48 protein-coding genes, 1 tRNA gene and 1 pseudogene are annotated in these 57,671 nt (G+C 38.3%); 25 read left to right on the top strand and 25 right to left on the bottom strand.

Features of this window, described 5'->3' with window-relative positions:
- Nucleotides 1-369: 369 nt before the first annotated feature.
- Entirely contained in the window at nucleotides 370-753 is a 384-nt protein-coding gene (locus IQ236_RS10290; RefSeq protein ID WP_193869171.1) for a hypothetical protein, read from the bottom strand.
- A gap of 787 nt (nucleotides 754-1,540) precedes the next feature.
- Here IQ236_RS10290 and IQ236_RS10285 point away from each other — a divergent pair.
- On the top strand, nucleotides 1,541-2,080 hold the full coding sequence (locus IQ236_RS10285) for a phycobiliprotein lyase (protein ID WP_193869170.1): 540 nt from the start codon (nucleotides 1,541-1,543) through the stop codon (nucleotides 2,078-2,080).
- Nucleotides 2,081-2,083: 3 nt separating this feature from the next.
- Entirely contained in the window at nucleotides 2,084-3,235 is a 1,152-nt protein-coding gene (locus IQ236_RS10280) for an extracellular solute-binding protein (RefSeq protein WP_322744110.1), read from the top strand.
- 76 nt (nucleotides 3,236-3,311) lie between these two features.
- Here IQ236_RS10280 and IQ236_RS10275 read toward each other — a convergent pair whose 3' ends face one another.
- Complete coding sequence (locus IQ236_RS10275) at nucleotides 3,312-7,022, bottom strand: PAS domain S-box protein (protein WP_193869202.1); 3,711 nt, start codon at nucleotides 7,020-7,022, stop codon at nucleotides 3,312-3,314.
- A 708-nt stretch (nucleotides 7,023-7,730) separates the two neighbouring features.
- Between IQ236_RS10275 and IQ236_RS10270 the strand changes: the two genes are divergently transcribed.
- Nucleotides 7,731-8,117, top strand: coding sequence for a response regulator transcription factor (locus IQ236_RS10270; RefSeq protein ID WP_190524802.1), 387 nt, complete (start codon nucleotides 7,731-7,733; stop codon nucleotides 8,115-8,117).
- 87 nt (nucleotides 8,118-8,204) lie between these two features.
- Here the strand turns inward: IQ236_RS10270 and IQ236_RS10265 are convergent, their stop codons facing one another.
- From IQ236_RS10265 to IQ236_RS10240, 6 genes are all read right to left on the bottom strand, one after another.
- On the bottom strand, nucleotides 8,205-8,636 hold the full coding sequence (locus IQ236_RS10265) for a hypothetical protein (protein ID WP_193869169.1): 432 nt from the start codon (nucleotides 8,634-8,636) through the stop codon (nucleotides 8,205-8,207).
- 24 nt (nucleotides 8,637-8,660) lie between these two features.
- Nucleotides 8,661-9,569, bottom strand: a complete 909-nt coding sequence (locus IQ236_RS10260) for a polysaccharide deacetylase family protein (protein ID WP_193869168.1) — start codon at nucleotides 9,567-9,569, stop codon at nucleotides 8,661-8,663.
- Between the two features lie 118 nt (nucleotides 9,570-9,687).
- The gene (locus IQ236_RS10255) at nucleotides 9,688-10,998 is read right to left on the bottom strand and encodes a proton extrusion protein PcxA (protein WP_193869167.1); all 1,311 of its coding nucleotides are present in this window, start codon (nucleotides 10,996-10,998) and stop codon (nucleotides 9,688-9,690) included.
- Nucleotides 10,999-11,192: 194 nt separating this feature from the next.
- Nucleotides 11,193-11,867, bottom strand: coding sequence for a carbonic anhydrase (locus IQ236_RS10250; protein ID WP_193869166.1), 675 nt, complete (start codon nucleotides 11,865-11,867; stop codon nucleotides 11,193-11,195).
- Nucleotides 11,868-12,168: 301 nt separating this feature from the next.
- A complete protein-coding gene (locus IQ236_RS10245) occupies nucleotides 12,169-13,572 on the bottom strand; it encodes a sensor histidine kinase (protein ID WP_193869165.1) in 1,404 nt (467 codons plus the stop codon).
- On the bottom strand, nucleotides 13,565-14,248 hold the full coding sequence (locus tag IQ236_RS10240) for a response regulator (RefSeq protein WP_193869164.1): 684 nt from the start codon (nucleotides 14,246-14,248) through the stop codon (nucleotides 13,565-13,567). The genes IQ236_RS10245 and IQ236_RS10240 overlap by 8 nt, the downstream gene beginning before the upstream one ends.
- 370 nt (nucleotides 14,249-14,618) lie before the next feature.
- Here IQ236_RS10240 and IQ236_RS10235 point away from each other — a divergent pair, with 370 nt between their 5' ends.
- The gene (locus IQ236_RS10235; RefSeq protein WP_193869163.1) at nucleotides 14,619-15,446 is read left to right on the top strand and encodes a DUF2382 domain-containing protein; all 828 of its coding nucleotides are present in this window, start codon (nucleotides 14,619-14,621) and stop codon (nucleotides 15,444-15,446) included.
- 150 nt (nucleotides 15,447-15,596) lie between these two features.
- A complete protein-coding gene (locus IQ236_RS10230; protein ID WP_193869162.1) occupies nucleotides 15,597-16,250 on the top strand; it encodes a YsnF/AvaK domain-containing protein in 654 nt (217 codons plus the stop codon).
- A gap of 4 nt (nucleotides 16,251-16,254) precedes the next feature.
- Here the strand turns inward: IQ236_RS10230 and IQ236_RS27695 are convergent, their stop codons facing one another.
- A complete protein-coding gene (locus IQ236_RS27695; protein ID WP_228041527.1) occupies nucleotides 16,255-16,770 on the bottom strand; it encodes a hypothetical protein in 516 nt (171 codons plus the stop codon).
- A complete protein-coding gene (locus tag IQ236_RS27690; protein WP_228041526.1) occupies nucleotides 16,751-17,182 on the bottom strand; it encodes a chemotaxis protein CheB in 432 nt (143 codons plus the stop codon). Before IQ236_RS27690 ends, IQ236_RS27695 begins: the two co-directional genes overlap by 20 nt.
- Nucleotides 17,183-17,451: 269 nt before the next feature.
- Here IQ236_RS27690 and IQ236_RS10220 point away from each other — a divergent pair, with 269 nt between their 5' ends.
- Nucleotides 17,452-19,314: a CheR family methyltransferase gene (locus tag IQ236_RS10220; protein ID WP_193869161.1), complete on the top strand. Its 1,863-nt coding sequence runs from the start codon at nucleotides 17,452-17,454 to the stop codon at nucleotides 19,312-19,314.
- A 188-nt stretch (nucleotides 19,315-19,502) separates the two neighbouring features.
- Here the strand turns inward: IQ236_RS10220 and IQ236_RS27685 are convergent.
- From IQ236_RS27685 to IQ236_RS10195, 5 genes and pseudogenes are all read right to left on the bottom strand, one after another.
- Nucleotides 19,503-19,673: pseudogene (locus IQ236_RS27685) on the bottom strand (Uma2 family endonuclease); the annotation flags it as partial.
- 152 nt (nucleotides 19,674-19,825) lie between these two features.
- Nucleotides 19,826-22,699, bottom strand: a complete 2,874-nt coding sequence (locus IQ236_RS10210; protein WP_193869159.1) for a hypothetical protein — start codon at nucleotides 22,697-22,699, stop codon at nucleotides 19,826-19,828.
- Nucleotides 22,692-24,329 (bottom strand): Swt1 family HEPN domain-containing protein, encoded by a 1,638-nt coding sequence (locus IQ236_RS10205; RefSeq protein ID WP_193869158.1) that lies wholly within the window; start codon nucleotides 24,327-24,329, stop codon nucleotides 22,692-22,694. The genes IQ236_RS10210 and IQ236_RS10205 overlap by 8 nt, the downstream gene beginning before the upstream one ends.
- Nucleotides 24,330-24,382: 53 nt before the next feature.
- Nucleotides 24,383-26,482, bottom strand: a complete 2,100-nt coding sequence (locus IQ236_RS10200; protein ID WP_193869157.1) for a single-stranded-DNA-specific exonuclease RecJ — start codon at nucleotides 26,480-26,482, stop codon at nucleotides 24,383-24,385.
- Between the two features lie 182 nt (nucleotides 26,483-26,664).
- Nucleotides 26,665-26,949 (bottom strand): DUF427 domain-containing protein, encoded by a 285-nt coding sequence (locus IQ236_RS10195; protein WP_190522215.1) that lies wholly within the window; start codon nucleotides 26,947-26,949, stop codon nucleotides 26,665-26,667.
- A 162-nt stretch (nucleotides 26,950-27,111) separates the two neighbouring features.
- On the opposite strand from IQ236_RS10195, the gene recQ reads away from it, so the two are divergent.
- The 7 genes from recQ to IQ236_RS28175 all read left to right on the top strand — a co-directional run bounded on the left by recQ (nucleotide 27,112) and on the right by IQ236_RS28175 (nucleotide 36,096).
- A complete protein-coding gene (recQ, locus tag IQ236_RS10190) occupies nucleotides 27,112-29,313 on the top strand; it encodes a DNA helicase RecQ (RefSeq protein ID WP_193869156.1) in 2,202 nt (733 codons plus the stop codon).
- A gap of 51 nt (nucleotides 29,314-29,364) precedes the next feature.
- Nucleotides 29,365-30,000, top strand: coding sequence for an HAD-IB family phosphatase (locus IQ236_RS10185; protein ID WP_193869201.1), 636 nt, complete (start codon nucleotides 29,365-29,367; stop codon nucleotides 29,998-30,000).
- 39 nt (nucleotides 30,001-30,039) lie between these two features.
- Complete coding sequence (locus tag IQ236_RS10180) at nucleotides 30,040-31,080, top strand: patatin-like phospholipase family protein (protein ID WP_193869155.1); 1,041 nt, start codon at nucleotides 30,040-30,042, stop codon at nucleotides 31,078-31,080.
- 20 nt (nucleotides 31,081-31,100) lie between these two features.
- A complete protein-coding gene (locus IQ236_RS10175; protein ID WP_193869154.1) occupies nucleotides 31,101-31,952 on the top strand; it encodes an RnfABCDGE type electron transport complex subunit D in 852 nt (283 codons plus the stop codon).
- A gap of 42 nt (nucleotides 31,953-31,994) precedes the next feature.
- On the top strand, nucleotides 31,995-33,317 hold the full coding sequence (locus IQ236_RS10170) for a DUF2330 domain-containing protein (protein WP_193869153.1): 1,323 nt from the start codon (nucleotides 31,995-31,997) through the stop codon (nucleotides 33,315-33,317).
- A 196-nt stretch (nucleotides 33,318-33,513) separates the two neighbouring features.
- Nucleotides 33,514-35,427, top strand: coding sequence for an alpha/beta hydrolase (locus tag IQ236_RS10165; RefSeq protein WP_193869152.1), 1,914 nt, complete (start codon nucleotides 33,514-33,516; stop codon nucleotides 35,425-35,427).
- Between the two features lie 102 nt (nucleotides 35,428-35,529).
- Nucleotides 35,530-36,096 carry a Crp/Fnr family transcriptional regulator gene (locus IQ236_RS28175; protein ID WP_193869151.1) on the top strand — a complete coding sequence of 189 codons (567 nt, stop codon included), beginning with the start codon at nucleotides 35,530-35,532 and terminating at the stop codon, nucleotides 36,094-36,096.
- A 450-nt stretch (nucleotides 36,097-36,546) separates the two neighbouring features.
- Here IQ236_RS28175 and IQ236_RS10155 read toward each other — a convergent pair whose 3' ends face one another.
- From IQ236_RS10155 to psbH, 4 genes are all read right to left on the bottom strand, one after another.
- Nucleotides 36,547-36,813 (bottom strand): DUF3146 family protein, encoded by a 267-nt coding sequence (locus tag IQ236_RS10155; protein WP_193869150.1) that lies wholly within the window; start codon nucleotides 36,811-36,813, stop codon nucleotides 36,547-36,549.
- Nucleotides 36,810-37,448 carry an aminoacyl-tRNA hydrolase gene (pth, locus tag IQ236_RS10150; protein ID WP_407676149.1) on the bottom strand — a complete coding sequence of 213 codons (639 nt, stop codon included), beginning with the start codon at nucleotides 37,446-37,448 and terminating at the stop codon, nucleotides 36,810-36,812. Before pth ends, IQ236_RS10155 begins: the two co-directional genes overlap by 4 nt.
- A 68-nt stretch (nucleotides 37,449-37,516) precedes the next feature.
- On the bottom strand, nucleotides 37,517-37,777 hold the full coding sequence (locus IQ236_RS10145; protein WP_190522192.1) for a TatA/E family twin arginine-targeting protein translocase: 261 nt from the start codon (nucleotides 37,775-37,777) through the stop codon (nucleotides 37,517-37,519).
- Nucleotides 37,778-37,954: 177 nt separating this feature from the next.
- On the bottom strand, nucleotides 37,955-38,158 hold the full coding sequence (gene psbH, locus IQ236_RS10140; RefSeq protein ID WP_190522190.1) for a photosystem II reaction center phosphoprotein PsbH: 204 nt from the start codon (nucleotides 38,156-38,158) through the stop codon (nucleotides 37,955-37,957).
- Nucleotides 38,159-38,389: 231 nt separating this feature from the next.
- Here psbH and psbN point away from each other — a divergent pair, with 231 nt between their 5' ends.
- From psbN to IQ236_RS10115, 5 genes are all read left to right on the top strand, one after another.
- Nucleotides 38,390-38,521: a photosystem II reaction center protein PsbN gene (gene psbN, locus IQ236_RS10135; RefSeq protein ID WP_072722324.1), complete on the top strand. Its 132-nt coding sequence runs from the start codon at nucleotides 38,390-38,392 to the stop codon at nucleotides 38,519-38,521.
- Nucleotides 38,522-38,624: 103 nt separating this feature from the next.
- Nucleotides 38,625-39,725, top strand: coding sequence for a chorismate synthase (gene aroC, locus IQ236_RS10130; RefSeq protein WP_193869148.1), 1,101 nt, complete (start codon nucleotides 38,625-38,627; stop codon nucleotides 39,723-39,725).
- A gap of 3 nt (nucleotides 39,726-39,728) precedes the next feature.
- The gene (locus IQ236_RS10125) at nucleotides 39,729-40,640 is read left to right on the top strand and encodes an MBL fold metallo-hydrolase (RefSeq protein ID WP_193869147.1); all 912 of its coding nucleotides are present in this window, start codon (nucleotides 39,729-39,731) and stop codon (nucleotides 40,638-40,640) included.
- A gap of 82 nt (nucleotides 40,641-40,722) precedes the next feature.
- Complete coding sequence (locus IQ236_RS10120; protein WP_193869146.1) at nucleotides 40,723-41,271, top strand: DUF3747 domain-containing protein; 549 nt, start codon at nucleotides 40,723-40,725, stop codon at nucleotides 41,269-41,271.
- A gap of 44 nt (nucleotides 41,272-41,315) precedes the next feature.
- On the top strand, nucleotides 41,316-42,059 hold the full coding sequence (locus IQ236_RS10115) for a Uma2 family endonuclease (RefSeq protein ID WP_193869145.1): 744 nt from the start codon (nucleotides 41,316-41,318) through the stop codon (nucleotides 42,057-42,059).
- 64 nt (nucleotides 42,060-42,123) lie between these two features.
- Here IQ236_RS10115 and nadA read toward each other — a convergent pair whose 3' ends face one another.
- On the bottom strand, nucleotides 42,124-43,098 hold the full coding sequence (gene nadA / locus IQ236_RS10110; protein WP_193869144.1) for a quinolinate synthase NadA: 975 nt from the start codon (nucleotides 43,096-43,098) through the stop codon (nucleotides 42,124-42,126).
- A 157-nt stretch (nucleotides 43,099-43,255) separates the two neighbouring features.
- Nucleotides 43,256-43,537 (bottom strand): hypothetical protein, encoded by a 282-nt coding sequence (locus tag IQ236_RS10105; RefSeq protein WP_193869143.1) that lies wholly within the window; start codon nucleotides 43,535-43,537, stop codon nucleotides 43,256-43,258.
- 374 nt (nucleotides 43,538-43,911) lie between these two features.
- On the opposite strand from IQ236_RS10105, the gene IQ236_RS10100 reads away from it, so the two are divergent.
- The 3 genes from IQ236_RS10100 to IQ236_RS10090 all read left to right on the top strand — a co-directional run bounded on the left by IQ236_RS10100 (nucleotide 43,912) and on the right by IQ236_RS10090 (nucleotide 45,802).
- On the top strand, nucleotides 43,912-44,736 hold the full coding sequence (locus IQ236_RS10100; protein WP_193869142.1) for a winged helix-turn-helix domain-containing protein: 825 nt from the start codon (nucleotides 43,912-43,914) through the stop codon (nucleotides 44,734-44,736).
- Between the two features lie 29 nt (nucleotides 44,737-44,765).
- On the top strand, nucleotides 44,766-45,689 hold the full coding sequence (locus IQ236_RS10095) for a TIGR04168 family protein (RefSeq protein ID WP_456107204.1): 924 nt from the start codon (nucleotides 44,766-44,768) through the stop codon (nucleotides 45,687-45,689).
- A gap of 28 nt (nucleotides 45,690-45,717) precedes the next feature.
- Nucleotides 45,718-45,802 (top strand) — tRNA-Ser (locus IQ236_RS10090).
- Between the two features lie 38 nt (nucleotides 45,803-45,840).
- Here IQ236_RS10090 and pta read toward each other — a convergent pair.
- Nucleotides 45,841-47,931, bottom strand: a complete 2,091-nt coding sequence (gene pta, locus IQ236_RS10085) for a phosphate acetyltransferase (RefSeq protein WP_193869141.1) — start codon at nucleotides 47,929-47,931, stop codon at nucleotides 45,841-45,843.
- A gap of 202 nt (nucleotides 47,932-48,133) precedes the next feature.
- Here pta and hemB point away from each other — a divergent pair, with 202 nt between their 5' ends.
- Nucleotides 48,134-49,138 (top strand): porphobilinogen synthase, encoded by a 1,005-nt coding sequence (gene hemB / locus IQ236_RS10080; RefSeq protein WP_193869140.1) that lies wholly within the window; start codon nucleotides 48,134-48,136, stop codon nucleotides 49,136-49,138.
- Nucleotides 49,139-49,552: 414 nt separating this feature from the next.
- Here the strand turns inward: hemB and IQ236_RS10075 are convergent, their stop codons facing one another.
- The 3 genes from IQ236_RS10075 to IQ236_RS10065 form a co-directional block, all read right to left on the bottom strand.
- Nucleotides 49,553-50,620, bottom strand: a complete 1,068-nt coding sequence (locus IQ236_RS10075; protein WP_193869139.1) for a hybrid sensor histidine kinase/response regulator — start codon at nucleotides 50,618-50,620, stop codon at nucleotides 49,553-49,555.
- A gap of 226 nt (nucleotides 50,621-50,846) precedes the next feature.
- A complete protein-coding gene (locus tag IQ236_RS10070; protein ID WP_193869138.1) occupies nucleotides 50,847-51,281 on the bottom strand; it encodes a response regulator in 435 nt (144 codons plus the stop codon).
- A 28-nt stretch (nucleotides 51,282-51,309) separates the two neighbouring features.
- Entirely contained in the window at nucleotides 51,310-53,619 is a 2,310-nt protein-coding gene (locus IQ236_RS10065) for an ATP-binding protein (RefSeq protein ID WP_193869137.1), read from the bottom strand.
- A gap of 453 nt (nucleotides 53,620-54,072) precedes the next feature.
- Between IQ236_RS10065 and IQ236_RS10060 the strand changes: the two genes are divergently transcribed.
- The 3 genes from IQ236_RS10060 to IQ236_RS10050 form a co-directional block, all read left to right on the top strand.
- The gene (locus tag IQ236_RS10060) at nucleotides 54,073-54,804 is read left to right on the top strand and encodes an ATP-binding response regulator (protein WP_190522145.1); all 732 of its coding nucleotides are present in this window, start codon (nucleotides 54,073-54,075) and stop codon (nucleotides 54,802-54,804) included.
- Nucleotides 54,797-56,563 (top strand): EAL domain-containing response regulator, encoded by a 1,767-nt coding sequence (locus IQ236_RS10055; protein ID WP_193869136.1) that lies wholly within the window; start codon nucleotides 54,797-54,799, stop codon nucleotides 56,561-56,563. Before IQ236_RS10060 ends, IQ236_RS10055 begins: the two co-directional genes overlap by 8 nt.
- A 29-nt stretch (nucleotides 56,564-56,592) precedes the next feature.
- Nucleotides 56,593-57,671 (top strand): hybrid sensor histidine kinase/response regulator (locus IQ236_RS10050; protein ID WP_193869135.1); only part of this gene is annotated, 1,079 nt, incomplete at its 3' end.

Raw genomic sequence — 57,671 nt, 5'->3', positions numbered from 1 at the left:
TTGTGTGGCTTTAGCCACAGTGGTATAATGAAGACAAAGCAAGTAAGAATAACCATCTACCTGTTGATTCATCCTAGTACGGAGAAATCCCGGCAACGGACATACCCAACTTGATTTGGAATAGTTAAAGGGCAAATAATGGCAGGATGTTGAGCGTACCTAACTGGCATTGTGATGGACTCGGAAAGCGAAAACAATTTAAAAGTAAGCGCAATTGCAATACCTGTCGTAGTGGTAGTTGTTTTGAGCGTCTAGGGTGTTTTTGCCAGCACCATTGAAACTTCGTTTGTGGAGTCTTCAAGAATCCCCCGGCTTTAGCCGTGGGGAGTGTCAACAACAGCCAAAACGCCTTGTCTGCTCCCGGTTTCTTTAAAAATGGATTCTTTTGGATAATAATTGTTCTTCTAACGCTGCAATTCGGTTATAAGCGGCGGTTAGCTGTGCGGTGAGGCGCTGAATTTGAATATCTGCGGTCAAGGTAGGTTCCCGACTGTAGTAATTGCTTTCTATATAGTCGTCATCTATGAGGACATCTTTGTGTTCCTGTACGGATGAATTTTGTCGGGTTTCTGAGGAATTTAAGGAGGAAACTGAAAAACCATACTCCAGAAGGTTAGAAGTTGCTGAGGTAGGTTCGGTTGATTCTTCCTGGGATAAATGCTCAGAGACTTGATCCGTAAGCTGTTTAATCATTTCGTATAACGCATCTACTTTATTCGTCAACGCGACAACTTGTTTGGTTAGCCCATCCATAAAAATACTCCTGTTTAACTCAAAAATCTCTTAAGTTAATCCTAGACAGCAAAAAGACAATATCCCATTATTTACTAAATTATTTAACCTTTTGCTGAAGTCTTCTGTTACGCATCTTTGCATACTGAAAGAAAGTCACCTTTTCCTGCTGATCATCGATCCTAAAACTCCACATATTCGGCGGGTGGGTCTATTCTTTTTTATCGTAGGAAGTACCGGAGTTCTTATAGATCAAAATATTTTGATTGCTATTTTTATAATTAACTCCAAAACTTTAATCCGCCCAAATCCCAAAAAGATCCTGGAAAAATAGTTGATTGAATCTTGTATAGATTTAATCCTGATAAAAAATTATTGAAATCCCTTAATATAAATTTTATTGATGCTGTTGATCAGTTTTTCCAGGAAACTCAAATTCAACACTTAACTTAAAATTCCCGACCTCTGGGACAAAAAGCTTCATTTCTCAAAAATAGTCCTGTTGTCCTCTTTTTCTAAAACCGCCCAAACTCATTAAATTTCAAAATTTTGTCATGAAACGTTGATTTTTTATCACAGAGGTCTTGAAAAATAGAGACAGTTAGTGTATTCCTAACCTAATTCTACCTGAAGGTAGATGTTACAAACTAACTGATTCTACTTTATGTAGATTTTTCCAGCTGATCAGCAAAAAATGATTGCGAGTTTAAGGTTGTTGTGATTATATTAAGAATTGTAACAAACCTTTGACTTTTGCCTCTCCTGTGAGGGAATTCATCCGTTAATCTCGTGTTTAGGAGCAGCCAGAATGAAAGCCCTGATCCAACAAAACCCGTCTGATATCGTCTCCCAAGTCGCAGACTATTTCCAACGCAGTATTGGGAAATGGTATTCAGAACGGCGTTACTACACCCTACCCGAGGGAGACACTCAAGAAGTCGCCAGCGAGATTACCGTAGAGTTTTTACAACAAGGTAGCCCTGAACTGATTAATATTGCTCAATTACACCAATTAGATGATCCGACGATGATTACCTGCGGGTCAAAAGTCAACTGGAAAAGTTCTAATTCCGTCTCAGGAAAGAAATTATCGCAGGGAGCAACGGTGTTTGGTGTTTCAGAAACCCTACTTTATCGAGATCAGGGGTTTATGACACCTAAACCCGTTGTTGCCCAATATTATATGCTGGATGCCAATACATTGTGCCTCCGAACCGAGTACAATGGTTCTGTATTTGAAGAAGAACTTAAACTGGTGGGTCAGCGATACCGCACCCGACAAACGATTATTTCACGCGCTGGGGAACAAACTATGATTGGCCAATATTTAGAAAAACGGATTGAGTAATCTGTGAAGCGAAGGTTTTTTCTACAAGGAATGAGTACCTTAACCTTGAGTAGTGTCGTAGCCGGATGTAGAGACGTGCCATGGCACGTCTCTACGGCGCTCAGGGTTGAAGTTCTTAAAGGCTCTGTTCCCGTGCAAATGGTGAGCAAGTTTCGCCAACAAGTTGAGCAAGACGGAGTTGATTTTGTTCCTCAACCCCAACTCAACAATTTATTTAGAGTATTACAAAAATCGAAATCCCCATCTTCTCCTCAGTCATCATCTCAAGCTGATTTGGTCATGATTGGAGATTTCTGGTTAAATTCTGCCATTCAACAACAACTGATTCAACCCCTTGATCCTAAATTATGGCCGCAATGGTCACAACTTCCCCCCCGTTGGCAAAATATTGTCCGACGGAATTCTGAAGGTAAATTTGATTCTAAAGGAAAAATTTGGGGGGCGCCTTATCGTTCAGGAAGTACCGTTATTATTTATCGGGTTGATAAGTTTAAAGCGTTAGGATGGACACCTCAAGACTGGAGTGATTTATGGCGTCAGGAATTGCGTCATCGGATTTCTTTACCGAATCAAGCACGGGAAGTCATTGGTTTAACGTTAAAAAAATTAGGCTATTCTTATAATACTGCCGATTTAAGCCAAGTTAAAAACTTAGAATCCGAACTGCTTAAACTGCATCAAAATGTTAGACTTTATGATTCTAATAGTTATCTAAAACCGTTAATTTTAGGAGATACTTGGTTAGCCGTGGGTTGGTCTACGGATATTTCTCCAGAAGTACAATATCAAAATGGATTAGCCGCCGTTGTTCCCAAATCGGGTACTGCTTTATGGTTAGATTTATGGGTGAAACCTGCAAAGGTTCAAGCTTCTCCTACGGTAGAGACGTTGCATGCAACGTCTCTACTAGCAGATCAATGGATTGATTTTTGTTGGTCGCCTCAAGTCGCAACTCAACTGTCATTATTAACCGCAACAACATCTCCTATTATTTTAGGAATGAACCCGGAAGAGTTACCCCAATCATTAAGAGAAAATCCGCTATTATTGCCTCAATCTTCTATTTTAGAAAAAAGTGATTTCCTCCAGCCCCTTTCCCAAAATTCTATCAAACAGTATCAACAATTATGGGAAAAAATCAGACTGGGAACCTAGATCTCTACTCATTATATCTGTAGAGACGTGCCATGGCGCGTCTCTACTAAATCTTGAATCATTCCCTATTCCCTAGTTATTCAAAAACTAATTCTGAAGGTTGTTCTTTTTGAGAAATAGGAATGGAAATTTCAAACACGGTGAAATTGTCTTGATCTCGATAACAATGAATATCTCCTCGATGCTGATCGACGACAATTTTATAACTAATGGATAACCCTAAACCCGTTCCTTTTCCGACAGGTTTTGTGGTAAAAAACGGATCAAACAGTCGATTTTTAACTTTATCTTCAATTCCAGGGCCATTATCTCGAATAATAATTCTGACTTGATCTAAAGGCGGAAATTTACATTTTTTATCGCTGAAATTTGGATGAATCACATCCGTACTAATTTTAATAATTCGAGGTTCAGGTTGATGTTCTAAGGCATCAATAGCATTACTCAAAATATTCATAAAAACCTGATTTAACTGTCCAGCATAACACTCCACCCTCGGTAATTTGCCATAATCTTTAATTAACTCAATCCCCTGAAAAGCGCCTTTAGGTTTTAAGCGATTTTGTAAAATTAAAAGGGTGCTATCAATGCCATCATGAATATTAACAGGCTTCATTTCAGCTTCATCTAATCGGGAGAAGTTTCTCAAAGACACCACAATTTGACGAATCCGATCCGCCCCCATTTCCATTGAAGATAGAATTTTCGGTAAATCTTCCACTAAAAACTCTAATTCAATTTCTTGAGATTTTGCTTGAATGTCTGGAGTGGGATTAGGATAACTCTCTTGATACAATTCCAATAATTCTAAAATATCTTGAGTATATTCTTTAGCATAAGTGAGATTCCCATAAATAAAATTAACCGGATTATTAATTTCATGGGCAACTCCCGCCACCATTTGTCCTAAACTAGACATTTTTTCACTTTGAATTAACTGGGCTTCCTTTTGTTTCAAATCCTGTAAGGCTTCACTCAGATGAAACGCTTGAGTTTGGGCGGCTAAGGCAGCGGCGCGGGTTTGGGCGTATAATTCAGCTTGGTCAATGGCGATCGCTAACTGATCCACCACCGCCCGTAAAAGCTCCACCTCACTGTCCCGCCAAGGTCGAAACACTTGATAATGATTACAAACCACCGCCCCCCGTTGACCGGAGCGCGTTTCTAACGGTAACAGCAACAACGAAAAAATCCCCGCCTGCTGGAAAAACTGACGGGTCGATTCATCCAACACGGTTGTGGTTTCAATATTATCAATTTGAATTGTCGCCGCCATGCGAATTTTTTCCGCTAATAGAGGAATTTGAGCCGGGGGATAATCCTGTAACCCATTCAATAAATTAGGATTTTGCGCCTCGTGGGTAACGGTAAAACTCGGTTGTTGATTCGGCTGCATCGGCAAATACCAAAGAAAATGGCATTGATCCACTTGCAACAACGCTCGAATTTCATTCACCGCCGTGCCTAAAATCGTATCAATATCTAAAGAATCCCGAATTTGACTGGCTAAACGAAACAGTAACCCTTCCCGGCGACTTTGTAACTCTTCCCGCGCCTTCACCCGATCAATACCAACGGCCAAGGCATTCGCCACCCATCCCAATACCCCTTGTGCTTCCTGATTGAGAATTTCATCACTACAAATCCCCATCAACCCCACTAAACGACCTTCCACCACCAAAGGAAAATTAAGGGTTTGGTGTCTAGTTCCCGGAAGAGAATAGGGAAATTTATGGCTTAAAACATCAGTTTCGGTTAGATGGCCTTCATAAACCGTTAATCCCGCACTCGCTTGCAAATCTAACAAATTGCTTTGAAGATTCAATGTCCAAATTCCTACCCCTGAGATTTTGGGGTATTGGGCGATGGCTTCTGTACAACGGCCCAAAATCCCAGCAATTGACCCCCCATGTCCGAGGGCGGTTCCCACTTCTGCTTCTAATTGAGAGAGTCGTGAGCGCTCTAATAAGAGAGTTTCCGCTTGTTTTCGTTCGGTAATATTGCGGGAAACAGCAATCATTTCATCAAGAGTTTCTGAATCCTGATTTTCCAACCCATGACAGGTACTTTCAAACCAAATATAGTTTCCATTGCGACATCGAATTCGATAACTAATCGTGTAAATATCTGAACTATTTTGCAGGAGCAGACATTTTGGGTTAACAACGTCTAAATCCTCCGGGTGAATCAACTCATATAACGATTGTCCGATCAATTCTTCAGGTTCATATCCCAAAAGTTGCCGACTGGCTGGAGAAGCATATAAATAAATGCCATCAGGGCTATGTCGGGAAATTAAATCCGTCGCATGATCCGCTAAAAGCCGATAACGAGCTTCACTTTCTCGCAAAGCATCTTCCGATTGTTTGCGGTGGGTAATATCCGTTTGTATACCAATAAAATGGGTTAAACGTCCTTCTCGGTCACGCACCGGAGAAATCGAGAGTTCATTCCAAAAGTACCGACCATCTTTACGGTAATTTTTGAGGGTGGCAACACAATCGTGCTGATGGGTAATGGCATGACGAATGCGAGCTAGTTCAGAGGGATCAGTATCTTCCCCTTGCAGTAATCGACAATTGCGTCCTAACACTTCTTCTGTGCTATAGCCCGTTAACCGTTCAAAGGCGGGATTACAGTAAATAATCGGACAATCCGGTTGAGTAAAATCACTAATTACAATCCCACTGGGACTCGCTGTAATCGCCCGTTCTAAAAGTCCCAGACGTTCTTGGGACTGTTTGCGTTCGGTGATATCAATCCCGGTGATAATCAGATGACTGATTAAACCATTAGGTTGTAGCAAAGCTGTATGTGACCAGGCAATCCAATGGCGTTGGCCATCGGGTCGAATCCATTCGGTTTCCCCCAGGGTGGAGTCGGAAGCGGAGTCAACTTGAGGAGAAGATTGTTGATTTTTCCGAGGTTTGGGGGGTTCGTCAAACTCAATCATGATTGATTCTGACGCCAAGTTGCTAGGGTTAGCGAGGGGAAATAGGGTTAATCCCAATTCATCTAAGGTTTTTCCCTCCACTTCCTGGGCTAAATATCCGCTTAATTCTTCACAGGTGCGATTAAAGCGAATAATTTTACCATCGGGATCAAGGACAATCACTAAGGCGCTGACGGTATCGAGAACGGCGCAAACAAAGTCCCGTTCTTGACGAACCACTTCCCAAACTTGCTTACGTTCATTAATAATATGTTCGAGTTGATTAAATTTAGTTTTTGTCTGAATCAGTTGACGATGTAAATTGATTTGGCTAATAATTTGATGACTCAGGGATTGTAAAGCGTCGAGGGTATCACAGGACAATTCACGGGGATGATAATCCATAATAGAAATCATTCCCAACATGACGTGATCCGTCGTCATTAAAGGAATACCGAGATAAAATCGAATGGGTTGCTCCCCTGTAACTAAGGGTTGGGTTGCCAAACGTTTATCCTTGCAAGTATCAGGAATAATAATCAGTTTTGGAGGTTGCTTTAAGCTTTGATAGGTGTCTACAAACCGGACTGAATTTTCCGGTTCGGCTCTATCCTCCATCCTCGATTCCGGTGGAGTGTGCAATTCCATGATAAACTCACAGAAGTTTAAATACGGGTGTATCGTTCCGGTTAAACCCACTTGAGATTTCAACCACTGATGGGTGGTATCGCGAAATGTAATTAAAGCAATGGGCGCCTGAGCCAGATAAGACGCTAAGTGAGTCAAATCATCAAAGGGAATTTCAGAAACCGTGTGGATGACCTGAGAAAGAGTATTGCCCTCTGGGCTAAACATGGTTTGACCTAAAAATCTTGCATTCATTGATAATCACCATACAGGGGAATGGCTATCTATCAGGAAGCGGGTATGCGACGCTCTGATGAGACTTTGCAGTAAGAGCTTGATTCTCAAACCCCCACTCACGGTTGATGATTGACGATTTAACAGTCAATGGTCAACCGTTAACAGTCAACAGTCAACTGACATTTGTTTGACTCGCCTTAGCTGTATGACATTGTTTGTCCAAACGTCCTGATCTCACAGTACAGACGCGCCATGGCACGTCTCTACATTTATTTACCTTAATCTTAACAAAGGTTTAAGCCCTTCGCGGAACTGAGTCTCAAATCCTTAGAATTCAACGCTGATTTAATTTTTCCGAAAAATTAAGGATTTTGCACCATTTTTTCGGTCTAACTTAATGTCTATTTTGTCCAAAAAAGTTGAAAAAATTTAGTTTTTTTACAAAAATTTAATTAAGATTCTTACAGGATTTAACAAACTGAAGCCCTCTACTGTGATAATAGAAAAGTAACACAGATCAAAGTCCCTTGATCATATCCCGTTTAAAAATACGAGATCGCTGATAGGGAAAAGAAGGAATGCTTTTACTCTATAATTAAAGTTATGGCACTTTTGCATTCCAATCCACATCTAAAGCCTGTTTTGAATCCCCTTGATTGTGAATGAGCAGGGCATCTCGACTAAGGAACATGAATCGCTATGTCTGTACTCCAAGATTCTATACCCACTATTTTGGCTGTTGACGATAGTACAGTCATGCAAGGGCTGGTGCAACAAGCATTAGGGAAAGAATACCGTGTTCTGGTGGCCGATAATGCGGTCGATGCTTTGTCGATGATTTACCATGAACGAGTTTCGGTTTTGCTTCTGGATGTGGCAATGCCGGGAATTGATGGTTTAGAACTCTGTCGCACCGTTCGCAGTATTCCCCAGTTTCAAAATTTGCCTATTATTATGTTAACAGCACGGGATGGCGCTTTTGATAAGGTTCAAGGTCGTTTGGCGGGGGCAACGGAATATCTGACCAAACCCTTTGATGCTCAACGGTTATCTGAAGTTGTGGGTCAAGTTCTGCAATTAAATTAGGAAGGGTTAGCCACTATAAGTTTTAAAAGTGTCTTTTGAAGGGTGGAAATTAGCTTTAAGCAATATTCCTTCTTCGGCTAAATTAGATCAAGGAATACTATAATCTTGAATAATATCACGCTGCTTGAGCCTTTCTAGCATTTCTAAGGAAATCTGATCGCCAAAAAAGACGACACAAAAGTGATCATAAGCTGCAAATTGAACTGATCCCTGAGATTCAATTTCAAGGTGCAAAATCTGATAGCCTAGATAATCATTTTCCCTAAAAAGGGGTAAAATGTTTTGAACATTCTCCCTTGTTAATTTCATCAATAAACCGGAACCTGCTAATATACTCTTACTTTCAGAAAACGGCGAGGAAGCTCCAATACGCCGCGCTTTCATCTGTGGAAAATTAAGCTGATCATCCAGTACCCAAACGGCTAATTGACTTGACTCCCCAGCTAAAGTCATTACAACGGCTTCAAATAAGTCTTCAAGTATATCATGATTAGCTTGGATCTCACCCTTCAAACTCATAATTGTGTTTCCTGATATAAAGATTTAAGACTTTCTTAAAGTTGTTGCTCTTTTTGCTATTCTAATTAAACTCCGGGGGGAAGTATAGCGATTAACCGTAATTCGAGAGAGGCGATATTTATTAGTGTAACGATTAATCCGTAGCATATTCCCATCATAAACATACCCCGTTAAATAATAGGGAGATAAGGATTTTTCAACTCTGCGATTTACTTTTCCAAAGGGATAAGCAAAATGAGCCGCAACCCATTTATTTTTATCTAAATCTTGCATACAGGTTCTCAGATCAAGTTTAGCTTGTTCGAGTTCAAATTTTAACTTTTTACCCTTAATTAAAGTTAATTTTTCATGAGTTTGACCATGAGATTGGATATCATAATAGCCCCGTTTATAGCCATCCCGCAATTCTTCACAACTGACATGAGGTATAAAGTCTTTTAATTTAACTCCCATTAATCCTGGATTGATAAACCAAACAATTTTAACTTTTTTGTTATAGTTTTCTTCTAAATCTTTTAAAATTGGTAAAACATTCTGATGAACTCCTTCATAACCATCATCAAAGCTAATCATGATCGGTTTTTGTCCAATCCGTTCTTGAGGAATAGGTTGTGATTTTTGAATAAAATAGGTAAATAAATCTTGGGTGGTTAAAAACCAATAGTTATTTTGAGCTAAATAATTCAGGAAAGTATATAAATCCTGTTTGAAATAATCATTATCAAATTGTAACCGTTTTTCTGCACTTTGATTAATATTGGCTTCGTCAATAATATCGTGTAATCCAAAAATAGGAATTCTTACACTAGAGGTTTTATAGGTAACTGCAAAAGCAGGAAGATTTAACCCAATGACACAAAGTAAGCTAATCAAAAAAACAAGCAAAACCCGGTTTTTTCTAAACCATTCTGGCTGAATAATAGGAATCTTCATAAGCTAATGTATCATTCTTTGATGCTAACAAGTGGTTAACTGAGTGCATGATGAATCCATTCTATAGCGCTACTTGAAGAGGGAACAGAAAGAAGTGAAAGGGTTTCAGGTTTCACTTTTACTCGTTCATATTTCTTAACGTTGCTACCGCAGAGGGTGAAATCCGGCTGAGGTAACGGAAGATCCAATATTTCATAATCGTGTCTAAAATGACGGGGAAAGTAGCGATAAACAAAAAGATAAAGCTGCGATTTGGTGCAATTCCCAAGTGACTTGAAAATCCTTCTAATAGAACTTCCCAACCATGGGGAGAGTGAAAACCCACAAAGATATCGGTGAGTAAAATAATAATAAAGGCTTTAGCACTATCACTCAAATCATACATGACAGTATTGAGCAAAGCTTTTAAAGCAATCAACCCTTGTTGATTCAAGAGAATCACTAAAGTAAAGGCGATTAATCCCACAAAATCCGCAAAAATATTACTAATAGCTTCACTACTTTTGTGATCAAATTCTTTAGAAATTTCTTCAGCTTTCTCCTCCATTTTCTTTTCCATTTCTTCAGATTCAAGGGTAGGAGTTTTGTAGAGCAAACTACTCATTTGCAGTTCTTCTTCATAGGATTTTAACTCATGAAGGGCTTCTTCTTTCATTTCTGAGTTGAGAAATAAAGGAACTTCATGGGTTTGTCGATAATGTTCTACGAGGGGAATAAAAATAAAGTTTTTCGAGATTTGTTGGGATAAAAGCGGAATTAAAATCAGCATCAACAGAAAGTTAACCGCCGATTTTGTCTTTTTACGAGATGCTCGATAGCTATTCATTAAACGTTCTTCAGATTCATCGTCTAATTCCGTTTGAATCTTTTTAAACGTGCGTCCAATAGAACGAGGTAATGCGCCACTTTTTTTCCCTTTAAACATTTCTCCAGAAGACTCAACTTCCACAAAGTCTAGGGGAGATAAACCCGATGGGTCAGTCGATTTTCCGTTGTTCAGTCTTTTCACAGATGTCAAGCCAGAGGAATCGGAATAGACGAGGGGATTAGAGACAGAAGAATTATGTTGATATCGATCAACAATTTCATCGATAAATTTTAATTTTTCAATAAATTCTATATCTCCAGAGTGATCTAAATTACGAGTCAGTTTAAATTCACCCAGTTTGAATTTAATCGTGTTTAAATGCTTCTCAATATCCTTCATAAAGCACTCTAAAACACTAGGAGTATATTGGGGGGCTTCTTCGGAAACTTTTTGACCTTCAAAATGCTGATCTTCTATAGTTTTTATTGCTAAAGCAGCTTGATAAGCTTGTTCTAAGGCTCGTTCTGGGGTTTTATGAACCCATTGGTTACTAGATTTTAACACATTCAAGAATCGAGTACCTAAACTCCCTTTCTGAAATTTGATAATAGAATTACTCATCTGGATAATAGGGAATAGAACAGGACAAAAGCACCATTAATTTATCAGTTTGTAGAGGGGGTAAATCCATTACTCTTACTCTACATCCGATAAATTACCAGAAAATTACCCCTAATAAGGGGTTGAAGTTGGCCGTTGTAAGCGGGGGAAAATTCTCTGACTTTTAAGACCATTTTAGAAAATTTTACAACCGTTTAAATAGGTTGCATAGTGCTTAAAGGATCAGGAACAGGAAAGGGTTCTTGTTCAAGGGGAACAAACTGATTTTGCTTAACATCATAAGCTAAGATCTCTCCTGTTTCAATTTCATAAACCCAAGCATGAAGTTGAAGTTTTCCAGCCTGTAGCCGAGAGCGAACAACGGGATAGGTTTCTAGGTTGGCAATTTGATTTAAAACATTAGTTTGGGTCGCTATGTTTAATAATTCTTCTCCAGAATATTCTGGATAATTTTCTCGAATAATCCGGCGAATTGGTTCTCCGTAATGTTTCAACCAGTCATAGACTAAAGGCATTTCATCAGACAAGCTTTGGAGTTGTAATAATCCTTTGATACTGCCACAATGGGAATGTCCACAGATGACAATTTCTTTGATATTCAAAGCTTGAACCGCATATTCAATTCCGGTGGCTTCGCTACTATTCAGGGTTCCATAAGGCGGAATAATATTGCCCATATTACGAATAATAAACAGTTCTCCGGGTTTAGTCTGAGTCAGCAAGTTGGGCGCAATCCTAGAATCACAACAGGTGATAAATAAAATCTCTGGGGTTTGACCCTGAGATAGCTGTTCAAAGAAGTCTTGATTAGCCTTAAAGTAATTCTCTTGAAAATCATTCAAACCGCTAATAATGCGTTTAATAGGCATAACTATTTCCTCAATCACTAACAACTCTGGTTACTGGACGGGACTGACTGATAACTGATGCCTATCCTTGTAGCCTTTGTGAAAATTCCTTTAGTGTATCACCCATTTCGCGTCACTGAACAAACAAACACCTCCTAGTTTTTTGAGTCAAAGAAAATATACTAAGAGAACGGTGAGAAAATTCTAAGAATATTCTTAATTCCAGATTTGGCACTAAAATATGGTTTTAACAAAAATGAAACAATATTTTGTATTCTCAATATCCAGATTCTATACCCCAAGTTTCATTTGTGACGGTATTTTAAAAGCTGCGGGAGCGAGGTAAAAATAAGCTAAATGTTGTTCCTTGATTGATTTGGCTATCAACGGTTAATTTTCCGCCATGTAAGCGACAGATTTCTTGAGCAATTGCTAATCCTAAACCTACACCTCCAGTCTGACGAGATCTCGCTTCTTCAACGCGATAAAACCGCTCAAATAAATAAGGTAAATGTTGGGATTCAATTCCTAAACCTGTATCTTGTATTGTAATTTCAATCTGTTCCTCATCTTGTTGCGCTTTTAAAATAACTTGGCCTCCTTTTTGAGTATATTTGAGGGCATTATCTAATAAATTTAAAAATAGACTTGTTAAATAATCAGGATTCCCAAGAATCCATAAATTTTCGGCAATTATCTGTTTTAAAATAATTTGTTTAGATGCCGATAAAGGTTCCAGTTGTTCAACCAAAGCTCCCAATAAATTTGTTAAATCTACGGGGTGTAAAAACGAAGGTTGAATTTGTCGCAATTCCAGTCGAGCTAAAAATAGCAAGCCATTGGTTAATCGAATTAATCGATCTGCTTCTTTTTCTAAATCTTGTAGCGTTATTTCATATTCTTCTGGGGTACGAATACGACTTAAACTAACACCTATTCTGCCCTTAATAACCGTTAAGGGAGTGCGTAATTCATGAGCAGCATCGGCGGTAAATCGGCGTTCATGTTCAAAGGCAAATTCTAAGCGATCCAACATTTTATCAATGGTTTTAGCCAACCGTCCCACTTCATCAGGAGGGCCTTGATAATCAATCCGTTGAGTAAAATTACTAGCACTAATCATTTGGGTTTTACTAATAATTTCCTGAAGGGGATTTAAAGCCCGATTTGCTAGAAACCAACCCCCTAAGCCAGCAATTAATAAGACTAAAGGAAATCCTAATATCATTAAATTAAACAGATGTTTAGAGGCTTTATAAACAGGCTCTAAAGATTCTGCTACTTGTAACCATACTGTATCCCCTTTTGAAGTCTGAATTGGTTGATTATAAACCCGCCAATTCTTGTCAGGAGAACTTAAATCTAAATATCCCTTTTTCTGGGGAATCAATACAGGAATTGCAGAATAACTACCAAAACCATCCCAAATATGACCTTGTTGATCGATTAATCTGACTGCAATTCCAGCTTGTACAAATTGTTCTGTCAGGGCTTGAGATTCTTCAGTGGAGCGAAAAGCTAAATGACCATCTTTATTAATTAAGTTGCTTAAGGTTTGGGTTGCTGTGACTTGTAGGGTCGTGTTCAGTTGTTTCAACAAACTATGTTCTAAAACAACATAGAGGTAGCTACTAAAGAGCATTAAGGTAAAAGCTAATAATAAAATATACCAAGCCGTTAGTTCTACCCGAATAGTTCGTTTTCCAAAATGTATTTTTTTAATCATTGATTTCTCCCAGCTTTAAACAATATCCAACACCCCGGATTGTTTGTAAAATTTGTTGTTCAAATCCCCGATCAATTTTGCGTCTTACATACCCAATATAGACATCTACAATATTAGAATCGCTGTAAAAATCTAAATCCCAAACGTGTTGCAAAATTTGAGTCCGACTTAAGACTTGTTCCCGATGACGCATTAAATATTCTAAAAGTTTAAATTCTAAAGGACTTAATTCGATTAATTTTGCACCCCGTCGCACTTCTCGTTTAACGGTATCCATCGTTAAATCAGCAACTTGTAATACTGTATCTAATTGTAATGGAGGACGACGTTGTAAGGCTCTTAACCGTGCTAAAAGTTCAGAAAAAGCAAAGGGTTTTACTAAATAATCATCTGCCCCTCGATCTAAACCTTGAACTCGATCTTCTACGTTATCTCGTGCGGTTAAAAGTAATACGGGAGTGATAATTTTATGATTCCGAATTTTACCCAAAAGTTGAAATCCATCCCTGATCGGAAGTAACAAATCTAAAATCATTAAATCATACTCAACCGTTGAGGCATAGTCCCAGCCTTTTTTGCCATCGGTAGCCACATCCACTAGATATCCAGCCTCCCGTAACCCTTGACTAATAAACTGTGCAATTCCCGGTTCATCTTCTACCAGTAAAACGTGCATTGCTTTTCTTTCCTTATTCACGGTAGTTAACTTGATTTAATTTAATTCTATAAGAGTTTAAGGCTCTTTCGTAGATATAGTCGAAAGTTTTCTGTTTGTCCTCTGTTGAACAGCCGTAAACACTCTAGCTTCTACGCTTAAAAAACGAATGCAGAGGATTTACATTTCAAATTATAAAATTTCTAAAATTAAAATTTCTAAAATTAAAATTTTCGGCTAAATTCTTGTCTTTTCTGTTTCCTTGCTCAACTTTAAAAATCCTATTAGCATCCTCTCCATCTTGAGGTGGAGAATAATCTCTATCTAATGACACAACAAAAATTCGTTTTTTTCTGACATGATTAAGGAATAGTATTTGAGGAATCGAAAGATGACTTTGTTTAAAATTAAAGATGCTTATCCCCATTACAAAGAAGAAATTTTTGATGGCAAAGATCTTAAAAAATTCGATGTATATACCGATACAACCAATGAAAAAATTGGCACAGTCTACGATGCCTTAATTGATGAGAATGGGTATTTTCGGTATTTTGTGATTGATACAGGTTTTTGGGTGTTTGGTAAAAAAGTTTTACTACCCGTTGGTCGCGCCCAAATGGACTATGCTAATCAACGTGTTTATGCTCTGGGATTAACCAAAAACCAAGCCGAAGCGTTACCTGAATATACTGATAATATGACGGTAGACTACGATTATGAAGAGCGAGTTCGGGCGGGATATCGGACTTCTAAATCTGCAAAAACCAATTACAATCGGGATAATTATAAATACGAGAACGAGCCCGAATTATATCTAACCCAGGCTCAAAATCATGGCACAATTAAGCTTTATGAAGAACGCTTAATTGCTGAGAAACAGCGTCAAAAAGCAGGTACAGTTTCAGTCGGTAAAACCGTAGAAGTTCGCACAGAACAAGCTAGTGTTCCCGTTGAAAAAGAGCGGGTTGTCGTTGAACGCATGACTCCGACAGGGGAACGACCTGTTAACCCTGGCGAAGCTAATTTCCGCGAAGGGGAAGTGGCTCGCGTCGATGTTTATGAAGAAACAGCCGATATTCGCAAGCAAGCTTTTGTGACCGAAGAAGTCAATGTTCGTAAAGAAGTTGACCGGGATACAGTAACAGCCCAAGAAAAACTGCGTCGGGAAAAATTGAATGTTAAAACCGATGGAGAACCTACGATTAAAGACAAACGTTAAATTCTCGGTTGATTCTGTAGAGAAAGCTTAGTTTTTTCTGTAGAGATGTTCCCCAAAATATCTCTACAGAACCCTAATCTTGTAATTCTTTATAGTGAGTTAAATTTTTACTAATTTTTTTAATTTCAAGCTTGAAAAGAGGTAATAAAGATGGCTTATTCTTATCCTGAAGGGTATCATAAAAATAGGAAAGTTGAACAATTAGCAAAAAAACTCAACGGCTGTTGGATTCAAACCTTAGATGGGGAAGTTGTTGGTCAAGTCATTGATGTTATTTCCAATGCTAAAGGAAAAGTGGAATTAGTCGTTCCTCTGAATATAACTCCTGAAAATCGTCAGCAATTATTGTTACTCAAAGCGAACTTAATTAAACAAACTCATATTGATGATCGTTTACTCTTTATTGAACGAACACCAGAGTTAGAACCCTTTCTCAAGACCCACCCAAATTCCTCAACTCCTCAACAATATTTTCCTACTCCTATTCCATCCTTTTCCCTCAACGATGAAGAAGATGAAACCGATTCAACCTTACCATTACCTGCTTCTGAAAATCAACCCAATATTGTCGATAATATAACCATTCCTTTAAAAGAAGAAAAATTAATCGTCGAACGGGAACGCCGTAAAGTAGGAGAAGTTGTTATTCGTAAACAAGTTGAAACTTATTTTGTTCAAGTTCCGGTTAAACGAGAAAAACTTGTCATTGAGCAAGTCGGAACCGATGATCAAATCTTAGCAGAAATTCCGTTATCTGAAGAAACAATTCGAGTCGTCAAAACCGAAAATCCAGACCCCCAATAGTTGCTTAGTGGGTTTCCATTTGTTGTAAAATAACTTGACGCACTAGAGCCGCTTGTTGTTCTGCTTCCTGTGCTCGCTGTAAAAATTGGCTTTCTGAAAGGGTACGATGGTGGGTTCGAGCTTGGGTTGCCATCCGTCGTGCTAACGCCGCTTTTTCTTCTAACGCCCGAATAGCCCCCCACAACGCCCGTTCCACATCATTTCCTTGTTGTTCGAGTAAACTATCAACAGAATAGGCGTGTCCGACATGGCACCGATACCGCAGCACATTTCCCTCTTGTAATTCCCACAAGACCCCCCCACAGTCTGGACAGGTTAACATGGAGGCCGACCCAGAATGTTTTCCTTGTTCCAAATCCGCTTTATGCTGGGCGACAATTTCACTTTCTTTGGCGATTTCATCCACCATAATTTCTTCCTGTTGAATGGGTTGATTGGTACGCTGAATCAACATTGAGGGGATCTCTGCAACCTTTAAAATATGGTCAATTTTCACCCGTTCAATGGCACTGCGGGGCATTCGGTGAAAACAAAGCTTGATCAGGATCTTGTACAATCGTCACGCCGCCATAGTGTTTAATTAAAGCTAACCCTACAGTTCCATCATCCATGCTTCCTGATAAAATTACTCCGATGACTCGCTGGCGATAGGAATGGGCTGCCGAACGAAACATCGTATCAATCGACGGACGAAAGGCATTTTCACGGGGGCCATGACTTAACCGGATATGCTCTGGTTTAATAATTAAATGGTAATCTGGCCGAGCAACATAGATGATTCCGGGGCGAATGACTTCGTGATCTTGGGGATGTATCCCTTGCAGATGTCCCCGTCGGTTGAGAATTTGAGGCAAAACACTAATACTATTACTAGGAAAATGTAAGGTGACGAACAAAGCGGCGGGGAAGTCGTGGGGTAGAGGATTGACCAATTAGGTTAATGCTTCTACTCCCCCAGCCGACGCACCAATCACAATTATGTCAGGTTTGACCATTGGTTTTCCCGGTAACGAGGATTTTTCAAATTGATGAAAGAGACGACAGCATTGAACAGTTCCTAAAACTAGACTATCATTTTATTTTCGATCCTGATGAAAAACCATCATCTATTTTTGATTAAAAGGGTTGACTGAGTGAATTAAAAGTGTCTCATTTATTCTCCAAAATTTAAGCAATATTCATCTCAAGGAGGTCAATCAAGGTGACAAATTCCAGTAAAAATATAGAATTTGAAGCTCTGCTGGACTATGTAAAACGGAGTCGAGGGTTTGACTTTGCTGGATATAAACGTTCGAGCTTAATGCGTCGCGTCAACAAACGGATGCAAACGATTAACATTGAAGGCTATAGTAATTATCTGGATTATTTAGAAGTTCACCCCGAAGAATTTAATTTTTTATTTACCACCATCTTAATTAATGTTACCTCTTTTTGGCGCGATCGCACCGCTTGGGATTATGTCAGAGATGAAATTATCCCCCGAATTCTAGCCCATAAAGAACCTCATGAAACCATCAGAATTTGGAGTGCTGGCTGTGCTTCCGGTGAAGAAGCTTATACCATTTCGATGATGGTTGCAGAAGCAATTGGCATTGAGCAGTTTCGAGAACGGGTTAAAATTTATGCCACAGATATTGATGAAGAAGCTCTAGGTCAAGCTCGACAAGCGATTTATCTTCAGAAGGATCTCAATGGTTTATCTTCAGAACAAATCGAACAGTTTTTTGAAAAAATTGATACCCGTTATACCTTTCGTAAAGATTTACGTCGCTGCGTGATTTTTGGTCGTCATGATCTACTTCAAGATGCTCCGATTTCTAAAGTTGATTTATTAGTTTGTCGCAATACTTTAATGTATTTTAATGCGGAAGCTCAAAGCCGAATTTTAGCTCGATTTCACTTTGCACTGCGGGATGGAGGATTCCTGTTTTTAGGAAAAGCGGAGATGTTATTAACTCATGCTAATACCTTTACACCTACAGATCTAAAGTGTCGAGTTTTTGCTAAAGTTCCTAAACTCAATCTTCGAGATCGATTATTAATTATGGCACAAACAGGGAATGAAGAAGCCGTCAACCATCTTTCGAGTCATGTTCGTTTACGGGAATTAGCCTTTGATAGTGGCCCCTGCGCCCGGATTATTATTGATATGAATGGTTTACTCGCCCTGGCGAATGAACGTGCCCGATTTTTATTTAATTTAACCAACCGTGATGTCGGACGTCCGTTACAAGATTTAGAGATTTCCTATCGTCCTATTGAATTACGTTCCTGTATGGAACAAGCATATAGTGAAAAACGGGCTGTGAATATCCGAGATATTGAATTACAAATGGCTTCGGGTGATATTATTTTTATTGATATTCAGGTTTGTCCGTTGTTAGATGCCAATAATCAAACTTTGGGAATTAGTATTAATTTTATTGATATGACTCGCTATAAAAATTTACAAGAAGATTTAGAACATTCTAATCAAGAATTAGAAATGGCCTATGAAGAATTACAGTCTACCAATGAAGAATTAGAAACCACTAATGAAGAGTTACAGTCCAGTAATGAAGAGTTAGAAACCACCAATGAAGAGTTACAGTCTACCAATGAAGAATTAGAGACGATGAACGAAGAGTTACAATCTACCAATGAAGAGTTACAAACCGTTAATGATGAATTACAGCGCAGAGGAGAAGAATTAAACCAAGCCAATGCCTTTTTACAATCAATTTTAACCAGTTTAAAAGGTGGTGTTGTGGTTCTTAATCGAGATTTACAAGTGCAAATTTGGAATTATAAATCCGAAGATCTTTGGGGTCTGAGACATGAAGAAGCGATTAAACAAAACTTTTTAAACTTGGATATTGGTTTACCCGTTGACAAGCTCCGACAACCGATTCGGATTTGTCTTTCCGGTGAAATTAATCAAGCTTCAAAAGTCATTGTTAATGCGATTAATCGTCGAGGAAAAAGCATTCAATGTCAAGTTAACTGTAGCCCCTTAATGGGTAGCCAAGGACAAATTCAAGGCGTTATTTTATTAATGGAAGAACTAGAAGAGGCCAATATTTAATCTTATAATAAAAACACCCTGCTTGACCAGTCAGGGCTGTTTCATTCTCAAGGCAAATTTCTCTGAGACCTCTCCCCCAGATGCCTCTGCTCCTCAAGTTTTGACGGTGCAAACATTACCGTTAAAATAAACCTAATATTTTCTAACTGCTGATCTAATATTTTAATTTTTAAACTACATCCTAGAGTTTTAGCGATCGCATTAATAACTGTTACCAGTTCTCCTTGGATTGTACTATGTTTTCCTTGTGGCATGGGTTTCTGGATAATTTGACCCTTAATATATTCGTTTGCGGGTTTGGTTTCGGGTAAGTTTAGAAATTCTTCTAAACTCAATGTTTTGTTAAAAATTTGTACCATTATTAATTCCCTTGTTCAGATTTTAACCTGTCTGATTCAATCATAACCCTGTAGGGGCGAGGCGCGCCTCGCCCTTACGAAATCTTGGGATATCATCAACAATATTATTAAGCAATATTGCGATGTTGTGACCAAAATTGACCCACTCTTATTTATTCTTCATCTTCTAAGGTTAGGAAATGAAGTTTCCCGAATATTTCAGCAGCTACAATTGTTTTTCCATCAGGAGAAACTGTGTAACAAGCTAGAGGATTATCTGCTGTAAAAGTAGCTTTAACATTTCCTGTCTCTAAGTCCCAGACGATCAGATTATTGCCTTTATAAATTGAAATAACTTTTTTGAAATCTGGAGTAATAGTTACTTCTGTTTCAGAATCACTCCACTGATTTTTTATTTGAAAAATTTCATGTCCAGTTTGTAAGTTAAAAATTTTCAAATATTGATCATTTGTAGCTACAAGCATTCTACTATTATCAGTTGATATTTTAACAAATAAAATATATCCTGTTAAATTGATAGTATAAACTTTTTGACCTGTTTCTAAACTCCAAGCTTCTAAATTACGAATTGTTGCATGATTATTTTTTTCAAAAGTTTGTATCAAAATTAACTGACTATCTTTTGTTACATCTATAAACTCGATTGATGCTGTATTGTTAGTAATTATATAGGTTTGTTCTAAACTCCAAATTATTAAAGTATGAAAGATAGGTTTATTACGAATAGTTTTTGAGTCTTTTATAGAATAAAATATTGCTCTTTTAGAATTAGGAGTAACTGTAATAAATTCTCCATCCAGACAAAATAAGTCTTCTCCTGTCTCTATATTCCAAATGGTTTTCTCTGGTCTTTTTGTCTGACCATAATAGCCAGAAATAGCTAGTTTATTATCTGCAAACAATAATTCTATATAGGGTTCTATTGTTGAATTACTCATGAATTTTTTAATAAAACTTTCGATATCATCTTCATCATCCTCGGTTTCATTATATTGATTTAATAAATTATTTTCCGTTGAATTATATTTTTCTTCTTTATATTTATCAAATTTTATAATTTTATTTTTTTTTATATCTAAAACTATTATACTTTTATCTTCTAAAGACAAAATATATGTTGAAATATCTTCCGTAATATAAACATCAATGATGTTTCCACCTAGTTCTTGTATCTTTTGTGAAGTAATCAAATCATATAATATTAACTTATTATTGATAATTACGAATAAAAAATTTTTGATTATTTTAGCTTTATTAAATAATAAACCACCATTTCCATCAGGTTCTAAACATAAAGTCAGTTCACACTTTTCCAAATCATAAATTTTGAGTCCCCGTAACAACAAAGTTTGCCACATTAAGTAGTTAGTATTAGGATTTACTTTAATGTTATTTATGCTCTCATTAAGATATAATGTTCTTGATTTTAGACTATCAAGCCTAAAACATTCTATCCCAGTATTGTCATGGTAATAAACAATTAACCATTTTCCATTATCAGTAATGTCAAGATATCTAGGATAGATAATTGGTTTATTTTCTTTTTCAGTAAAAATTAACATTTTATCCCAGTCAAAAATCTGAATATCATCTCCAATAGTACCTATAAATAGGTTTTCATTATAATTCAATGCAAATATATGAAAATATTGATTAAATGTATTAACTTGATTCTGATCTTCTAAATTTATGATTATTGTTTGTCTCTCAGAGATATAACCAATGGCTTTATCTTCATAATTATAAGAATAAATTATTTTTTTATTATTAGGAGTTAATTGAGAAGTGACTATCCCATTAGATTTTAACTCAAATTCTATATTGATTTCTGGCAGATCAAAATTTATTCTACAAATAAAACTTATAGTAAAATCCCAAGAAAGGTTTTCATAGCTTATCTTTAAAAGACAACTTGTATTTTCTAAATATAATATTTTTAAATCATCAAACAAGGCAATTTCGTTTTCATTAAAACTTCTTTGTTTTTGATAGTAGTTCTTAATCAAATCTAAAATTTTACTGTTAGTTTCATATAAACTTATTTGCTCCTTCTCAATTTTCCAAATAACCCAGCTATCAACTAAACTTAATGTTTTCAAATCCCAAATTTGTAAAAAACCATCTTCTAAACAAGCAATTAACTTATTGTTATCAGGTGTAACTGCTAAAGAACGAATACTTTGCTGACATTCAAAACCAGCAATTTCTTGTTGAGTTTCTAAACTCCACAGTTTAACCGTTTTATCCTCAGAACCGGAATACAATATTTTACCATCAGAACTTAATGCTAATGTCGGGATAATTCCTTGATGACCCCTCAAAGTATAAATTTCCTGTCCAGTTTCTAAACTCCAAACTTTAATCGTATGGTCTGCTGACCCTGAAATAACTTGTTTTCCATCAGAAGTTAAAACCAAAGTTAATACACTTCCGGTGTGACCTGTTAAGGTATAAATTTCCTGTCCAGTTGCAATATCCCAAACCTTAATTGTATGATCCTCAGAACCCGAAATTAACCATTGACTATCAGGAGTCACTTCTAGCGCTAATATTTCATCGGTGTGACCCACAAGAGTCCGCAGTAAGGGACTATCAGGTTTTGTTAAACTTCCTTCTAATGGACGTAACCAAGGTGTTGTTTGATTAGTTTGGATGTCTTCTAAAAAATTTTGAATCAGAGGATTTTCAAACTCAAGTAAACGTCCGAGTAGCTGTGCTGCTAATTGAGTTTTATCTTCTTTTAAAATATGAGAAGATAAGCGAATAGCACCTTGTATTAATCTAAAAGTTTCTGTTTGTGCTTCTGATAAGATAATATTGGCACTATTCAATCCTAACTCATAATCTTCTATTAACGCTTCAACTCCACAAACCGATAATTTTTCCTCAATAAACTCAAAACTAGATAACAAACGAAATAAATCATTAACATACCCCGCTTTTTCCGAATGGGTAGCAGCATTTTTTAATGTATATTCTCGTTTCTCAGCAGTCATCGTATTTAACCTAACGCGAATATCACCCATGACCAAATATTCCTCCGATTAAATTATCGGCAATTTGAGCATTAATTCCTGATAAGGTGACTCCTGCCGCCTGGACAATATCTTTACGCGCTAAAAAGTCGCAAAAACTTTGATGATAAATCCCATAACGAGTTTCGCCACCTATCACTTCTTCACGCAAAAATTGTTCCCACTCTTCTAACACTTCTTGAATTGTTAACGCATCTTCTTTAACAAAATCAACAATTAAATCACGAGAGACTGTTTCCCGTAATTCTGATAAAATATAAACAATTTTAATTTTTGTTCGGGGTAAGGGTTTTGTCATCATCCCCATTTGTCGCCAATGGTCTTCATAATACGCTTGCAACCCTTGGGGGAGTTGATTAATTGTTAAATCTTGATATTTACCTATTTCAATATCGCCTAAAATATAGCGTAAATACATGAAATTATTTTCACTTTTATCCGCTAATTGTGTGATAAAATTTTCGCCCGTTAACCCTTGATTTTGCACCCATGCGTTTAACTGAGGACGCTTTAATGCCTCCCGAATATAGGTTTTAATATCTGCTAAACTCTCCGCTTGATATTGCATGAGGTTAAACCGATGAATAGGTGTAGTAACCGTCAAAGGGAGGGTAATAGGTCGTTGGGTGAGTAGAAAATAAACTCCTTTCGGTAAACGAATCGGTAAATACAGGATATTTGCCCCACTATGATCACTGTGATCGACTTCATCTAAGGCATCAACAGCGATGATCAGTTTTGTTCCTGATTTCTGCTTGCTAACAATCTCATCTAATAGTTTAGCAAAAAATTGACCGTCTTTTCTAGCGTCCGCAGGTAAATTAGGATATGGTAAATTATAACGGCTAATCAGTTGAGTGCAAATACTTTCTAAAAAATTTTCAGCCCGGTTAACTCCCAGAGAACGAACATTAAAATGGGCAACACATCCAGTTTTCTCAACATATTTCGCTAATATAGCACTTTTGCCAATGCCGGGATCTCCTTCTATTATAAAATAACCATTAGGTTGATGATCTAAAAAGGTTTGAATGGCATCAAAAACAAATTCACGACCCACAAACCCTTCTATTTTTTCCTGAATTAAACGAGATTGTAATTGATTCTCATATTCAGGCTTTTCTTGTAACAGAGGAATGACTTCAGCCATTAATTGTTTGACTTCACTGATTCCATTTTTAGCTTGAATTGCTTCAAGCACTTGTAGCATTTTATCTAAAGAACGATAGGTATATTGAGAAGTAAAGTATTTTAATTTAATCCAATCATTAAGCCGAGGATGAGCCCATTTTCGACGAATATCCGCTAAATCAAAGATCAAACTAATATTATCCCGACTCAGAGTATTGTAAAAAGCCTCATCTCGTTCTTTAATAATAATCTGGAGTAACGCTTGGCAATCTTCAAGATTAACCTGGTTTCCTTGAAAATGAAATTGTTTATCAGCTAAACAGCCTTTTACAACGGTTTCCCAATTCTCCCCATAACGGCGTTGTAAAGTTTCTTTAACAAATGGTAATAAACCTTGCGCTAAATAAATTAACGCTTGACCCATTCGGGCATGATTTTGAACTAAAAGTTGTTTGTGTTGTTCTGTTGAGTGTTGATTATTGTTAGCCATTGATTAAATCCCAGGTACATTGTTGAATTTTAGAACAGTTACTAACTATCACTTTATCCTAACGCTTTAATAGCCGCTTGAATTAAATTGTAAAAACCAGGTTGAGAAACATCAACAGTTTGGGCATCTTGACGACTTTTTCCTAACAGTCCAAAGCGTTGACCTTTTTGTATGGCTAATACTTCCCCTTTTTGATTACGGATTCTTAATTCTTGGGTTTCACCCATAGCAGATAAACTACAATAATATTGTTTATTATTATAATAAAATTCTGTGCTTTTTGTCAATTGAGGTTGATAATTTTCGGGAGATTCGGGTAATCTTGCCCCCACTAATTCTAACTCTATATTGGTTTGACCGTTCCAAGTATTTTCTTTTAAATGATAGGCAATATCTAAACATTGAGGAAGGGGATAATAGTCTGCCCAACGCCAAGCCATTGCATTAATTGTAGGTAAAGCTGTGAGTTGAGTATGGGAAAATTTATCTTGGGTTAAGGTGAGTTTAATATGTCCTTTTCCGACCACTCGTTGTTGAATAATCCTAACATTCGGAGTCCAAAAGGTCGGGGAATTATTTTCAATACCGCAGGGATGTAATTGATCAAGTTGATCATAGAGATTAAAATTAATTTCACTTAAATTCGCTTGAGCATCAATTTTAATTAAGGGTTTGAGATGTTCTAATTCTAAACATTGATGGGCAAATTCCCTTAACCGCAGTCGAAATGGTTCTAAATTTTCCGCAGATAAAGAAAAGCCACCAGCGGCTTTATGTCCTCCAAATTTATGCAGTAAATCGTGACAATATTCTAAGGCTTTAAACACATTAAATTCAAAAATTCCCCTAGCTGAACCTCGAATCATTTGGGGAGATTCCGTTGTATTTTCTTCCTGTTCATAGGTTCCAATAAACACCGGAACCCCATATCGTTCAACTAAGCGAGATGCAACAATTCCAATCACCCCATGATGCCATTGAGGTTGTACTACTACTAACACCCGTTCTTGTTTAAAATCTATTTGTTGTTCTTCCACCCAAGCGATCGCTTCTTGTTCAATTTCTTCACATAACTGTTGACGTTTTTGATTAATTTGTTCACACTGCATTGCCCGTTCTAAGGCAATTCCCATATTATCTGTTGTTAATAATTCTATCACAATTTGCGGATCGGCTAACCGTCCAATGGCATTAATTCTCGGCCCTAACCGAAAGCCAATATCATCGGGTTTAAGGGTTTTAGAAGCGGGAGGAATGATAGGATTTTCGGGCTGTTCTTCTGATTTAACTTGATATCCAGTGGAAACTCCGGCGACTTGAATTAAGGCTTGAACTCCGGTGATTTGAGAATAAGGCAATAACTTTAAACCTCGTTTAACCCACCGTCGGTTAACGCCATTTAAGGGGGCTAAATCCGCAATCGTTCCTAATGTAAATAATTCTAATAAAGGATTAACTAACCCTTGAACTTTGCCTAATTTTTGAGCCAAACAAATCGCTAAAACATAAGCCACTCCCACCCCTGCTAATCCTCGATAGGGAGAGAATACAGGTAATAATTTAGGATTAAGAATAGCATCAGCCGGAGGAAGTTTTTCGGGTAAATCATGGTGATCGGTAATAATCACCGTCAAGTCTAATTCTTTCGCTCTAACAATGGGTTTATAAGCTGCAATTCCATTATCAACAGTAAGAATAATTTTAACGTCTTCCTGATGGAATTCTTCAACAATTCGGGTATTAATCCCATAACCTTCTTTCATGCGGCTGGGAATGGCATAATTAACATTAGCTCCTAATGTAGAAAGCGATCGCATTAATAAAGCGGTACTCGTCATTCCATCAGCATCATAATCCCCACAAATCGCTATTTTATCCCCTTGATTAATAGCAGATTCTAACAATTCTACACTTCTTGCTAAATCCTTAAATTCCTCCAAAGGAGACGGTAAAACTTGAGATTCTGGGGTGATAAATGCTTCCACCTGTTCCGGGGTTTCAATTCCTCGATTAATTAAGACTTGAGTGACTAAAGGGATAATTCCTGTTACATCCGATAAGTGTTGAGCGAGGGCGGGTTGTTGTGGAAAAATATACCACCGTTGATTCGGAAGTTGGGGAGAATTAAAAGACTCTGGAGGAGAAGGTTGCACAGTAAATTAGGATTAATCGATAATAGTTTAATTGTACTCAAAAGTGGAAGATTTTTATCAAAATTATTATTAATAAATCCTACAGCCGTAAATTAATTTTGAGCGTCAGGGCGAGATGACCTCGCCCCTACAAGTGATCTTTGGTTATGTTAATTTCAGTTCATCAATCAACATGAAACCCCTTAAACCTCAACCTTAACCCCTTTCCAAAATCCAATATAACCTTCAATATTTTTGGCAGCAGATTTTGTTTCTGGATAATACCAAGCGGCATCCTTATTCACTTGACCATCAACAACGATATCATAATAACTCGCCACCCCTTTCCAACCACAGGTAGTATGGGTATTACTTTCTTGGAAATAGTCACGATTGATGGAGTCCGGGGGAAAATATTGATTCCCCTCAACAACAACGCATTGGTCAGTTTCTGCCAAAACTGCACCATTCCAAACGGCTTTCGGCATAAAGCTCCTCTAAAATTGACAACGTTGTATTAAAATTTAACATCTTTGAGGCATTCAGTGTCTAGTCTTTGTTATCCAGAGCAAAATTTTATCGAGATCCCGCAGCCATTTACCCAGTTTTAATCATAAAATAAAAAAGACGTTTTATCTAAATTACGAGCAATGTCAGGGCTAATTTCTACTCCCTTTGCCCAACCCCAATCCCTAGAACAGTCCCTTAAACATTTCTTTGGCTATGATTCTTTTCGACCCGGGCAGCGCGAAATTATTGAACAGGCACTACAAAGGCGAGATTCATTAATTATTATGCCCACTGGAGGGGGAAAATCTTTGTGTTTTCAACTTCCGGCTTTATTAAAACCCGGATTAATGATAGTCGTGTCTCCTTTAATTGCCTTAATGCAAGATCAAGTGGAGGCATTACAAGATAATGGAGTTGGGGCGACATTTCTCAATAGTACCTTAACGGTTGCGGAGGGAAAAAACCGTGAAGCTGCGATTTTAAATGGTGAAATAAAACTGCTTTATGTTGCACCCGAACGATTATTATCCGAAAAGTTTTTATTATTTTTAGATTTGATAGAAGCTCAATTAGGAATTTCAGCTTTTGCCATTGATGAAGCGCACTGTGTTTCAGAATGGGGACATGATTTTCGCCCGGAATATCGCAAATTAAAACAACTGCGAAATCGTTATCCTAAAATTCCCGTTTTAGCCTTAACGGCAACGGCAACTCAACGGGTTAGACAGGATATTATTCAACAGTTAGAGTTGAGAAATCCCTATATTCATGTGGCTAGTTTTAATCGTCCTAATTTATATTATGAAGTTATTCCTAAGAAAAAACAAAATTTTACCCAGTTATTAAAAATAATTCAGGATGTCGGAGGTTCAGGAATTATTTATTGTTTAAGTCGAAAAAATGTAGAAGATCTCGCGTTTCGATTACAAAGTCATGGAATTTCTGCCTTACCCTACCATGCCGGAATGGAAGATACTTTACGGGCTGAAAATCAAACCCGATTTATTCGAGATGATGTGCAGATTATGGTAGCAACGATTGCCTTTGGTATGGGCATTAATAAACCCGATGTTCGGTTTGTGATTCATTATAATTTACCGCGAACCTTAGAAAGTTACTATCAAGAATCAGGACGGGCAGGACGGGATGGAGAACCAGCACGATGTACATTATTTTTTAGTTATGGTGATATTAAAACCATTGAATATTTAATTGATCAAAAACCCGATCCCGATGAACAACGCATTGCCCGTCAACAGTTACGGCAAATGTTAGATTATGCTGAAGCATCGGAATGTCGGCGCACAGTTCAATTGAGTTATTTTGGTGAATTTTTCTCAGAAAATTGTGCAAAATGTGATAATTGTAAGACCCAAAATCCCGTCGAAGATTGGACAATTGAAGCGATGAAATTTTTATCTTGTGTTGCCCGATGTCACGAAAGATTTGGGATGAATTATATTATTGATGTATTAAGAGGATCGAAAAGTCAAAAAATTATAGATCGACATCATGATCAACTGTCTACCTATGGCATTGGAAAAGATAAAACAGCAGAAGAATGGAAGAATTTAGGGCGATCGCTTTTACGTCAAGGACTCTTGGATCAAACCACCGATGGTTATGCAATATTAAAGTTAAATTCCCGTAGTTGGGAAGTGATGAAACGAGAAAGAAAAGTTGAAATTACAGTCATTAAAGAACAAAATCTGGAAAAATCAACTCGATCTTTAGCGGTGGAAGTTGAAATGCTATTTGAACAGTTACGCCAACTGCGAAAAAAATTAGCCGATGAACAATCTATCCCGCCCTATATGGTTTTTTCCGATTCTACCTTAAGATTAATGGCACAACAACGACCCCAAACTTTAGAAGAATTAAGTGGAATTTCTGGTGTAGGAAGTCATAAACTAGAACGGTATGGTAAACAATTTACTGAAGCCATTTCTACCTATTTTCAAGATCAAACGGGTTCAAATTATAAATCTAAATCATCAGAAGTTAAGCGTCTAACTCTGGAGGATTTATCCGATAGTTTAATCATGACTTTAGAGTTATGTCAACAGGGATTTAGTTTGAATGCGATCGCAAATCAACGAGGGTTAAAAACTAGCACCATTGCTGACCATTTAACCCAATTAATTGCAGCTAATCAGGATATAAATCTTGATCAATTCGTTGAACCAGAGCGTCAAAAGAAAATTATCCAAGCAGTAGAAAAAGTCGGAGATACCAGCTTAAAAATCCTTTACGAATATCTGGGAGAACAGTATAATTATGAAGAAATTAAATTAGTTCGAGAATGGTGGCGACAAAATCCTTATGAGTTGACTGATAACTGATAACTGATAACTGATAACTGATGACTGATAACTGATGACTGATAACTCATGATGAAACCCATTATTTTTTGTGACTTTGACGGAACAATTACCGCAGAAGAAACTTTTGTAGGAATGTTAAAAGAATTTGCTCCAGAAATGGCGGCTGAAATTATGCCATTATTGTATCGGCGGGAAATGACCTTACGAGAAGGAGTTAGAAAAATGTTAGAGTCGATTCCTTCCCGTTGCTATCCTGAAATTATTGAATTTTCAAGAACAAAGAAAATACGCTCAGGGTTTGTGGAATTTTTAGATTTTCTCCATATCCAAAGCGTTCCCTTCGTTTTAGTTTCAGGAGGGGTTCGAGTGATGGTAGAAACAGTTTTAGGAGATTTAAGTTCAAAAATTGATAGCATTTATGCTGTTGATTTAGAGACTTCAGGGGCGTATTTTAAAGTTCATTCTGAATTTGAAGCCGATACCGAATTAGTAGCTAAAGTTAAAGTGATGGAACGCTATCCTAACGCTGAACCCATTGCCATTGGAGACTCCGTAACAGACTTAAATATGGCTTTAGCTGCTCCTATTGTTTTTGCGCGTGATCGTTTAGCAGACTATTTAGATGAATATCAAAAACCTTATATCAATTGGAATGATTTTTTTGATATTCAAGCGTATTTATCAGAACATTGGAATCTTTCATAAACTGATCAGTATTTTTCTAAACGGAGGTTATCGTAAAAAATGTCACAATTTACTCGAATTCTTTCTCTTGATGGCGGGGGACTCCGAGGAATTATGTCCGCCGAAGTATTAAAGTATGTTGAACAGAAATTACAGGATTTTACGGGAAATTCTGATGCTAGAATTGCGGATTATTTTGATTTAATTGCGGGAACCAGCGCCGGAGGAATTTTAACGGCTCTTTATCTATGTCCTGATGCTGAAAATCCCCTCAGACCTCGGTGTTCTGCCCAAGAAGTTTATGATTTTTTTCGATATAAATCCAGTCAAATCTTTTATCCTTTTTTTAATGATTCTTTGCAAACAGTAGGAGGATTATTTAATGAAAAATACTCCTATCAAAAATTTAATCAGGTGATGGGTGATTTTTTTAAAGATCTTAAATTGAGCCAACTGCTTAAACCTTGTTTGATAACTTCCTATGAAATAGAAAGACGAGAAGCCCACTTTTTTACCCAACATGATGCTAACTCAAACCCAAAAGATGATTATTTAATTCGAGATGTTCTGCGGGCAACTTCTGCCGCCCCGACGTTTTTTGAGGTCGCTCAAATTCGCGCTCTCAACCAGGAGGTTTATACTTGTATTGATGGGGGAGTTTTTGCTAATAACCCAGCTTTGTGTGCCTACGCAGAAGCCCGTCATAAATTTAATCGAGACTCTAATCTTGATAACCGCTATGAAACAGGCCCAACGGCTAAAGACATGGTGATTTTATCATTAGGAACAGGGGAGGTTAAAAAGAAATATTCCTATCAGGAAGCGAAAGATTGGGGGAAATTAAAATGGCTTGATCCTCTATTTGATATTATTATGACCGGGGTAGCAGAAACCGTTGATTATCAAATGAAACAAATCTTTGATACGACGGGTAAACCTGAACATTATTTACGAATTAATACGGTTTTGAACGATCGCAAAACTTTACCGATGGATGATCCTTCCGAAGCCAATCTTAAGGCAATTAGTCAATTAGGGCAACAATTAACAGAACAATATCGTCAACCGTTAGATCAGTGGATTCAACTGCTTTTAGTTTAAGCTCATTTAAGGATGAACCCATGTTTAAAGATGCCCGTAACGCTCAGATTCTATTTTTGTCGTTGTTTTTACTTCTAGGAATTGGAACGAGAGATTGGACATTAAAACCTAATTTCATGTTGGTAATTGGGTGTAGTTGTTTATTGACTCAATGGTTTTTCTCTTGCCTTTCCTCCTTCTATATTAACAAAAAAATCACCTTTTTACCCCCAGAATTTTTAGCGTCTTGGCGCAGTGCGTTAATTACCACATTAGGGTTGTGTTTACTCCTCAGAGCTAACCATTGGACAACCGTAGCCTTAGCCGGATGTTGTGCGATCGCCAGTAAATTTATCTTTCAATCTCAAGGAAAACATTTTTTTAATCCCGCTAATTTTGGGATGATTATTGCTATCACTTTAACAGCCGATGCTTGGGTTTCTCCTGGACAATGGGGAACGGATTCTTGGTATTTCCTTCTATTTTTAGTAACGGGAGGAATTATTCTTAAAAAAGTCGGTCGTTGGGATACTTCCCTTGCCTTTTTAATCACCTATACGGGATTAGAAGCTTGGCGAAATTTCAGTTTAGGATGGAGTTGGGATGTTTATAGCCATCAACTCATGAGTGGCAGTTTATTATTATTTGCCTTCTTTATGATTACCGATCCACGTTCTATTCCCAATGCTCCCTTAAGCCGAATTTTATGGGCCGTATTAATCGCTGGATTAACCTTTATTTTACAACATCAATTTTTTATCTCAACGGCTCTATTCTGGTCATTATTTGCCCTATCTCCCCTGACTATTATCTTGGATCAAGTTTTTCGTGCCTCTCGCTTTTCTTGGTCACAACAACATCTCAAATCTTTGCCTTCATCTCCGGTTTTTTAGTTAATATTTCCATTCCTAATAGTGTTTAAATAGGAGTCATTGATGAAAGTTTTAAACTGGGTTATTCTTGTTTTAGTTATTGTTTTAGTCAGTGTTGGTTTTGCGTCTCCGGCTTGGGCATTTTGTGGATTTTATGTTTCTCAAGCGGATGCGAGTTTATATAATCAAGCTTCTCAAGTCATCATTGCCAGAGATGGAAATCGCACAATTTTAACAATGGCAAATGATTATCAAGGATCTGTAAAAGATTTTGCATTAGTTATTCCAGTTCCTGTTATTTTAAAACCCGAACAAGTTCAGATTGGAGACCCCAAAATTATTCAACGATTAGATGCGTTTAGTGCGCCTCGACTGGTGGAATATTTCGATCCCGATCCTTGTAATCCTTACCCTTTACCAGCCCCAGCAGCAACAAGAGGGGGGGATATGACGACATTACAAATGGAAAGACAACCCGAATCTGAATCTAGTTTAGGAGTAACAATTGAAGCTCGGTTTACTGTTGGTGAATATGATATTTTGATTTTAAGTGCAAAAGAATCCGATGGATTAGAAACCTGGTTAACGCAAAATAATTATCGAATTCCTGAAGGAGCAAGTGCTTTATTAAAACCTTATATTCAACAAGGGTTAAAATTTTTCGTTGCTAAAGTCAATTTAACAAAATTTGATCAAAGTGGGTTTCAAAATTTGCGTCCTTTAATGATGGCTTATGAATCTCCTCGGTTTATGTTACCGATTCGTTTAGGAATGATTAATGGCACAGGAGAACAGGATTTAATTGTTTATTTACTTTCTCCTCAAGGTCAAATGGAATTAACCAATTATCGCACCGTTAAAATTCCTACAGATCAAGAAATTCCTGAATTTGTGAAAGAAGTATTTCCCGGTTTTTATAAATCCTTATTCACCAAAGCCTATGAACGGGAACAGAAAAAAGTTGCCTTTTTAGAATATGCTTGGAATATGGGCGGATGTGACCCTTGTTCTGCCGATCCTTTAAATCGTGAAGAATTAAAACAAGCGGGGGTATTTTGGTTAGATTCAAACACCTTTAATTCAGCCTTTATTACTCGCCTACATATTCGCTACACTCGAAATAATTTCCCAGAGGATTTAAACTTTCAAGCCACAGCCAATCAAGAAAGTTTTCAAGGTCGATATATTATTAATCACCCCTATAAAGACCAGATGCAGTGTTCACAAGCCCTGCAATATCGGCAGTTTGTTCGCCAACGACAGGAACAAGAAGCGCAAAACTTAGCCACATTAACAAACTGGAAAATTGAGGATATTCGTCGTCGAATTAACGGGTTACAATTTAATCGAGATTCTTGGTGGAATCCATTCAAAAATAACAATTAATCTGATTGTCGGGTGCATCAACATCGCACATAGCCCTTCCAATAATTGACTAACATCCCAATAGGGGTTATACCAATTACCACAATAGGTCAATTTTGTGTCATGCTATTACCCGAAACAAAACTAATCGCAGGGGGTTTGAGAGTTCTATGGCTGCTGAAATCACCTCGATGTTTAACCTTGAACAAATAACACTATGGGTACTCAGCGAATATACCAAGGTTTACCCTTGTATTGGCATCAAGACACCGTTGAAAATGACTATCGTTGGTTAGAATCGATTGTTCGTAACACGGCGCCGTTTTCTGATGCTTGGACAAAAGCCCGCATTGTTCAACTCGCTTATTCTATCCCCAAGGGGGTCAAGACTCAATCCCTTTATAATTTGCCTATTTATGGCTCTTATACCTCGGAATTAGCGATCGCAGAAGCATTACGTTCGACCTGTAATTTAGAAGAATACCCCGATTTTGAGACTCAAGTGAATGAAGATTATGTCATTCGCGCCTTAAATAGTTGGCATAATAAACAATTTGCTAAAGCGGTCAGTCGCAACTTTGAAGTTTATGCAGATCGTCAATATTCTAATAGTTTTTTAGTCGTTAGTACAGCCCGCACTTCATTAAATGTAGATCGAGAATTACCGCCTTTAGAAAGATTTCGTCCCTTGTTTAATATTGCTGAAATGGGACAAATGATCCGAAAAGAAAAATTTCGCTATCTGACCTTAAGAACTCATGGTTATGCAAATCCGGCTCATAAATTTTATCAAGAATTTATGGCAGAAATCGAGTCTTTATCCCAAAAGGGGCCGATTAATCAGATTGGGACATTAGAAAATCGCAGTGTTTATATAGGTTATACTTGGCCCAGTGAAATGCCCTTAATTCATCCGGGATTATGGAGTGATATGGGCGAACAAAAGGGCATTTCGTTGAAATTTTTATTTATTTTAGCCCTTATCGCTTGGATTGTAGGAACCGGATGTTATATTCTATTAACCTTAATTGGAGTTCCCTTCTTGAATTTATTCGGAATGGAAATGCCTTTATCTCCCCTTTGGTATTGGTTTGATTTCACTCAAATTTCTAACTTATTTGCTCAATGGAATTGGGTCAACCTAACGGTTTTTGCCCTATGGCTGCTATTAATGCAAATCTTAAGAATTTCCGTTTATCAACGCGATCGCTATCGAGCCATTCACTACGGCGCGCCCGATTTAGCAGAATTTTTTTGGAGATTAGATAAGGTTTTAGGTGAAAATCCTTATACCTCAATGCCTTTTTATGAACCTCAAAAAGAAATGGCGATCGCCAATTATTATAACCAAAACTTCCCCCCCATGAGTGTTAATTTAATTGGACATAGTATGGGGGCGTTAGTGGTTGTCAATGTCCTCCGAATTTTGTCAGATCGATTTGGAAAAGAAGATCGCCTGGAATATGAAAAAAATAATATGGGAGATTATTTACAATTAAATAAATTAATTCTAACCGCTCCTGATATTCCCTTAGAATTTCTCCGTGAAGGTCGAAATAATTACGTCCGCTCTGCTATTTTACGATGCAATGAAATTTATTTATTTTGCAGTGATCGAGATTTAATTCTTCGCTATATGTCTATTCTCGGAAACTGGTTTAGTGAACCCAGTGTAGAAATGTCAGGATTGCGGTTAGGAAATATTTATTTAAAACCCGTCAAAAATTCCATTAACTATCAACCTTATATTCGGGTAATGATGAGTTCTCAATCGGCTGTTCAACCCACTTCAGCTTATGATTTATTTGAAAAATTCAACTATATTGATTGTTCAGAAATGCCCGGAGTTAATGCTATCCCTCTGCCTTTAAATATTTGGACAAGCCTAATTATTGATGTGATGAATACTGTCTTTTTTATTGCAGGTAAAGTAGATGTTCATGGAGGTTATTACTTCACAAACACCACCAGCTTTGATATTTTAAAACTTTTAATCACGAGAGATGGATTATCTCGCCCAGAAACCTTAGCTGAAATTAACCGCCTCATTGCTGGGAAATCAGTTTTAGTGTTACCTTGCTATGAACCCGTACAAGACAGCAGCGAAGAAGACGTTTATCATCAATCCTAAAATTTTACCCACCTGGAAATGTCAGAAAAGTTTAACCGAGACTGAACCTGAATTTAACCTCAAACCCTTAAGGTAGGGGTAAGCATTCAAAGGACTTCCTGTGTGACTATTCCAACCCTTGTTAGTCTTCCGTTAACGTCAAAATCCCGTACTTTTAGTCCCCGTGAACAAATTCCACTTTGGTCTGATGCGCTGTGGAAAATTGAACGAGGGGTGGTGCGTACCCTCACCTGGACAGAAGAGGGAACCTTAATTATATTAGGATATTGGGGACAAAACGATGTGGTGGGAAAACCTTTATCCCAATTGCAACCTTATCAAATTGAATGTGTCACCTCCGTTGAAGTCAGTCTGATTGCTTCATCCCATTGGTCAAATTATACCGATGGGATTTTAACCCATCTCCGCCAAACAGAAGAACTACAAAGTATTCTCCACACCCCCGGTACAGAACAACGTTTGTTTAATTGTTTAAAATGGCTGGGGAAAAAATTTGGTCGGTTGACACCGGAAGGATTATTGATAGATTTACGTCTGACCCATGCTGATATTGCTGATGTCATTGGGACAACACGGGTGAGTGTTACACGAATGATGATTAAGCTTGAACAAGATGGATTTATTCAACGTCCCCGTCGTCATTTTATTGTTTTAAATCAGCTAGGATAGCGATTCAATTAAGGGTTAACCGAGCAATGGTTTTAGCTATTATAAAAGGCTTTTGTTTTCGGCTATTTTTCTTTCGTAACAATCATGATAGATTAAGAAAGTAGATTAAATATATTAAGCTGCAAATTTAACTCATCAATTCTATTTTGAGCCATAATTTGATATTTTTCCACTAATTCAATACCGATAAATTTTCGGAATAATTTACAAGCCACCACTCCGGTTGTTCCAGAACCCGTAATAAGGTATTAATAAAAATCAGAGTCTACCTGCTTAACTTCATCTAATCCTATTCACTAAGAAGTTGGCAAGCGATCGCACTATCTTCAATTACCGATCGACATCATGTACAAGCTGTTCAATTGGCTCATCAATTGGAATCTAGCAAAGCACGTTTAGTCACCACTCAAGCCATATTACTAGAAATTGCAGAAACAAGTTGTAAATCCTCTAAAATTGAGCGCGAATGGTAAAAGAATAATCGCCACCGGGTTCTAATTGATAATCGCACTTTTCTAAAAATCGTCCCAAGGGCTCTTGAATTAAAGCTCGACCTTGGGACGGTTGAATCATCAGTTTTTTGGTGTGTCGAAATCGCCATTGAAATCGCCACTCATAATCCCCAGCACTGACTTCTCCTTCGAGAAGACCCAGTTGCCAAGATTGTCGCGTAATTCTAACATACGCGGTCGTTTCGGGTAAACGTTGAGAACTCACTCTGTACTATTCACAAAATTACGACTATTGTATAGACTCATCGCTTTTTCGACACCTTGACGCACACTTAAATCAATGGCTTCTCCCACCCCTTGCAACACCTGTTCCATCACTTGCATTTCCGTTGACGAAAATTTTCCCAGAACATAGGAAACGGTTTCCCGTTCAGAAGTTCCAGAGATTGAATTGGGTTTACCAATTCCAATTCTTAACCGAGGAAAATTTTGTGTTCCTAAATGGGAAATTGTGGATTTCATCCCATTATGACCTCCTGCTGAACCGGACAATCGCAGTCGCAACCGTCCCAAGGGTAAATCCATATCATCATAAATCACTAATACGGATTCTGGGGGAAGTTTATACCAATCAACAACAGCCCGAATTGCCTGTCCTGACAAATTCATATAGGTCAGGGGCTTTAATAGTCGGATTTTCTCACCAGAGGACGTTACCCCTTCGCCGAATTTCCCTTTAAATTTGCGCTGTTCTGAAATGGAAATTCGCCAAGCTTTCGCTAAAGCATCAATCGCCTCAAAACCAATATTGTGTCGGGTTTTATCATATCGGGATTCAGGATTTCCTAAACCTACAATTAATTGAGGAACAATTAATGTTTTAGCAGGTGTTACCTCCATTGTCATAATCGTTAATATCACACCATAACATTTATCTTGAAGTATAACCTGTTGGTTTGGGTTAAACTTTAATCAATAGAGTTAACTTGTTCCTCTTTTTGGCGGCTTGCTATCGTTGAGTTAGTTTCTGGCTTAATTTTAGTCGTTTCTTCTATTTGTTGAGCTTCCCGTTTAAATTCATTTTCAAATTCTCTGGAAGCTTGTTGAAACCCTTTGAGGGCTTTCCCTAAACTGCTGCCAATTTCGGGTAATTTTTTGGGGCCAAAAATTAATAGAGCCAGTACCAAAATCACCGCCATTTCAGGCAAACCAATTCCAAATATATTCACAACAATAGTCTCCTATACTATTACCAATAATCATTATAAATAGAAAACCGTGAACTGTGTCTAACTTTCAACAAGTCCAGAGGAATGATGTCGGGAGAGGATTCTCAATTCTTACACTTTAAACCGCTCTCCTAAATTCCCCCTCACAGTTCACGATTGACCGGATTTGAAACTTGATTAGCGGGTTAAATTAGCCCAGTTCACATCCACATTTTCAAGCAGCAGTGAGGAGTTATAAATCTGTAAAATAATTAACAGAAACACGAAAAACAGTCCCATAAACACTGCCATTACAGAAGTTGTACCCCAACCTGGGGCAACTTTACCATACTCAGAATTTAAAGGTCTTAGTAAATCTCCTAACCAAGTCCGTTGTGCCATAGTTCACCTAAATTTTTTACGTCAACAAAATTTTATCTGGATTTTGGACACTCTCACCCCCTCCGGTTAGAGAAGGAATGGGAGGCTTAGGCTAATGTTACCCGATTTAGGGTATCCCCATTTCCGGTTCAACACGATATCCCGGCTCCAGCACCGAAATAATTGTTAAATTGTCTTAATTTTTATGAGTATTTTATTATAGAAGGACACGAATCACAAGGGATGAATCTCATGGAACCTGCAATAGCTCTTAACATTGGCATCGCTGCGGTTGTTATCGCCCTGACGGGATATGCGATCTATACAGCTTTTGGCCCTGCGTCTAATGATCTGCGCGATCCCTTTGAAGAACACGAAGATTAAAATTAGGTCTGTGGAACAGGCATCTTGCCTGTTCATTATTCATTCACTTCTCATCGTCTTTCTAAGGTAAAATATAAAGTTTGGCAAAATAAATACGACCATTATGGGCAACACATTTGGGCATTTGTTTCGGATCACGACCTTTGGGGAATCTCACGGCGGGGCGGTGGGAGTTGTTATTGATGGTTGCCCTCCCCGATTAAAAATTGATCTCACCGATATTCAAGCGGAACTCGATCGCCGTCGCCCCGGACAAAGTAAAATTACCACGCCTCGTAAAGAAACCGATACCTGTGACATTCTCAGTGGCGTGTTTGAAGGGCAAACCTTGGGAACCCCGATTATGATTATGGTGCACAACCAAGATACTCGTCCCCAAGATTATAGTGATATGGCGGTTAAATATCGCCCTTCCCATGCGGATGCTACCTATGATGCTAAATACGGAATTCGCAATTGGCAAGGCGGCGGACGCTCTTCAGCACGAGAAACCATTGGACGGGTCGCCGCAGGAGCGATCGCCAAAAAAATTCTTAAACAATTTGCTGGGGTAGAAATTATTGGCTATGTTAAACGGATTCAAAATTTAGAAGCCATTATTGATCCCAATACCGTTACCTTAGAACAAGTTGAAAGCAATATTGTCCGTTGTCCCGATGGCGATTGTGCCGAGAAAATGATAGAACGGATTGAACAAGTTCGAGATCAAGGAGATTCCATTGGCGGTGTGGTGGAATGTGTCGCCAGAAACGTACCCATAGGGCTCGGATCTCCGGTATTTGATAAACTAGAAGCAGATCTCGCCAAAGGAGTCATGTCTTTACCCGCCAGTAAAGGATTTGAAATTGGCTCCGGCTTTGCAGGAACCCTCCTGACTGGGAGTGAGCATAACGATGAATTTTATCGTGATCCGACAGGAACTATCCGAACAGTAACGAATCGTTCTGGTGGTATTCAGGGTGGCATTTCCAATGGGGAAAATATTATTATCCGAGTAGCTTTTAAGCCAACTGCTACAATTCGGAAAGAGCAGCGTACTGTCACCCATAAGGGAGAGGAAACGCTGTTAGCAGCGAAAGGACGGCATGATCCTTGTGTTTTACCCAGGGCAGTGCCAATGGTAGAAGCGATGGTTGCCTTAGTCCTGTGTGATCATTTGCTGCGTCATCATGGTCAGTGTGGAACTTTGAAACCTGAAGAATAACAAATGGAAACCAGCCTATCGTCTGTTGGGCTCAGCCCTCAAAATTATCCTAACGTCTCTGATTCCTCCAAGAACCCTGAAGATTTTGTGATCCAGTTTTGGGGGGTTCGTGGCAGTATTCCCACCCCTGGAAAAGAAACCATTCGCTATGGGGGCAATACATCCTGTTTAGAAATGCGAGTCGCAGGTAAACGCTTAATTTTTGATGGCGGAACTGGCTTACGAGTTTTAGGGGATGAGTTAATGCGAGAAATCCCTGTAGAAGCCTATATGTTTTTTACCCATTACCATTGGGATCATATCCAAGGATTTCCCCTATTTACCCCGGCATTTATGCAGGGAAATTGTTTTCATATTTATGGGGCAATTCCACCGGATGGGGACTCGATGAAACAACATTTCATTGAACGGATTTTACATCCTAATTCTCCGGTTCCCCTCAAAGGCATTCAAGCGGACTTAAGATTTTATACCCTGAAGCCGGGGGATTCGATGATGTTGGATGATATTTTAATTGAAACGGGACAACTCAACCATCCCAATACCGCTATGGGTTATCGCATCACCTGGAATGGACGCACGGCGGTTTATTGTTCCGATACTGAACATCTCCCCGATGGTTTGGATGAAAATGTGTTAAATCTGTCTCAGGATGCTGATGTTTTGATCTACGATGCCATGTACAGCGATGAGGAGTATCATAATCCTAAATCTCCAAAAATCGGTTGGGGCCATTCCACTTGGCAAGAAGCTGTAAAAATGGCACAAGCGGCTGGGGTGAAACGTGTCGTGATTTTTCATCATGATCCCTCCCACACCGATGACTTTCTCGATCAGATTGAACAGGAAGTCCAAGCTGTATTTCCCAAAGCGATTATGGCACGGGAAGGGTTAGTTGTCCCCGTTGGGTTTTAGAGAACCCGAACAGGTCTAGGGACAGTAACCAGAGTATTATCAGTAGGTAAATTTAGAACCCATTGGACGGTGCAGATTATCGATGAAATTAGCACTGAAGCGAGCACTGATCGCATTGATGATTGGGATATCCACCTTGAGTTTTCCCTTGAATGCGATCGCTGTAGAATTTGACCAGAAGGAAGTTGATCAGGAACGATTTGTGGCAATTGCTGTCCCTCGTGCCTATGGGCACACCTTAGTGGTTGTCGAACAAGTCTCAGATAGTCGCCCTTGTTGGAGTGAAAGTGGTTCTCAGCCGATTGCGGTTGATCCGTTACTACTCAATTTTGATTTTACAGGCATTTGTGGACGGGCAACGGATAGCAATGGTTATTCCGTTAGAATGGCGGGAAGAGATTTAGCTTTATCCCACGCCCTGAGTGTTCAAAGCACACCGAATGATATTTTATTAGTGGCTCAGTCCCGTGCAGATGTATATGCCCCACCGATTATTATTGGTAGAACCTATGGATTTACGAATGGTTTTGCCAAAATTATTTTAGAACCGGGTTGGCGCTTAACTAAACGAGTTTATCAAGGAAAAACTTTAGGTCATATTTATTTTACCAACGATTCTCCGGCTTTTTAAGGCGTGGGTTAAACTTAAATCACTTTAACACTCTCGTTAAGATTATGGTGACAACTCAGGAACAAATTATTACTCCTATTATTACTTGGGAAAAGTTACCCGATGATTTTATCTTAGAAGAAGAACCTGTGGAAAATACGGCTCAACCTTTAATTGCGGGTGCGTTGCGCGAAAGTTTAGAATTAGCAGGGTTAATTCAACCGGAAATGCTAATTGCTTCTAATTTTGGGTTATGTGCAACGATGAATGGGGAATTAGTCATTAAAGCCCCAGATTGGGTATATATAAAACAAGTAAAATCCATTGAACCGGAAACAACAAGAAAAAGTTATACGCCGAATTTGCAAGGGGATATTCCTAGTATTGTTATTGAATTTCTATCGGAAACTGAAGGGGGAGAATATTCGGTTAAACGCAGTTATCCGCCGGGGAAATGGTATTTTTATGAACAAATTTTGCAAGTTCCAATTTATGCTATTTTTGAACCCGTAACCGGACAATTAGAAGTTCATTCGTTACAAAATAGCCGTTATGAATTGGATAAAATTAATCAGAATAGTCGGTATTGGATTGAAGATTTAAAGCTATTTTTAGGGGTTTGGCAAGGGGAAAAAGAGCAACGGAATGGGTATTGGTTAAGATGGTGGGATGACGCCGGAAATATACTTCCTTGGGGGGTAGAAAAGGTTGAACAGGAACGTCAAATTGCAGAACAAGAACATCAACGGGCGGAAAAATTAGCTGAATTTTTGCGATCGCAGGGGATTAATCCTGATGAAATTTGTTAAGGAATCAAAAACCCGGTTTCTTTAAGAAACCGGGTTTTTGAAGAAACCGGGTTTTTAGGAACAACTATTTACTCATCTCTAACATTCGTTGAATTGGACGTAAAGCCGCAATGCGAATCTCTTCAGGAAGGGTAATTTCCGGGGAACGATTTTTCATGGATAAATACAATTTTTCCAAGGTATTTAACCTCATGTGGGGACATTCATTGCAAGCACAACTATTCATCGGAGGGGCTGGAATAAAGGATTTACCGGGGGTTTCCTTCTCCATTTGATGAATAATTCCGGGTTCAGTAACGACAATAAAACTGGACTTAGAACTTTTCTTTGCATAGTTTAATAAAGCCGTTGTTGATCCAATATAATCCGCATGACGTAAAACCGGAGGTTCACATTCAGGATGAGCAATAATTTCCGCTTCAGGATGTTCTATTTTCAATTGAACTAACTTTTTCTCAGAGAAGTTTTCATGCACCAAACAAGCCCCTTGCCATAACACCAAATCCCGTCCCGTTTCTGCCATTACATATCGCCCTAAATTGCGATCTGGAGCAAAAATAATCGGTTGATCTTCGGGAATTTGCCGCACAATATTCACCGCATTAGAACTGGTACAAATAATATCACTCATGGCTTTAATTTCAGCCGTGCAGTTAATATAAGACACCACAATATGATCAGGATATTGAGCTTTAAATTCAGCAAAGGCATCCGGTGGACAACTTTCAGCTAAAGAACAGCCCGCATTTAAGTCGGGTAACAACACTAATTTATCAGGATTCAAAATTTTGGCGGTTTCTGCCATAAAATGAACCCCTGCAAATACAATCACATCTGCATTGGTTTGAGCAACTTGACGAGATAACCCCAAAGAATCTCCAATATAATCAGCAATATCTTGAATATCAGGATCTTGATAATAATGCGCTAAAATAACGGCATTCAACTCTTGCTTTAACACTTGAATCGCTGCAAATAAATCCGTCGGTAAATCGGCAACTGTTGAATTATTTTGTCGGGGAAGAGTTGATGTAAACACAGTGAAAACCTTCTAGGAACCGTGAACGATTTTGGATTGTAGTTCCTAATTATAGTTGAATTTACCAAAAATGGGGATTTAGGGTGGGCAAATCCTAAATCCCATGGCATCCTCCTGGGTATAGATGCTCATGGTACGCGCTTTTAGAACAGTTTCGCTATTGGCAGTTGCTACGGGTGTAGCGATATGTCCAGGTTTCACCACTATCTAAAATGGCATCTGCATTACCCTTAGTGCTCAGTGTTGGGAAGAAATCATCGGTGATGTGGTCTGGGGTGAAATTATCATCGATAACGCTAACATTCGTCAGGGAAGTATGACCTGTATTTTCAACGGTGTGGCTACCCGTGTATGTCCAAGTTTCGTTAGGATCTAGGATCTCGTTATTATTAGTATCGCCAGCCGTAAAATCTGTCGTTGCAAAATCTCTAGTAGCCATGGTGTTTTGTTCCTAGTCAGTCGTTTGAATGCAGTTATTTCGCTGTTGTCACTCCGTGAGAGCCTCAGTGGAATTACGGAATTGCATACGGATTAACAGTAGGGAGGGGGTGTGGAAAATTCGTGGAAAATTTGTGAAAAATTTGTGGAAAAGACAGGAGCTACAAATCGCAAAAAAAGGACACTTAAATTTTGGAAAAAAACTACAATTTTTTTAATGAATCTCCGAAACTCTACCCTTTTCTTGATTATCCCAATTCATTGTGATGCTACTGTTTCTCCGAATAGCCCGGATATCCATTCCTGTAAATTATTGGGTTTTAAGGCTTGACAGATCAACTAAAGTGTACTATATTTAAAGCAAAAAATAATATTTTGACACCCTTAAATTTTAGTCAATTTATTAATGGAATTAAAATGTTAATTCACGGCTCTATAACAGTTAATAAAAATTCTTGTACCGTCACTTATTACGCTCAAATCGTCTGTTTACTGCCAAAAGAATACAAATTACTTGTTTTGTTTTTGGAGTATCCGAATCATGTGTTAACTTATGAGATGATTGTTGATCAGCTTTGGGATCTTGATCGGGTTCCCAGCGCTAACGGAATTCGTTCCCATATTAAAGGTTTAAGAAAAGCCTTTAGGAAAGTTAATAATACAATAGAAATCATTGAAACGGTTCATGGAATGGGTTATCGGTTAAATCCTGTACTTCTGAAACAAGAAGATTCAGAAACCCTATGCTCGTTACCACCTCCCCCTATCCTGAAAGATTTCCTTCAAACGAAAGCCATTGAATATTGTATTTTAGATCAACAGTTTTTCCTTCAATATATTTCGCCGAGTTTAATAGAGTATTGTGATTATCCAGAAAGTTTAAAAATTGGCAGTTATGTCGGGGATAGCTTTCCAGAATTAATCGGATTTGAAGAAATTTTAGCAAAAGTCATCACGAAAGAAGAACCTAACTTAGAGATTCAGGGGGTTGCGCGGTCTGTTAATCCAAAAAGACCGGCTTATGTCAATTTTTATGTAATGGCAAATCAGGATGTACATTGGCCCAGTAATCATCATGAGCCACTGCTCTTTATTTTCATTGAAGATGCTTCTGAAAAAATGTCCTATAAACAAAGAATTACTCAATTAGAAAATGAAATGAGTTTATTCGGTACTCTGAATATTTCATATCTTGTATAGTTTAGATAACCTTTAAAACCATAAGCGTTGTGAATACCAAACCCATTAAAATTGCTGTTGTCGGGGATGTTCATGATCAGTGGGAAAATGATGATGCCCTGGCTTTGAAGTCTTTGGAGATTGATTTAGTTCTATTGGTTGGGGATTTTGGCAATGAAGCGGTGGAGCTTGTCAAAACCATCGCTGCCTTAGAGATTCCCAAAGCAGTTGTCTTTGGCAACCATGACGCCTGGTATACCGCAACGGAATGGGGCCGGAAAAAATGCCCCTATAATCGTCAAACCGAAGATTGGGTGCAAGAACAACTAGATATTATGGGGGAAGATCATGTCGGTTACGGAAAACGGGACTTTCCCGATTTGCAGTTAACCGTTGTCGGCGGTCGTCCCTTTAGTTGGGGTGGCCCGGAATGGAAATATAGTGATTTTTACGAAGAACGATTTGGGGTAAATAATTTTGCAACTTCCGCCCAGCGCATGATTAAAGCGGTACAAGCGGCTCGTTTTGAGCGGATTCTGTTTTTAGGTCACAACGGCCCTACAGGGCTAGGAGAGGCAGCAGAAGCCCCCTGTGGCAAAGATTGGAACCCCCTCGGAGGAGATTATGGTGATCCTGATTTTGCCGAGGCCATCGCCCAAGCTCGAATATTGGGTAAAACCATTCCCTTAGTTGCTTTTGGTCATATGCACCATACCCTCCGTCATACCAAGACCCGTCTCCGTCAACGGTTAGTGACTAGCCCGGAAGGAACAGTTTATCTGAATGCCGCTTGCGTGAGTCGGATTCGAGAAACACCCCAAGGAAAACAACGGAATTTTTCCCTTGTGACCTTAGACTCCGAACAAGTCTCGGAGGTATCCTTAGTCTGGGTTGGTGAGGATTTTCAGGTGGTTGAGACGGAAATGCTCTATTCTTCTGCTCCACTCTTGGCACAATCTGCGTTTGTGCTATAATTGCTTTTTAGCTCATGGATGAGCAATTGGAGAGGTGGCAGAGTGGTCGATCGCGCCTGACTTGAAATCAGGTGAGCCGCAAGGTTCCGTGGGTTCAAATCCCACCCTCTCCGTTCTTTTAGTGTGATTGGGGGCAGGTTTTTCGCTCAACTTAATTGATTCCCTGAGCTTGAATCGCCGTAATCGCAACGGTATTCACAATATCAGGAATCGTACAGCCTCGACTTAAATCATTCACGGGTTTATTTAACCCTTGTAAAACCGGGCCAATGGCAATCGCATCCGCCGACCGTTGTACAGCTTTGTAAGTATTATTTCCGGTGTTTAAATCGGGGAAAATAAACACCGTTGCGTGTCCGGCGACTTCACTTCCTGGAAGTTTTGTTTTAGCCACATCTTCATCAACCGCCGCATCATATTGAATTGGGCCTTCTATTTTTAAATCGGGGCGTAATTGACGGGCTAGAATTGTGGCTTCTCGCACTTTATCCACATCTTCTCCTTGACCGGATTCTCCTGTCGAATAGGATAACATAGCCACTAAGGGTTCCACCCCAAATTGTTGAGCGGTTAAGGCAGAACTAATAGCAATATCTGCTAATTGTTGAGGATTAGGATTAGGATTAACCGCACAATCTCCATAGACTAAAACCCGGTCTTCTAAACACATTAAAAACACACTGGAAACAATGGAACATCCGGGTTGAGTTTTAATAAATTCTAAGGCGGGACGGATGGTATGTCCAGTGGTATGAACCGCCCCGGATACCATGCCATCTGCCATGCCTTTATAAACCATCATTGTACCAAAATAGCTAACATCGTGCATCACATCTCGTGCACAATCTTCCGTAATGCCTTTATGTTTTCGGAGTTGATAATAGGTTTGAGCATAGTCTTGATACCATTCGGAAGTCATGGGATTAACAAGATTAACGCCCTCGAGTTTTAAGCCAAAGGACGTTGCTTTTTCTCGAATTTCATTGGGATTTCCTAATAAAGTAATTTCGGCGACACCCCGCCTTAATAAAATTTCACTGGCTTTTAAAATCCGTTCTTCTGTGCCTTCGGGTAATACAATATGTTGACGTTGTTTTTTAGCTCGTGCAATTAATTCATACTCGAACATAATGGGAGTAATGCGCGAAGACCGAGACAATGAAATCTGTTTTTCGATTTTAGACGTATCAATATAATTTTCAAACCCTCCTAACGCAGATGCGATTTTTCGCTCGTTATCGGGCGTAATTTTTGAGTGAACCTGATTAATTTTTGTGGCGGTATTGTAGGTATCGTTTTCAACTGCTAAAATGGGAATTGTCCATTTTTTAAAGCCTTTAATCAGTTTATGGAGGGAGGGCGCAAGTTCTAAGCCTCCGGTTAAAATAATTCCGGCAATATTGGGATAATTTTCTGAAAAAGTGGAAGCTAAACACGCTAAAATAATATCAGCGCGATCGCCTGGGGTAATGATTAAACTGCCTTCTCGAATATGATATAAGAAATTGGGAACGTGCATGGCTGCCACTTTAAACGATATCACTTCTTGTTTTAATTGTTCAGGATCACCATGAACCAATCGAGCTTCAACGGCGGTGGCAATTTCTCCAACGGTTGGTTTCCCTAAGTCTTCGATTTCGGGTAAGAAAAACACCGGATCATCATAAGACCAAATATGTTCAAGTTGATCAGCAACGGATTGAAATTGTTCTAAGGGAATGCGATTAACCATCGTTGCAACTAAGCTACACCCTTGTTCTATAAAGGCTTCTCGTTCACTTTTGACACTGCTAATCAGTTCTTTTATCGTTTTTCCTTGTCCATTAGCCACTAATAAAATAGGGGCAGATAATTGATTAGCAATTTCAGCATTAAGGTTAAATTCAAAGGCGGAAATAATATCAGTAAAATCCGTTCCTTCACAGATAATAAAATCACATTGAGATTCTAAAATTTTATATTTTTCAATAATGCGTTTGAGAATTTCTTCAAGTTGTCCTTCCGCAACTAACGTCCGGGTTTCTTCATGGGTGACTCCATAATAAGCTTCATAGGGAAACTCTAAATGATAGCGGCTGGAAATCAGTTCAATATCATTATCGGGTTGGGTTCCCGCATGAATCATAGGACGGAAAAATCCTAACCGTCGAATGCGTTTGGAGAGTAATTCCATGATACCTAACAGAATCAAGGATTTACCACTATTGGGTTCAATGGCACTAATATATAAATTGTTAATCATAAGTTAAAAATCGGTTAACGTCAGATTTTTTCTCCCTCTATTTAATTCTAGGCTGATTTTTCAGATCGGTTGTGACTCTTGGCAAAGTTGGGCTTTTTTTTAAAATCGTTACATTTATTAACAATTGGGCCTGATTGACAACTCACCCCAATGGGATAATAAATGATTGGTCTTTAGTAAAATTTTTTATTGATTGCTTCTCATGCCATCCCAATCTCATAGAAATTCCTTAAATCTGGTTCAACGTCCTCGCCGTCTCCGCCGCACCGATGCTCTGCGCCGCATGGTTCAGGAAACCCACCTTACGGTGAATGACTTAATTTATCCTCTGTTTGTTATGGAGGGGGAAAACCAAAAAGTTGAGGTTTCTTCCATGCCGGGAAGTTACCGCTATACCTTAGATTTACTTTTAAAAGAAGTCAATGAAGCTTGGGAATTAGGTATTCCCGCCATTGCCTTATTTCCCTTGGTCGCTGAAGAAAAAAAAGATAACGCTGGAACAGAAAGTTATAACCCGGATGGCTTAATTCAACGCACGGTGCGGGCGATTAAACAGGCTATTCCTGAAATGATGATCATTACGGATATTGCGCTTGATCCGTTTTCGAGTAAAGGTCATGATGGAATTGTTAGCGATGAGGGAGAAATTCTCAATGATGAAACCGTTGAAGTTTTAGTTAAACAAGCTCTGTCCCATGCGGAAGCGGGGGCTGATATTGTGGCGCCGTCGGATATGATGGATGGTCGCATTGGGGCGATTCGTCAAGGGTTAGATGAAGCGGGATATATTGAAGTTGGGATTTTAGCTTATACGGCTAAATATGCCTCCGCCTATTATGGCCCTTTCCGGGATGCCTTGGATTCGGCTCCTAAATTTGGCGATAAGAAAACCTATCAAATGAACCCAGCTAACTCCAGAGAAGCGTTAACGGAATTGGCTTTGGATGAATGCGAAGGCGCTGATATTGTCATGGTGAAACCTGCTTTAGCGTATTTGGATATTATTCATTTGCTGCGGTCAGCAACGGATCTTCCCGTAGCCGCCTATAACGTCAGTGGGGAATATGCCATGATTAAAGCCGCTGGACAAATGGGTTGGATTGATGAGAAAAAAGTCATGTTAGAAACCTTAACCAGTATTAAACGGGCTGGGGCTGATTTAATTCTCACCTATTTTGCTAAGGAAGTGGCTCTGATTTTACGTTAAGAAAGATTAAAATAAGGCGGGTTTTGAATTTTTACCCGCCTCTACCTTAAACTATCAACGGGGAAAACCGCAGACTCGGAAAAATATAAAGATTATTAATAGATATTTAGATTTTATTTTAATATTTAAAACAATTCTCTGAAAAGTCGATTTTTTATTGAAAATAATTTGCAAAAAGTTGACGGATTTATAGGGGTTCTGGTATACTAGAAAAAAGGGTATTCAAGGGGTTATTGTGTCTATTGGCAAAAATGCAGTCTACAAGCCCCTTGTTGTCGTCAATACTGTATTAAAAATCACCCAGATTTCGTTTAGCGATGCACGGATTTTGGCAAGAGAATATTAAGTCGAGGCTAGGTATCTTGACAAAATTCCTGTTTTGTGCATTGATGTCCCTATTCCCTGTTCCCTATTTTAGATTACGACAGTAAAAATAGACCCTTGAGGATTGTTATTTTCAATAGAAATTGTCCCTCCGTGAGCTTCAACGGCTAATTTACAAAACGCTAAACCTAATCCAATTTGAGGAATTCCTTTGCGAAAAGTTCCGATATCGTATTTCTCAAAAATCCGTTGTCGGCTTTCTTCGCTAATCCCAGAACCGCAATCAATGACCTGAATTTTCAGCATTGCGTCCGGGGGATAACTGATTCGTAAAGTAACTTGACTTCCTCCGGGAGAAAATTTAATAGCATTCGATAATAAATTATCAATCACTCGTTGTAAAATCACCGGATCAACAGATATGTGTCTCCCGGCTTCGGGAAACTCATACAATAACTTGATCTGACGATAAGCCACAATTGCTTCAAAATCCGTCACCACTGCATGACCGATTTCAGATAGATCAACCTGATCATACTCCAAAACGAATTCATCCGTTTGAACTTTAGCTATAATTAATAAACTATTGACTAAGGAAACCATGCGTTTACTTAGTCGTAAAATATCCTCAACCTTTTGAAGTTGTTTAGGTTGTAACGGGGAAAGTTTGAGAAGTTCACAACTAAATAAAACCCCAGCCAAAGGATTATTCAAATCATGAATAATCATATTGGATAAATCCTCTCTCGCTTGAAGTAACGCTTGTAATTCATCATATTGCTGCTTCATTCTTAACATAGAGCGAACTCGCGCACGCAATTCTATCCCATTCACCGGTTTACTAATAAAATCATCGGCGCCGGCATCGAAGCAAAGTGCTAAATCTTCTTTGGCTGTTAAAGCCGTAACCATAATAATCGGAAGATGACGCCAAAGGGGATTTTTTTTGATCTGATGACAAAGTTCAATTCCATCTAACTGTGGCATCATCACATCTAATAAAATCAAATCGGGTAATTTGACCGATAAATAGTCTAAAGCTTCAGTGCTGCTCCTGGCAAAACTTAGATGATACGCTTCTTTATATAATAGAAATTCGATGACACGGAAATTGTCTGGCTCATCATCCACTATCAGCACGGAAGGAAGTGAAGCCATTGTTAACTCCTTTGACAAGATTCTGATCAGAAAGTTTGTATCGTTTCTAATAACTGTACAATTTGAGGTATGGAAATATCCATTAAAATCAAGTACGGTCATTGCTCTTGTGTTATTTTAAGCACGTCTAAACTATTTTTAGCAAGCACAACTTTATAACCCTTGCTATCCCAATAGTCTGATACAAATTTAGATGGGTACATAACCAAATTTTGGAATTAAAGTTTCAGCGCAGCAGAGAAACTTCTAGCCAATAATGAAGAAAATGCTTGATTGTCTGTTTGAATTCATCTATACTTACAGGTTTTAACAGATAACTGTTAGCTCCATATAGATAGCAGGTTTCTATATCTTTAGGGTTAGAAGATGAGGTTAGGACAATAATCGGGATACTTTTGAGTATTATATCTTGTTTTACCTGATAAATCACCTCCCGACCATCAGTTCCCGGTAAATTCAGATCCAGAAGAATTAAATCGGGAACAGGTGCGAAATCGAGATTAGAATAATGATCTTGATGATACAAATAAGCTAACGCATCCTCTCCATCCATAACCCGATAAATCGGATTAGAATAGGATAACTGTCGCATTACCCGTTTGAATGCGGTGAAGTCTTCATCACTATCCTCAACTACTAATATCGTTCTTTGACGTTGCATTCACTGTCCTCAGTTTCTTTCTAATAATTTATTCTAAAAAATAAGGAAGTGTAAAATAAAAGGTTGTTCCTTCCTGGGGAATAGAATTGAGCCAAATCGTTCCCCCATGTCGTTCAATAATTGTTTTAACAATTGTTAATCCTGCTCCCGTTCCCCCTCCATATTGAGTCCGTGCATGAAGGCGTTTAAAAATCCTGAAAATAGTATCATGATGCTTTGGAGGAATTCCAATCCCATTATCCCGAATATACAACGTTAAAAGAGGTTGAGTTTCTTCATGGATCATAGGTTCTGGATCTAAATAGCCAATTTCGACAGACTTGATTAACTGATTATTATATTTTAATCCATTACTGATTAAATTTGTCAAGACTTCTTGAATTAAAATTTTATCTCCTCGAATCAAGGGTAAAGGTCGAGGAATGACAATATTGATTGTATCGGCTGCATAACTCATTTTAAATAGGTCTACAATGCTAGGGATTAACTTATTCAAATCCAACGGATTCAGGTTTAATTCCTGTCGCCCCAGGCGAGAAAAATGTAAAAGAGAATTGATTAAATCCTCCATCCGTTTCGTCAGATCAACTAAGGTTTGCAGTTTAGAAACTCCATCCTCATCGAGAACTTGACCATAATCTTCTAATAAAAAGGTAGAATAATTATGAATTCCCCGCAAGGGCTCTTTTAAATCATGGGAAGCAATATAAACAAAGGCATCTAACTCACTATTCGTGCGTTGTAATTCTAAATTTATCGCAGCCAGTTCCTCAGCTTTCTGTAAAATAATACTAACTAATGCACTTCTGACTTCTAGGGCGGCTTCGATTTCAAAAGGTTGCCAAGGTAAGGACTTTCCCTGAACCGTTTCTTGCCACAGAGCAAAGGATTTACGCGGAAAAATGGTTAAACTGCCATCTTCTTCAATTCGTTTCGGCTTATCAGGATTTCCGGCCCAGTTCACATATTGTAATTGTTCAGGACGAAACCATAAAATAAAATTTCGTTTGATTTTGGTGATGGAAATTGCCAGTAAACCACTCGCAACCGCCTGAAAATTTGCCGCCGGAGGGTACACCATTGAGAGGGAATCTGTCACAAACGTATGATTGTTAAATTGATCAGATAACCACAAAATCAAGGGTTCTAGCTGTGCAATAGAAGGGGTTTTTCCGAGGGGAATTAAATGCTCATCTTGAACAAAAACTGCCCCTTCTGCTGCCATTAATTTTAGCAAATCTTCTTGATTTTGGAGTAAAGCATCCATAACCGTTTCTGCCTGAACCATAATATCTGTAAATTTTGCTTGTAAAGATTTTAGGGATAGTTTGTAATCTAAATTTTCATTTTCTACCTTAGTGGGTAATTCTAAAGACATCGCTTGTCCCAAAAATTCACACACCGTTCTGATGCTATAGGAAATAAATTTAGGGCTGTAATGATGACAGGCAATTAATCCCCAGAGTTGATTATTGTTAACAAGTGAAATAGACAGGGATGCTGCCACCCCCATATTCTTTAAATATTCTCGATGAATGGGAGAGACACTCCTCAACACACTAAAGCTTAAATCGAGGGGTTCTGTTGCTGTATCCGATGGCATAGAAATAATAGGAACAGGTTGATAATTAATATCAGGAATTAATCGCAATCCATTGACAATATAGAGTTGTTTTGCTTGTTTAGGAATATCAGAATCAGGATAATGTAATCCCAGATAAGGTTCTAAATCCTCTCGCTTTTCTTCGGCAATGACCGTTCCTGAACCATCGGGAGAAAACCGATAAATCATGACTCGATCAAACCCCGCAATTTTTCGGATGTGTTGGATTAAAACTTCACAAATTTCAGCAAGAGTTGTTGTTTTTTGCAGTTTCAAAAATACCTTTTTAGTCAATTCATAAAAATTAAAAAAGTTAGGCGGTTCTTTTTCACTTGTTGGTTCTAATTCTAAAATCAAATAATTTTGAGGAGAACAGTGAATCATCCCTTGGAATCTTTTAATATCTTGATTAATGTGCACCTGAAGTTGTACCGGATTAACCTGATCAAAGGTTTCTTCTAAACACTCTTGCAGGGCACAAAGTTGCTCTGAGGCAAATAGAAAAGATAGGGGTTGTCCTAAACATTGTTCGGGTGGAATCCCTAAATAAACCTCTGTATTATTACTAACTTGAAGAATATTGAGGTCGGGATTGGATAACACAAACAAAATTCCATGAGATTGAATTGTGCCCGGAAGATGAATAAGCTCTCGATCACAGTTGTTTAAACTTAAAGGTTCAGGAAAAAGTTCAAATGGTGTCGTCGATGGTAAGTTAAAGTTATGGGAATTCAAGGAATAGGCCTCCTCAAGTTGTAGTATTATCAGTAATTATACAGTTGATTAAAACCGAACTCTTCGTTAAAGATCTATTTTAGATGTCGGTACTGATTAAGATATGTTAAATCTGATTTTCAATCAAGGGTTGATCAACAGGTTAGCGATGCAGCGAAACGTGCTATAATCGGACTGGAGATTTTTCAGGATGCCCAACAATTCATTTTAAAGCCCAAGCTTAAGAAATTGGAATTCCTGAAACCCCAAAAAAATATTTAACAAATTTTATTGCAGTTCAAATGCAGGAAATATTTCCGGCGCTGGACTCGGTTGATTAAGCATTAAACCCTTTTTAAAAGCTGATCGTGCCTTTTTAAAAGCTCATCGGGGCAGTATTTTGATCGAAACCATCCGCGGAGCAGAAACACAATTTACCATCAAATTATTCCTGGAGGGAAATCAATAAATTTTATGAATAAAGTTTTGATTATTGAAGATGAAGATACCATTCGAGAAAATATAATGGAGTTACTTTTATCCGAAGAATTCCAAGTTTTAGATGCGGCTCAAGGTCAATTAGGGATTAAGTTAGCTTCAGAGTATCAACCCAACTTAATTCTCTGTGATATTATCATGCCGGATATTGATGGGTATACTGTTCTCACCGAGATGCAAAAACAACCCCTTCTCGCCAATATTCCATTTATTTTTATGACCGCTAAAGCTGAACGCAGGGATTTGCGGTTAGGAATGGAATTAGGGGCGGATGACTACATCACAAAACCCTTTACACCGATAGAACTTTTGAGTACCATTCGCGCCCGATTAAAAAAACAACAACAGTATTTATTCCAATATGCGGAGGAACGAGAACGTGCCAATCAACTTAAACAGAAAGTTTCTGAACTTGAGCAACTCAGCAAAACCCAGGAAGAACTGTTAACGCGGCTATCAGAAGAACTGAGTAACCCGATGTCTAATATTAGTTTAGCAGTTCAAATGTTAAACTTATTATCAACCCAAGCCAATCAAGTACCTGATTTAGCGTTAAAACAACAACGTTACTTAAAAATTCTCCAAGAAGAATGTGCGCGGGAAGTGAGTATCCTCAATCAGATTTCAGACTTAAAAACGATATTAACCCCAGAAAATATTAAATTCATTCGCAAACTCAATGTATTACAGAGAAACAACTATGACTAAAATTCTTGTGATTGAAGATGAAGATTTAATTCGAGATAATATTGTAGAACTTCTCGAATCTGAAGACTTTGAAGTTTTCAATGCCGAAGACGGTAAAATCGGGGTGCAACTGGCGAGTCAACATCAACCCGATTTAATTTTGTGTGATGTGATGATGCCAGAACTCGACGGTTATGGGGTTCTCCTCAAGTTACAAGAAAACCCCCTGACAGCGACCATTCCCTTCATTTTCTTAACAGCAAAAGCTGATTTAGGAGACCTGCGGAAAGGAATGCAGCTTGGGGCTGATGATTATTTGACTAAACCCTGTACCGCCACAGAATTACTCAAAGCGATTGTGATTCGTTTAGAAAAACACACGATATTAAAAGAGCGTTATACTAGCGAATTAAAAGTAGCTGAAGCTAAACTCAATCAATTCATTTATCAAGATAGTACCACAAGTTTACCCAACCGTTTATCTTTGTTGGAATATTTCCAACAAATGCTGCATCAATTAGCATCCTTATCGGGGACAGATGAAAATTGGAAGTACCAAGGCATGATTCCCGTCCTCTGTTTAGGGGTAGATCGATTTAGCCGAATTAATGATCTTTTTGACTATGAAAGCGGAGATTTACTGTTAAAAGAGGTAGGAGAACGGCTCAGAAAGAGTTTATCTGCTGAAAATATTATTACCCATCTCAATGCCGATCAATTTGCAATTTTACTAGCCCCAACTTTAGATAAAAAACTGCTTAAAACCACCCTAGAAGGATTACAAAAAATCATTTCTAAACCCTTTGTTTTAATGAACCGGGAAGTCTTCATCACCATTAGCACTGGAATTGCACTCTATCCCCAAGACGGTCGGGAGATTCAACAACTGCTGCGGGCGGCCAAACAAGCCATGAATGAAGTCAAGCAACAAGGAGGAAATCACTATACCTTTTATACCCCTACCTGTGATCATGAACTCTCAGAACGGATTGATTTAGAAGTCGCCCTGCGCTATGCTTTAGAAAGGGAAGAATTTCAACTTTACTATCAACCGCAAGTCAGTTTAAAAACAGGAAACATTGTCGGGGCAGAAGCATTACTGCGCTGGAAACATCCCCAACAAGGAATGATTTCCCCGATGAAATTTATTCCGATTGCGGAAGAAACGGGTTTAATTGAACCGATTGGAGAATGGGTTTTATATCAAGCTTGTAAAGATAGTAAAGCATGGCGCTCTCAAGGTTTAGGCTGTTTACGGGTAGCCGTTAACTTATCGGGTCGTCAATTCCGAACGGCTAACTTGCGCCAAAAATTAGTGCAAGTTTTACTCAACACCGGCTGTGAACCGGATTATTTAGAATTAGAATTAACCGAAAGTTTGTTAATTCGAGATGCGGAATTATCCATCCAACAATTGCAAGCTTTAAAAGCCCTGGGTTTAAAAATAGCCATTGATGATTTTGGGACAGGATATTCTTCTCTCAACTATCTGCAAAAGTTTCCGTTTGATGTACTGAAAATCGATCAATGCTTCGTTCGGAATCTCCATAATAATAAAATCAATGCAGCGATTACCCAATCTTTAATTTCAATGGCGCATCTTTTAAATTTAAAAGTGATTGCTGAAGGAGTTGAAACCCAAGAAGAGTTAGATCTCTTGAATGAGTTTAATTGTAATGAAATTCAGGGATATTTATTCAGTCGTCCTCTCAATTTAGAAGAGTTTCAAGCCTTAGTTAAAAGCGGACGAAAATTAAAACTTTCTCAACCGAATCCCTAACATTAATTAGAATCATTGAGGACATTAAAATGACCAAGATATTAGTGATTGAGAATGAAGAATCCATCCGAGAAAATATCGTAGAACTTTTAGAAATAGAAGAGTTTGAAACCTTATCCGCCGAGAATGGAAAAATCGGTTTAGCAATTGCCCAAAGCACTCATCCCGATTTAATCTTATGTGATGTGATGATGCCAGAACTCGATGGCTATGGGGTAATAGAAGCATTGCGGAAAGAACCAGAAACCATGATGATTCCGTTTATTTTCCTAACCGCAAAAGCTGATAAATTGGATTTAAGGAAAGGAATGGAATTAGGGGCTGATGATTATTTAACTAAACCTTTTACCCCCTCGGAATTGTTAAAAGCAATTTCGACTCGACTGGAAAAACAAGCGGTTGTTCAAAAAGTCTCTCAACAACAATTACAGGAACTTCGCAGCAATATTACCCATTCTCTTCCCCATGAATTAAGAACCCCTCTGAATGGAATTCTCGCTTCAACGGAATTTCTACTCCATGAATTAGACTTTATGGATACCCAGGAAATTCGGGAAATGGTCGAGCAGATTTCTTTATCCGGTCAACGCTTATATCGGTTGATCATGAATTTTCTCCTCTATGCTGAATTAGAACTGATTGCCACCGAACCCAAACGAATTGCTGCCTTACGTCAGTATAAAACGGCATCTTCCAAAGACGCCATTACTGAACAAGTCATGAGTCAGGTTCAAGAAGCAAAACGGGAGGCAGATTTATCTCTGAATTTGCAAGATGTTCCCATTGCTATGGCAGAAATGAGGTTGAAAAAACTGGTGGAAGAATTAGTTGATAATGCCTTAAAGTTTTCCAATCCAGGAGAACCGATTGAAATTAATGGATGTGTTAAAGACCGTCAATTTGTTTTATCGGTTAAAAATACTGGACGAGAAATGAATCCTCAACAAATTGCTCAAATTGGTGCCCATATGCAGTTTGAACGCAAACTCTATGAACAACAAGGCTCCGGCTTAGGATTAGCCATCGTCCAAAAACTCATCGAACTCCACCAAGGTCAACTGCTCATAGAAACTCCTACCCCCAACCAAACCCTCGTGACTCTTTATGT

Origin of the sequence: Planktothrix mougeotii LEGE 06226, assembly GCF_015207485.1 — a bacterium.
GTDB lineage: Bacteria > Cyanobacteriota > Cyanobacteriia > Cyanobacteriales > Microcoleaceae > Planktothrix.
Note: the sequence above shows the minus strand (reverse complement) of the source record. Positions and strands in the feature narration are given on the sequence as shown.

Bases quoted from the DNA above. Each gene is read 5' to 3' on its own strand.
- hemB (WP_193869140.1), top strand. From the start codon at position 48,134: ATGCCATCCCAATCTCATAGAAATTCCTTAAATCTGGTTCAACGTCCT.
- IQ236_RS10125 (WP_193869147.1), top strand. From the start codon at position 39,729: ATGGAAACCAGCCTATCGTCTGTTGGGCTCAGCCCTCAAAATTATCCT.
- IQ236_RS10120 (WP_193869146.1), top strand. From the start codon at position 40,723: ATGAAATTAGCACTGAAGCGAGCACTGATCGCATTGATGATTGGGATA.
- IQ236_RS10205 (WP_193869158.1), bottom strand. From the start codon at position 24,329: ATGGCTAACAATAATCAACACTCAACAGAACAACACAAACAACTTTTA.
- IQ236_RS10165 (WP_193869152.1), top strand. From the start codon at position 33,514: ATGGGTACTCAGCGAATATACCAAGGTTTACCCTTGTATTGGCATCAA.
- IQ236_RS10175 (WP_193869154.1), top strand. From the start codon at position 31,101: ATGTTTAAAGATGCCCGTAACGCTCAGATTCTATTTTTGTCGTTGTTT.
- IQ236_RS10250 (WP_193869166.1), bottom strand. From the start codon at position 11,867: ATGCCTATTAAACGCATTATTAGCGGTTTGAATGATTTTCAAGAGAAT.
- IQ236_RS10240 (WP_193869164.1), bottom strand. From the start codon at position 14,248: ATGCACGTTTTACTGGTAGAAGATGAACCGGGAATTGCACAGTTTATT.
- IQ236_RS10195 (WP_190522215.1), bottom strand. From the start codon at position 26,949: ATGCCGAAAGCCGTTTGGAATGGTGCAGTTTTGGCAGAAACTGACCAA.
- psbN (WP_072722324.1), top strand. From the start codon at position 38,390: ATGGAACCTGCAATAGCTCTTAACATTGGCATCGCTGCGGTTGTTATC.
- IQ236_RS10290 (WP_193869171.1), bottom strand. From the start codon at position 753: ATGGATGGGCTAACCAAACAAGTTGTCGCGTTGACGAATAAAGTAGAT.
- IQ236_RS10230 (WP_193869162.1), top strand. From the start codon at position 15,597: ATGGCTTATTCTTATCCTGAAGGGTATCATAAAAATAGGAAAGTTGAA.
- IQ236_RS10170 (WP_193869153.1), top strand. From the start codon at position 31,995: ATGAAAGTTTTAAACTGGGTTATTCTTGTTTTAGTTATTGTTTTAGTC.
- psbH (WP_190522190.1), bottom strand. From the start codon at position 38,158: ATGGCACAACGGACTTGGTTAGGAGATTTACTAAGACCTTTAAATTCT.
- IQ236_RS10105 (WP_193869143.1), bottom strand. From the start codon at position 43,537: ATGGCTACTAGAGATTTTGCAACGACAGATTTTACGGCTGGCGATACT.
- IQ236_RS10275 (WP_193869202.1), bottom strand. From the start codon at position 7,022: ATGTTTAGCCCAGAGGGCAATACTCTTTCTCAGGTCATCCACACGGTT.
- IQ236_RS10255 (WP_193869167.1), bottom strand. From the start codon at position 10,998: ATGAGTAATTCTATTATCAAATTTCAGAAAGGGAGTTTAGGTACTCGA.
- pta (WP_193869141.1), bottom strand. From the start codon at position 47,931: ATGATTAACAATTTATATATTAGTGCCATTGAACCCAATAGTGGTAAA.
- IQ236_RS10060 (WP_190522145.1), top strand. From the start codon at position 54,073: ATGAATAAAGTTTTGATTATTGAAGATGAAGATACCATTCGAGAAAAT.
- IQ236_RS10185 (WP_193869201.1), top strand. From the start codon at position 29,365: ATGAAACCCATTATTTTTTGTGACTTTGACGGAACAATTACCGCAGAA.
- pth (WP_407676149.1), bottom strand. From the start codon at position 37,448: ATGGAGGTAACACCTGCTAAAACATTAATTGTTCCTCAATTAATTGTA.
- IQ236_RS10070 (WP_193869138.1), bottom strand. From the start codon at position 51,281: ATGCAACGTCAAAGAACGATATTAGTAGTTGAGGATAGTGATGAAGAC.
- aroC (WP_193869148.1), top strand. From the start codon at position 38,625: ATGGGCAACACATTTGGGCATTTGTTTCGGATCACGACCTTTGGGGAA.
- IQ236_RS10260 (WP_193869168.1), bottom strand. From the start codon at position 9,569: ATGAAGATTCCTATTATTCAGCCAGAATGGTTTAGAAAAAACCGGGTT.
- IQ236_RS10245 (WP_193869165.1), bottom strand. From the start codon at position 13,572: ATGATTAAAAAAATACATTTTGGAAAACGAACTATTCGGGTAGAACTA.
- IQ236_RS27695 (WP_228041527.1), bottom strand. From the start codon at position 16,770: ATGCCCCGCAGTGCCATTGAACGGGTGAAAATTGACCATATTTTAAAG.
- IQ236_RS10285 (WP_193869170.1), top strand. From the start codon at position 1,541: ATGAAAGCCCTGATCCAACAAAACCCGTCTGATATCGTCTCCCAAGTC.
- IQ236_RS10115 (WP_193869145.1), top strand. From the start codon at position 41,316: ATGGTGACAACTCAGGAACAAATTATTACTCCTATTATTACTTGGGAA.
- IQ236_RS10055 (WP_193869136.1), top strand. From the start codon at position 54,797: ATGACTAAAATTCTTGTGATTGAAGATGAAGATTTAATTCGAGATAAT.
- IQ236_RS10265 (WP_193869169.1), bottom strand. From the start codon at position 8,636: ATGAGTTTGAAGGGTGAGATCCAAGCTAATCATGATATACTTGAAGAC.
- IQ236_RS10235 (WP_193869163.1), top strand. From the start codon at position 14,619: ATGACTTTGTTTAAAATTAAAGATGCTTATCCCCATTACAAAGAAGAA.
- IQ236_RS10210 (WP_193869159.1), bottom strand. From the start codon at position 22,699: ATGGGTGATATTCGCGTTAGGTTAAATACGATGACTGCTGAGAAACGA.
- IQ236_RS10075 (WP_193869139.1), bottom strand. From the start codon at position 50,620: ATGGCTTCACTTCCTTCCGTGCTGATAGTGGATGATGAGCCAGACAAT.
- recQ (WP_193869156.1), top strand. From the start codon at position 27,112: ATGTCAGGGCTAATTTCTACTCCCTTTGCCCAACCCCAATCCCTAGAA.
- IQ236_RS10270 (WP_190524802.1), top strand. From the start codon at position 7,731: ATGTCTGTACTCCAAGATTCTATACCCACTATTTTGGCTGTTGACGAT.
- IQ236_RS10180 (WP_193869155.1), top strand. From the start codon at position 30,040: ATGTCACAATTTACTCGAATTCTTTCTCTTGATGGCGGGGGACTCCGA.